This window comes from Cohnella baijiui (assembly GCF_020731285.1).
Classification (GTDB): domain Bacteria; phylum Bacillota; class Bacilli; order Paenibacillales; family Paenibacillaceae; genus Cohnella.
Map to the genome: position 1 here is coordinate 1 of NZ_JAJFOW010000047.1, position 48,745 is coordinate 48,745.

A 48,745-nucleotide genomic window follows, 5' to 3' on the forward strand; every position below is an offset into this window, starting at 1 on the left:
CGCGAGCATCATGTGCGCGAGGCGCGGATGCGCGCCCAGCGCGGCCATGCGCTCGCCGTGCGGGGCGAGCGCGCCTTGTGGCGTGAGCGCGCCCAGCGCGGCGAGCAGCTCGCGCGCTTGCGCGAACGCGGCCGCGGGCGGCGGGTCCAGCCAGCGCAGCTCGGCGGGATCGCTCACGCCCCATACCGCCAAATCCAGCGCGAGCGGGGCGAGGTCCGCCTCGCGGATTTCCGGCGTCGACGCCGGGGCGAGGTAACGGTGCTCCTCCTCGGTCCATAATCGGTAGCAAGCGCCCGGCGCCAGCCGCCCCGCCCGCCCGCGCCGCTGGTCGGCGGACGGGAGCGATACCGGTATCGTCGTCAGATGCGTCATGCCGGTGCGCGGAGAAAACCGCGGCACACGCATCAGACCGCTGTCGACGACGATGCGTACGCCTTCGACCGTCAAGCTGGACTCCGCTACGGAGGTGGAGAGCACGACCTTGCGGCGGCCCGGCGCGCTGGGCGCGAGCGCCCGATCCTGCGCCTCCTGCGGCAGGCTGCCGTGCAGCGGAGCCACGTCGATCGGACGATTCGCGAGCGCCGTCCGCAGTCGCGCCTCCGTACGGCGGATCTCCGCGTTGCCGGGCAGAAACGCGAGCACGTCCCCTTCGCGCTGCTCCTCCAGCGCCCGCAGCACCTGCGCGGCTGCCGCCGCGTCGATCGGACCTTCCGACTTTTTCGCCGCATAGAAGGTTTCCACCGGGTACATCCGCCCTTCGCAGGTGACGACGGGCGCGCCCTCCAGCAGCGCCGACACCGGCTCGGCCGCCAGTGTCGCGGACATGACGAGCAGGCGTAGATCTTCGCGGAACAGCTGGCGGGATTGCAGACACAGCGCCAAGCCGAGATCGGCATTCAAGCTCCGCTCATGAAACTCGTCGAAGATGATCAGCCCCGCCTCCTCGAGCGAAGGATCGGACTGCAGCATGCGCGTCAGCACGCCTTCCGTCACGACCTCGATCCGCGTCCGCGGCCCGACGCGCGTATCCATCCGGACGCGATAGCCGACCGTCTCCCCGACCGATTCGCCCCGCTCGGCCGCCATGAAGCGGGCCGCGTTGCGGGCGGCGAGCCTGCGCGGCTCCAGCATGATGATTTTTTGGCCGGCCAGCCAGGGCTCGTCCAGCAGCGCCAGCGGCACCCGCGTCGTCTTGCCGGCGCCCGGCTCGGCGATGAGCACGGCCTGCCCCCGTCCCGACAGCGCCTCCCTCAGCGCGGGGATCGACCGCTCGATCGGCAGCTCCCGATGTATTGCCATTCTTCCCATCCTCCAATTGCCGTTCCTTCGCACCATTCTTCTTTCCCAAGCTTACCATGTTCCCTCCGAAATTGCTTCACTGCGCCTCGGTTAGCGATCCGATCGTCGTTCGCTGGATGCTGCTGCACTGGATGGCCTGGCCACGCTCTCCGTCTCTTCCCCCCAAGAATGTGGTGTGGTTTTTCCGAATACCTCCCCGCCACACAGCCCCTCCAGACGAGCGTTAAACGGTTTTTCCGAACAACTCCCCGCCACATGGCCCCTCCCGACGAGCGTTATGCGGTTTTTCCGAATACCTCCCCGCCACACAGCCCCTCCAGACGAGCGTTAAACGGTTTTTCCGAACAACTCCCCGCCACATGGCCCCTCCCGACGAGCGTTATGCGGTTTTTCCGAATAACTCCCCCCACACTGCCCCTCCCAACGAACGTTATGCGGTTTTTCCGAATAACTCCCCGCCACACAGCCCCTCCCAACGAGCGTTAAACGGTTTTTCCGAACAACTCCCCGCCACACAGCCCTTCCCGACGAGCGTTATGCGGGTTTTCCGAATAACTCCCCGCCACACAGCCCTTCCCGACGAGCGTTATGCGGCTTTTCCGAGTAACTTCCTGCCACACAGCCTCTCCCGACGACCGTTATGCGGATTTTCCGAGTAACTCCCCGTAACACAGCCCCTCCCGACGAGCGTTATGCGGTTTTTCCGAGTAACTCCCCACCACGCAGCCCCTCCCGACGAGCGTTATGCGGTTTTTCCGAGTAACTCCCCGTAACACAGCCCCTCCCAACGAGCGTTATGCGGTTTTTCCGAGCAACTCCCTGCCACTCGGCCCCTCCCGACGAGCGTTATGCGGTTTTTCCGAGTAACTCCCCGTAACACTGCCCCTCCCAACGAGCGTTATGCGGTTTTTCCGAACAACTCCCGCCACACGGCCCCTCCCGACGAGCGTTATGCGGCTTTTCCGAACAACTCCCCGCCACATAGCCCCCGAAGCCGCCTCTTCCAAAACCCGGCTTGGGATTTTCCTCCTTCCCGTTTACAATAGTTTCAAAGGAAAGGAGGCGCGCAACATGAGAACGTTGGTCAGTTTGTTCGGCTTTACGCCGAAGCAGGAGGAGCGGATTCGCGAGGCGGCGCCGGGGTGGAACGTCGTGTTCGGCAAGCCTCGCGAGCTCGATGAGGCCATCTTCCGGGAGGCGGAGGTGGTGTGCGGCTGGTGGCCGGCGGTCGCCGACGAAGGGTTGAAGCCGGAGGCCAAGCTGCGCTGGGTGCAGACGGGATCGGCCGGCGTCGACAATCTGCCGCTCGCCAGGCTGGCCAGCCGGGAGGTCATCCTGACATCCGCCAGCGGCGTCCATCCGATCCCGATGACGGAGACGGTGTTCGCGATGCTGCTCGCCTTTACCCGCCGGCTGCACGAGGCGATCCGGCACCAGCGCGAAGGGCGGTGGGCGCCGGCCGGGCGGTACGGCGAGCTGCACGGTCTCACGATCGGCATCGTCGGCGCGGGCGAGATCGGCGCCGAGACGGCGCGCATCGCGCAGGCGTTCGGCATGCATACGCTAGGCATCCGGCGCAGCGCCCGCCCCGCTCCGCACTTCGACCGCATGTACGGGATGGAGGAGCTGGACGAGGTGCTCGGGCAAAGCGACGTTGTCGTGAACATTTTGCCGCATACCGAGGAGACGGTGCGGCTCTTCGACGCCAGGAGATTTTCCCGGATGAAGCCGACCGGCCTCTTTATCAATATCGGGCGAGGCACGGCCGTCGATACGGACGCGCTGACGGAAGCGCTGCGCGCGGGAACGATCGCGGGCGCCGGTCTCGACGTGTTCGATCCGGAGCCGCTGCCGGAAGGCCACCCGCTCTGGTCGATGGACAACGTGATCATCACGCCGCACATCGGAGGCGCCACGGAAGCGTACAAAGCGCGCATGGCCGACCTGTTCATCGCCAACCTGTCCGCGTATGTCGCAGACGGACGGCCCGCCCGCAACCTCATCGACTACAGCCGCAGTTACTAGGCGTCCGGCTCCCATTCCCCAAGCCCTATGCCCTATTCCACACGCCAAACAGCCCGACGCGCGGACATCCGCGGTCGGGCTGTTGTTCATCTGCCTATCCGATTTAGCGCACGGTCGCGGGTACGAGGCCGCGCTGCTCCAGCACCGCCATCCCTTCGAACAGGAAAACGCCGCTTAGCTGCGCGCTGAGCGTCACTTTCCCCGCCGGGGCGGCCCGCCAATCCGTCCCGATCAGGCGGCTGCGTCTTTCGCCGTCAGCACCGCCGATCGCCGCCCACAACGTCTCCGCGTTGCGAAGCAGCCAGTCGGCCTGCGCGGCAGCGGCCGACTCGCCGGAGGTGCCGGCTTCCGCCACGAGCTCGGTCAGGTAACGGACGAGAATACCCTTGAACAGCCCGCCGTCTCCCTCTCCTTCGTCCGGCAGCACGCCATCCGCCCACTCGGCCGCGGCGGCCTCCGCGGTACGGAACGCGTCGTCCAGATAGACCCGGTCTCCCGTCGCCCGGTACAGTTCCACCGCCGCCCCGACGAACACCCCCTGGCAGTAGGTGAAGCGCCAGTCCTTGTCGATCGCTCCGTCTCCCTGCCGGTTCATCCCGTCCCAGACAAAGCCGGAGGCGGGATCGACCAGATGCGCCTTCAGCCAGTCATAGATGCGGCGAGCCCAGTCGAGATCCTCCTCCCGCCCGAAACTGCGATAGAGCCGAGCCGCGAGAATCGCGGCGGGGCCGTTGGCCGGGGTGTTTTTGTACCCGAGCTGTTCCTTGTGCCAGGCGATGCCGCCGCCCATCGTCTCGTTCCAGCCGGTCCGGATATCGTCCCACAGCGCCAGCGCCGTCTCTTGGTACCGCGCCTCTCCCGTCGCGCCATAAGCGCGAAGCCAAGCGATCCCCATCCATTCCATATCGTCGTACAGCAGATTGGGGAACGCGCCGCCGTTTTTCGTCCGGACACCCTCGTGCAGCTCGGCTAGCCGCTCCGCGTACGGGGTGTCGCCCGAGCGAATCAGGCCGTCCACCAGCCCGTCCGCGGCGTGAGCCATCCACCAGTAATGAAAAATCGTATTGCACGCCCCGTCCGGGCAAGGCGTCTCGATGTCGTACATCCGGATCGACGGATTCCAAAATTCCCGTTCCAGCGCTTGCTGGGCCTGTTCGGCCCGCTCTTTCCACAACATGGCGCTCACGCTCCTCGTCTATCTCTTTTTATCTGTCTCTAGCGCCGGTTGATTCTGGCAAGCCAAGCGTTCGCGCCTGCCCCTTCCTTACTTCAGCCGACCGTCCCGCTCCAGCCTGGTCATGACTTCGAGCAGCGTCACGCCGCTGATGTCGGCGCCCAGCTGCACGACCGTTTCCGGCGGCTGCGCCCAGGAGGGCCCGAACAGCGCCTTGCTTCCCGCTTCGGCCGCCGGGTCGCCGGCCTTGCGCGCGGTCGCACTCGCGGTCGCGTCTCCCGACTCGCCACCCTCCGGAGCCGGTGCCCGTCCGTCCGCCCACAGGCTCTCGGCGTTCGCGGACAGCAGCTTCGCCCAACTGGCCGAATCGCCGTCCTCGGCGATCAGCTCGCCCAAATAGCGGACGAACACGCCCTTGAACAACGCCCCGTCGCCGTCCCCTTCGGATGGCAGCAAGCCTTCCGGCCCGCCGGCCAGCGTCTCCGCCGCCACACTGGCCGTACGCCTCGCGGCTTCCAGGTACGAAGCCTCCTTCGTCGCCCGGTACAGCTCCACCGAAGCCCCGATATAGACGCCCTGGTTGTACGAGAACTGCCAGGCCTTGTCGATCTCCCCGTCGCCGGTCCGGTTGATGCCGTCCCAGACGAAGCCGGTTTCCGGATCGACGAGCGTCTTCGTTTCCCATTCATAGATGCGCTTGGCCCAGTCGAGATCTTCGGCGTTGCCGAACCGTTCGTACAGGCGGGCGGCCAGAATCGCGGAAGGCGCGTTGGCCGGCGTGTTCTTGTAGTCCGTCTGCTCCTTGCGCCAGGCGATGCCGCCGCCCATCTCGTCGTTCCAGCCGCCGCGGATGTCGGCCCACAGCGTCAGCGCCGCCTCCTTGTACCGCTCCTCGCCCGTCGCGTCGAACGCGCGAAGCCAAGCGAGCCCCATCCAGGCCATGTCGTCGTAGTAGTCGTTCGGCCAAACGCCGGCGTTGCGCGCGAGCAGCCCGTCGTACAGGTCGGCAAGCCGCTCGCCATATCGGGCATCGCCCGTACGCTGATAGCCGTCCGTCAGCGCATCCGCCGCGTGTGCCATCCACCAATAATTGAACGGATCCGTACAGAGCTGCAGCATACACGGCGACGCATTGCTGTACAGCCCGCGCTTGCCGTCCCAGAACGACGACTCGAGCGCAGCCTGCGCCGCGTCGGCCCGATCCGCCCAGACCGCCGCGCTGCCGGATCCCGTCGCAGGCTTGGCGGCCTCACGCAGCGTCCCCGAGCGCCAGGCCCACACGGCTGCGGCGAGCAGCACGACGGCGACGGCGGCGACCGCCCACCCTTTTCTCCGCGCGAACCTCATCCGTTACCCCTTCGTTCCGCTGAACGCGATGCCCTGGACGAAATACTTTTGCAGCTGGAGGAACAGCACGAGAATCGGAAGGATGGCAATCAGCGCCCCCGCCATCATCGGTCCGAAGTCGGTCTGGTGATTGTAGGAGAACGCCTGCAATCCCATCTGGATCGTCGCCTTGTTCGGATCGTTCAGGATGATCATCGGCCAGAGGAAGCTGTTCCACCCCGCCTGGAAGGTAAAGATGCCGAGTGTGGCGAGCGCAGGCTTGGTCAGCGGCCAGTAGATGTTCCAGAAGATGCGGAATTCGCCCGAGCCCTCGATGCGTGCCATCTCCATCATGTCGGACGGCAGCGTCAGGAAAAACTGCCGCATGAAAAAGACGGCGAACGAGCCGGATGCGCCCGGCAGGATGATTCCCCAGAACGAGTTCAAAAACCCGTTGCCCCCGGCGCCGTACCAATCGTTGCCCCCGACGAACGGGAAGTGCTTGAGCACGTAGAAGCTCGGAATCATCGTCACGATGCCGGGGATCATCATCGCGGCGAGAAGCACGCGGAACAGCGGCTTGTTCAGCTTGAACTGCAGCTTTGCGAACGCGAACCCGCTGAGCGAGCCGAAAAACAGGTTCGCCAACACCCCGGCAACCGCCAGTACGAGCGAGTTCCAGAAGTACAAGCCGAACGGCACGGTCGTAAACGCGGCGCGGTAATGTTCCCAGGTGAGCCGCGATGGCAGCCAGCGGATCGGCATGGAGAAGATCTCGTCGCTTGGCTTGAGCGAGGTGAGCAGACTCCAGAAGAACGGTAGAAACATAAAGACCGAAATGGCGATGCTTACGATATAAAAGATAATCCGCCAGAACGTCTGCGAAGCCGACAGGGAGACGGCGGGCTTTCGCCCGGCGGAAACGGCCCCCGCGGTCGTCGATTTGGCACTCATATCCGCACCCTCCTCACACGATCGACTCTTCGGATTTGTTAATGCGCATGTTGATGAGCGAGAAGATCAGGATCGCGAGCGCGAGAATGAACGCCTGCGCCGACGCGTAGCCCATCTGCAACTGGTTGAAGCCCTGCTGGTAGATCAGGTAGACGGGCGTCTTGGTGACGTTGCCCGGACCGCCTTGCGTCAGGACAAACGCCTGATCGAACAGCTGCAGCGCGCCGATGATCGACATCGTGCTGACGAGGAACGTCGTCGGCCGAAGCTGCGGCCACGTGATGTAGCGGAACCGCTGCAGGGCGTTCGCGCCGTCCAGCTTGGCGGACTCATAGAGGTAATCCGGAACGCCCTGCAGACCGGCCAGATAGATGATCATGTTCGAGCCGATCGACTGCCAGAGCGTGACGAGAATGATCGACAGCATGGCCGTCTCCGTCTGGGCGAGCCAGGCCGGACCGGTAATGCCGATATAGCCGAGCAGCGTGTTCACGAGGCCGTACTCCGGATGGAGCAGCCATACCCACACCGTCGCCGCCGCGACCGCCGACGTCAGCGTCGGCAAGTAGTTCATCGTGCGGAACAGCCGAACGCCGAAGCGCTTGAAGTTCAGCAGCATCGCGACGCCGAGCGAGAGCAGGATGTTAAGCGGGACGAAAATCACCGTATAGTACGCGACGTTCTTGAACGTCGTCCAGTAAAGGTCGTCGTGGAACAGTCGCTTGTAATTGTCGAAGTTCACCCAGTCGCGGTTTTTCACGACGTCATAATTCGTAAAGCTGAAGTAGAAGGCCATGACGACCGGAATAATGGTGAAAATCACGAACAGCAGAATGGTCGGCGTGATGAAAACGTACGCCGTCCGGGCCTGGTGCCGGTTCAGCTTGCTGATGGAAGCCAAGGGTCGCTCCTCCTCTCGGGTCGGACGATGCTAGTAATGCGGCTCCTTCCGCCAATAGGCGGATGAGCCAATGGCGAGAACGGCGATCCGGTACGGGAGCGGAGTGCTCCCGGCCGAACCGCGGAAAAGGGAGGTTTCCCTCCCCCTTCGTCATTCTGCGACCGCGTTGTCCTGCAGCAGCTTGTCGCCTTGCTGCTGGGCTTTCTTCAGCGTATCCTCGGCGCTCTGCTTGCCCTGCTGGAACAGCTGCACGTTCGGGATGAGCGCGTCGCCCTCCAAGACGGAGTAGCCGGGATGCCCCGGGCGGATCTTGGCGATCTCGAGCGTGTCGAGGAACGGCTGCCAGAACGGATCGTCCTTAAAGAACGCGTCGTCGAGCGCCGGCTTGAAGCCCGGGATGTTCAGGCTCGTTTTGGCCCACAGCAGCGCGTTGTCCTTGTTCGCCGTCCACCACTTGATGAATTCCCAAGCCTCATCCTGGTGCTTGGAGCCTTCGGGGATGACGAGGCCGAACCCGCCCATGACGCTGCCTTTGTCGCCGTTCGGTCCGGCAGGCGGCGGAACGACGCCGAAATCGAGGTCCTTGCCGTATTTCTTGTACGTCGTCAGCATCCACGGGCCGTTGTAGGTCATCGCGAGCTTGCCGGTCGCGAAAGCGTCGGTCGATTCGCCGAGGCCCTGCTCAAAGCCGATCTTGTACACTTTATCCTGGTTCAGCAGACGGCCCCAGAAGTCGAGCACGGCTTTGCCCTTCTCGTTGTTGAAGTTCGTCTTGCCGTCGTCGGTCAGCATCGTGCCGCCCGCCTGCTGCAGATACATGTTGAACAGTCCGGCGTCGCCCAGCGAGAAGCCCGCGACCTGAAGCTTGTTGCCGTCCCACTTGGTCGTCTTGATCGCGGCTTCCTCCAGCTCCTGCCAGTTCGTCGGCGGATTGGCCACGCCTGCGTCGGCGAGCAGCTTTTTATTGTAGAAAAGGGCGCGCGCGTCGACGGTGAGGGGCAGACCGTACAGCTGGTCCTTGTAAGACAGCTCCTTGATCGCTTCGCCGTAGAAGTCGTCCTTGCTGATGCTGTCTTTGGCGAGCAGCTCGTCGATCGGATGCAGCACGTTCTTCGGCGCGTACAGCGGCGTGCGCCAGCGGTCCCAAAGCAGCACGTCGGGAGAACCCCCGGACGTCGCCGCGGTCAGGAACTTCGTGATGAGGTCCTGCTGCGCGACGTATTTCACCTTGATGCGGTCCTGGGATTTGTTGAAGGCGTCGATCATCGTCTCGAATTGCTTTTGGCCTTCGCCGCTCCAGTCGCCCCAGAAGATCAGTTCGGTGGCTTTGCCGGCCGGTTTGTCGGCGGGTGCGGTCGATGCGCCGGCGGAGGAGGATGCGGATGAGGACGGGCTTGCATTGTCGTTGGCGGACGAGCCGCAACCTGCGAGTACTGCGGTAGAGATGCCGGCGATCGCCGCGAGCGAGATCCATTTTTTCATGCGTGAAGCCTCCCTTTTTTGTCTTCTGACCTGCTATTTCGAACGGGGTCGAGCCCCGTCAGAAACCTTGAGGAGCCGGAACTTCCCGGCCTGCGGTGCGGACCCGGACGCCGCAATAGTCCATGAGCAGCTCGCAAAACATCATGTTGGCCCAGGAAAACCACGGTCGCGTAAAGCTGGCCGGATCGTCCGCGGAGAAACCTTCGTGCATCATCCCCGCATCGGCGTCGGTGTCCGCCATGAGGAGGAGCAAGCGCAGCTTCTCTTCCCGCTCCGCGGCGGTCAGACCCTGCATCGCGAGCGCGATATGCCAGATGTAGCCTTCCGGCGTATGCGGGCTGCCGACGCCGCTGGCCGCCTTGCCTTCGTAATAATAGGGATTGGACCGGCTGAGCACGAAACGCCGCGTATGGACGTAAAGCGGATCGCTCGCCGGGATATAGCCGAGATAAGGGATGGCGAGCAAGCTGGGCACGTTGGCGTCGTCCATGAGTTGATGATGCCCGAAGCCGTCCGTCTCGTAAGCGAATATCCGCCCGTGCTCCGGATGCTCGACGATCGCGTGCTTGCGGATGCCTTCGTCGATCTCCGCCAGCAGCGCCTCGCTATCCGCCGCCAACGCCGCATCACCCAGCACCTCCCTCGCCATCTCCGCCAGCTGCCGCAGCGCCACGACGGCGAACATGTTGGACGGCACGAGGTAGCCGTAAGTGCAGGCATCGTCGCTCGGCCGGAAGCCCGACCACGTCATTCCGGTATAGCCGACCTCGGCGCCCCGGCCATCCCGCGGCAGCGTGTCGGTCGGCGGACAGTCGCTGCGCTCGAAGGCATACGTCGACGACGTCTCGTGATGCTGCTCCGTTCGCCAGGTGGCCAGCACCCGCCGGGCGGCGGCTGCGAACGCGTCGTCCAGATGCGAGGTCCGTCCGGTATTCCGCCAGAGCAGGTACGCCAGCTGCAGCGGATAGCACAGCGAATCGATTTCGTACTTGCGCTCCCACAGCCAAGGTGTCATCTCGGTCCGGTCGGCTTGGTGGCCTCGGCCCGTCGGACCTTCGTTGAAGGCGTTTGCATAAGGGTCCTGCAGGATGCAGGCGATCTGCCGGCGCACGAGCCCTTCAATCATGTCGGCGAGCTCGGGGTCCTCGGCCGCGAGCACGAGGAACGGACGGACCTGGGCGGCGGAGTCTCTCAGCCACATGGCGGGGATGTCTCCGGTGATGACGAAGGTCGTGCCGTCCTCCTTGCGCTGTACCGTCGTCTGCAGCGTGTTCAGCAGCGCGTTGCGGAAAATGCGTGCCAGCTTCGGGTAATCTTGCGTCGCTTCGGCGACGCGGTCCACCAATGCCGCGAGGGCGTTTTTCGTTGTAGGCGACAGTTCCATCTGCCGGCCTCCTCTCTAGTTGCGGTTAAGCCGTTTTGTCGTTCGGGCCGGGTTCGCCGGCGGGCAGAGCCGCCGCCATCTCGAGCAGCATCAGCCCGCTGAGCTGGGCGCAGAGCTGAACCTCGGTCTCGACGGGCGCCGTCCAGGATCGGCTGATGAGCCCCTGCTCGCTGCGCCCGGTCTCCCACAGGGCGTCCGCGTTGCGCAGCAGCAGCTCGCGGATGTTGCTGCGCTCCGGACGGAGCTTCAGCAGCTCGTGCAGGTAACGGACGAAGATGCCTTTGAACAAGCCGCAGTCGTCCTTCCCCTCGTCGGGGAGCAAGCCGGTATCCGGCAGCGTAAACCGCGCGATCGCGGCGTCGGCCGTGCGGACGGCGTCCTCCAGGTAACCCGAATCCCCGATAATGCGGTACAGCTCCAGTCCGGCGCCGATATAGACGCCTTGGCAGTACGTGTAGTGCCAATCGTAGTCGATCTTGCCGTCGCCCTGGCGGTTCATCCCGTCCCAGACGAAGCCGGTCTCGGGATCGACCAGGTTCGCGCGGTTCCACTCGTAAATCCGCAGCGCCCATTGCAGATCCTCGGGCCGCTCGAACCGCTGGTACAGGCGGGCGGCCAAGATGGCGGCCGGGGCGTTGGCGGGCGTGTTTTTGTAATCGAGCTGATCCTTCTTCCAGGCCATCCCGCCGCCCATGTGATCGTTCCATGCGGTTTGGATGCTAGCCCAGAGGATGTCCGCCTCGGTGCGGTACCGCTCCCGCTTGGTCGCGTCGTACACGCGGAGCAGGGCCAGCGCCATCCATTCCATATCGTCGTAGTAGTTGTGCAGCAGCGTGCCGCCGTTCAACCGGCGCACGCCCTCGATGACGCGGTCGACCCGGTCCAGATAAGCGGCGTTCCGCGTGCGCTCGTAGCCGTCCGCGAGCGCGTCGATGACGTGCGCGTGCCACCAGTAGACGAAGTGGTCGTTACAGGTTGGCTCGTAGGGCGCGAGCTGGTTCATGATGCCGAGCCGCTCGTTCCAAAAGCTGTAGATCAGTTCCTCCTGCGCCGTCTCCGCGCGGACTTGCCGCTGGCCCACCGTCGTCGGCCGTACCGGGAGCTTCGTGAAGTTCATGGCCGGTCTGCCTCCCTTGTCGCATATGAAACGCTTACAAAATCAAATATAATGGCATGCAAATAATATGTCAACATATATTATTTCTTATTTTTTTAATTTACATTATGTCAATATATTATTTAATAACCTTAATGAGGACAGGGCCGATTGCGGGCGGCTTTTCGTTAGCTTGAGATCCGTGCGGAGATAACAAAAAACCTGCCGGCAAGGACCGGCAGGCCGAGAGATCCGATTCGGTTCGGTTTGGTTTGGTTTGGTTTGGGAGGCCTATCAGGACTGCGCCACCCGCGTCGGAGAAACGACCGCGGTGGAATCGCCGTGGATGAGCTCCGCCTCGAGCGCGACTTTGTGCGGGACCGTCTTGCCCGCACGCAGCTGGAGCACGTTCTCGAACGCGACGCGACCCATCTCCTCCTGGTTTTGCCTCAAATGCGTGAAGGAAAAACCGCTGCCGTGGTCCGGACAGTCGAAGCAGACGATCGACAGGTCCCTCGGGACGTCCAGTCCCAGTTGGCGGGCCGCTTCCCGCGCGAGCAGCGCGATGTTGTACTCCATCGCGAAAAAGGCCGTAATCTGCGGATGCTCGCGCAGATGCCGCTTGATCTTGTCGATGTCCTTCGCTTTGTTTTCCTCGGTATAGGCAGTCGGCAGCGTGGAGGTCACGCTCAGCCACAGGTCCCGGTCGACGACGATTCCTTTCTCCGCGTGCGCCTGGACGTAGCCCTCGATCCGGTCCTCGACCGCCGTCGTATCCGTCGGAGGCGGCGTCAGGATGGCGACGTGCTTGTGCCCGAGCTCGAACAAATACTCCGTGCCCCGCTTGGCGCCGGCCGCATTGTCCGTGCTGATCGAGCCGGCGGATATGCCCTTCAGATGCCGGTCGACAAGCACAAACGGAAACTTGTCGATGACGAGCTTCAAAATTTCCGCGTTGAAATATTCGCCCTGCGCCGGGAAGATGATCAGCCCGTCCACGCCTTGCTCGAGCATGCTTTTGATCGCTTCCTCCTCGAGCGCCGGGATGCCGAACGAGCGCCGCAGGACGAGAAAGGCGTCGTGCTGTCTCGACGCCTCCTCCATGCCGTAGATGAGGCCGGTGCCGTAGCTGTCGCTGAAGTCCGTCATGACCAGCCCGATCATCGGACGGGCGCCGGCCGAGCCGCTTCGCGCGCCGCCCTTCGCCTGCGCTGGCGCCGTCGCGGCAGCCTGAGAAGCCGGATCGGCCACGAACGACCCGCGTCCCGGACGGCGGACGATCAGTCCGCCCTCGGCCAGCAGCTCCAGCGCTTTTTTGCTCGTAATGCGGCTGACCCCGTAGGCGTCCGCCAGCTCCTTCTCCGACGGCACGCGGTCTCCGACCCGGTATCGGCCTGTCCGAATCTCCTCCCGCAGCTTGTCGTATATTTGCTCGTACATCGGGCTCGACATCATTCGTTCCCCTTCCCCGCGCGCACCTTCGCACCATTATACATAACAATATATCATGATATATACAAGTTGTGAAGCGTCGGGATGAGTGGGGTCAAATACGCAGGTGGAGGTGTAAGTTGGAGCGAAAGGCGCTGGCGGAGGTGCGTGAGCGTAGGTGGTGGGGCGCGGTAGAGGAGATGAGCATAGGCGGTGGGGCACGGTGGAGGAGTGTGAGCGTAGGCGGTGGGGCGCCGTGGAGGAGCGAGAGCATAGGCGGCGGGGCGCTGGCGGTGGAGGAGTGTGAGCGTAGGCGGTGGGGCGCGGTGGAGGAGCGAGAGCATAGGCGGCGGGGCGTTGGCGGTGGAGGAGTGTGAGCGTAGGCGGTGGGGCGCTGGCGGTGGAGGAGTGTGAGTGTAGGCGGTGGGGCGCTAGTGGAGGAGCGAGAGCATAGGCGGTGGGCGCTGGCGGTGGAGGAGTGTGAGCGTAGGCGGTGGGGCGCGGTGGAGCAAAATGCTCCAACGGCGGGGCGCAGGCGCGCTACTGTGCCAGTTGGAGCGAAATGCTCCCCCATCCCCCGCCTATCCACCGATCAGCCTCCCCCCCTTGCTACGAATCTGTTCGGTTTTTCGAATACAAATGTCCGCTTTCCCGTGAAAAGGCGGGATTCTATTCGATTTTTCAGTCTTATCTCGTGTTTTCTCCGCATTCAGGACAAATTTGATATGAATTTTCGAATAGATAATCAAAAGATGGGCGGAATAGGCGCCAAAACGCCCCACTGCGCCCTCCCGGGCACATCGGCTCTGCACATCGTACGGGGCGACCGCCCGGGTTCAATGGCCCGCTCGGCACAACCCCCTCCAAGCAAAGCGCAGAACCGTTTTTGTGCAAAAAAAGAAGCCCGCGCGTTCGCGGACTTCTGGTGGCGGCGGACCGGAACCGGTCATGCGGTCCGGTCCTCCCGGAAGCGCTTAGGCCGTGGGAGGCGGCGTGATCGGCAGCAGTCCCCGATAGATCCCGGGCGACGAACCCGGGATCTCCGTGGCGCCGACCGTGCGCGCGTAAAAGTCGACGGGGCCGGCGGCCCCGATGACCGCGTAGGCGTAGCCTTCGGCGCGCATCGCTTCGAGGGTCGCGAACAGCAGCGCCTTGCCGATGCCCTTGCCCCGGTACGTCTCGTCCACGCCGGTCGGTCCGAAGAATCCCTTGTTTGTCGCGTCGTAGCACGAAAACCCGATCAGCTTGTCTCCGTCGACCGCGATATGGCACGTTACCGGCAGGCGTGCGATGGCCACGTCGCATTCGTCCGCCCAGCGCTGATTGAAATGCTCCCGCACCCAGGTCAGAACCTGGTGCTTCTCGGGGGCGAGCGCCCTGCGAATCTCGATTCCTCCGGCGCGCAGATCGGAAGTCAGCGTTCCTTGATCCGGCAGCTCGTATAATTTCACCAACTGGTCTGGCATGGGGTGCCCTCCTAGAGGAAGAAGAATGATGTAGCTTAAGTATGCCTCGAACCGGAAGGCCGTTCAAGTCTAAGTTATCTTCGGGGCTGATTCTCGCCGCCATCCCCTGCCACAACGGCAAACTCTATCGCTGGAGCCGCTCCCCCATCGCACCCTCTTCGCCCCGGTCAAAAAGAAAAAGCTGCGCACCGTCAGGTGGCAGCCGCGATCACGATGGACAGCTCGCGCTGCCCCGCTTTCCTTACCAGCTCTTTGAAATACTTTTGAGCCAGCGTGATTTTCTTCGTATGCTTGCCTATTTCGCTGTCAAAGTACGCCATCGCGAAGACCGGGTCCAATCGTTTGATCTTCGGCTCGTGGACGACGATGTTGCGATCGACCTTCTGAAAAGCGTGACCCGAAGCTTGGAACGCGTGCGTCCAATAGATCAGGGTTCCCGCTATGTAGAAATGCTCATCTCGGGTGTGAACGCGAACCCATTTCTCAAAGTCGCTCTCCAGGTAAAGCACGTCGTCGATGGATACGTTCAAGAGGCCGGTCTTGCCCTCTTGGTCGCGCGTTACGGATAACCACATGAGACATTCACTCCGTTTTACTTCAAGAGTTCTTCGGGCGTCTGATCCTGATGGAAGTAGACCCAGCTTGCGGTCCCGACTATCATGACGGCCAGCGCGCCGAGCAAAGTCGCCAGCTTATAAACGACCTTTTTTTTCACTATGCTCACCTCCTTTCCGGAACGGCCGGATGAGGGTGAGGCATTGAACCAAGAAGGCGGCGGCCAAGATCGGAGAACCGATCAAAAAGTTACTAGCCACTATTATAATCGAAACGGCCTTGAGCAGGGGATAATATTTTTTTGGGATGCGGGTCTGCCCTTCGATCCGGGACGGGGCGTAGACCGCCGCGAGCAGAAGCGCCACGGCATTGGCCGCCGCGACGGCCGCGGGTCCGAAATCGGCGAACGACATCAGCGTGATGCCTGCCGTGGATACCACGACGCACAGCGTGCCGGACTTGAGGTGGAGTCCCCCCGACACTTGGCGCAGGATAGCGTAGGAGACCAGCACCGTAAGGACTTCCGGCACGCGGCCGGTGAAAAGGGAAAGGAGCAGGGACAAAAGGATGATCGACCCCGTGTTGATCACGAAGGAGACCGCATATTTCAGCACTTCCACGCTGGAGGGGTGTTCGGGCACGGCCGATTTGATCCCTCTCGCAATCTTCCAGGCGACGGCGTCGATCATCCTTCCGCATCCTCCTTCTTAAACGAATAAAGTAGAATGGCGAGCAAGGCGAACACGAACACGAGCAGATTGAGGAACACTTCGCGGAAATACATCATTGCTCCGATCGTGGCGATGAACACGCAAATGAGCGCGACGACCGCCACGTGCTCCCACTTCAGGCGCAGTTTATCGAAGTCGAACGAGAAGCCGTATCCGAACTTGTACAAGGTCCAGCCGGCGGAAAAACCGATGAGTCCGGTCAAACACTGGACGGCATACTGCTTCCAAAGATGGAGCTGCGCTTCGTCGAGCGAAAAGAAGCCGTGCGAGAAAAAGATGATGCCTGACTGGATAAGCGCGATGCCTACGAATCCGACGATCGATAGAATCGTAGACCAGATGATCGGGATCCGAACGACCAGGTTCAGGAAAAACGCGGCGATCAAAATATTGATGATGGGCGCCACCGACGACAGCAGAAACTCCTCGCGGATGAAAAAATTCTGCAGGTTGGTCAGTGCGATGACGGCGAGAACCTGCCATCCGTACCGCATTAGATTGATCCGAAAAATGTACATGCTGATCGAGAATGCCGCAATGCCCTCAAAGCCCGAAAAGATCATAAAACCTAAAAATGCACGCATTCAATATAGCTCCCCACTGGTTCAATGGTTATATCGCGGCATCTGTATCAGCTACGCATTCGTCTTGGCGATATAGTCCACCGCGCTCTGTCGAAGAATGAGGTAGATGCCGTCCGCATAACGCGAGACGAGCTTTCCCGACTTGCAGAGGCGCTGTACCTGACGCGGGGTGACGCGAAGCAGCGCGGCCGCTTCTGTAACGGTAAGGACTTCATCCAGCGGATTCATGAAAGACAGTTTACCTCCGCAAAGTCACTTCTATCGTTTTGATTCTATTTTCCCTATTTGCGTCGCATTTGCGACTCATATATCCAATATACGTGGGTAGAATTGGCATCGTCAAGTAAAAACTGATCCATATGGACTAGTCCCCGGAGAAACGGAAATTTCGATGGCAAAAAGAGGTCCGACGAGAGGTCGCGCGCAGTTGGCGGGGATAGCCGGCTTGTGGAGAAAGAAGTCATCTGCCTTTGCGTGGCAAGGGCACCCGTACGTGGTCCTCTGCCGGCGGAGAAGCGCTGATGTGAAGTACGAACTACCTCTCATGAGCCTGATCTGGTGGGGAAGCGCTGATGTGGGGTACGAGCTACCTCTCTTGAGCCTGATCTGGTGGGGAAGCGCTGATGTGGGGTACGAGCTACCTCTCATGAGCCTCTGCTGACGAAGAAGTGCCGATGTGTGGTACGAGCTACCTCTCATGAGCCTCTGCTGGCGAGGAAGTGCCGATGTGTGGTACGAGCTACCTCTCATGAGCCTCTGCTGGCGAAGAAGTGCCGACGTGTGTTACGAGCTACCTCTCTTGAGCCTCTGCTGGCGAAGAAGTGCCGATGTGTGGTACGAGCTACTTCTCATGAGGCTCCGCTACCGGGGAAGTGCCAATGTGTGGTAAGAACTACCTCTCATGAGCCTCAGCTGGCGAGGAAGTGCCGATGTGTGGTAAGAACTACCTCTCATGAGGCTCCGCTACCGGGGAAGCGCCAATGTGTGGTAAGAACTACCTCTCATGAGCCTGATCTGGCGGGGGAGCGCTGATGTGTGGTACGAGCTACCTCTCATGAGCCTCTGCTGACGAAGAAGTGCCGATGTGTGGTACGAGCTACCTCTCATGAGCCCCAGCTGGCGAGGAAGTGCCGATGTGTGGTACGAGCTACCTCTCATGAGCCTGATCTGGTGGGGAAGCGCTGATGTGGGGTACGATCTACCTCTCTTGAGCCTGATCTGGCGGGGGAGCGCTGATGTGTGGTACGAGTTACCTCTCATGAGCCTCTGCTGGCGAAGAAGTGCCGATGTGTGGTACGAGCTACCTCTCTTGAGCCTCTGCTGGCGAAGAAGTGCCGATGTGTGGTACGAGCTACCTCTCATGAGCCTGTGATGGTGGGAAAGCGCTGATGTGTGGTACGGGCTACCTCTCATGACCTCTGTTGGCGAGGAAGTGCCGATGTGTGGTACGGGCTACCTCTCATGAGCCTCTGCTGACGAGGAAGTGCCCCTCTACCCCCGACCAAGCGATAGCGATTGGAGACGACGTTTCGTTCGATCGACTCCAGTAGGTATATACGATTAACCGTCAAACTGCTGCCGTGCTGATATGCTGCCACCTCGCGGACATGCCTTCCGCATCAAGGAAATCTCCTCGCGCACCGGTTTACATGTAAATAATTTTCTTATATATTAAAGTCAGAAAGTAATTAATTTTCATCACGAAAAGAGCTGTTCATGCGCATGAGCATTCTGAATGCGATCGAGGAGCGCCTGCCATCCCTGCATCCCAAAGAGCGCGAGCTCGCCGATTTTCTGCTTTCGCGCCCGCAAGAAGCGGTGCAGATGACGATCTCGGAGCTCGCGCTGGAAGCCGGGAGCAGCACGGCGACGGTGTCGCGGTTTTGCCGGACGTTCCACTTCCAAGGCTTCCCGGACTTTAAAATGAAGCTCGCCGCCGAGTTGGCGACGCAGCCGGCCGCCGCGCAATATCAAGACATCGTTGCGGGCAATCCGCTGCAGGAGATCGTGGCGGCGATCACGAGCAACCATCTGCGCTCGCTAACGGACACGACGAACCTGCTCGACCTTCAGCAGCTGCGGGCCGCCATCTCGGCGCTGCATGCCGCATCTCGAATCGACCTGTACGGCGTGGCGACCTCGGGCATGGTGGCGGAGGACTTTTTCCACAAGCTGATTCGTATCGGCAAGGCGGCCGCCGTCTTTTCCGACCATCACCTGCAGCTCACCTCGGCGGCTTCGCTCACCGAACGGGACGTTGCCGTCGGGATCTCCTACTCGGGAGAGACGCTGGAAATCATCGACGCTTTGCGGTGCGCAGCCGAACGTGGCGCCACGACGATCTCGATCACCAAGTTCGGCCACACGACACTGGCCTCGGACGCCTCGATCCGGCTGTTTACCTCGTCGTCCGAAGCCGGCATGCGGCGGGGCGACATGGCTTCGCGGATGGCCCAGCTGCACGTAGTCGACATTCTGTTCACGGGCCTTGTCAGCGAGCATTTCGACGAATATGTCCCGCGGCTGGAGCGTTCGTTCCAGACCGTACGAAGATACACGGGCAAAGAGGAGAGGAACCTACCATGAACGTATTGACCTTCGATTCGAACGAAAAGCTAAACGAAGCCGGCGCCAATATTATTACCGGTCTTATCCAGACCAATCCGCGCGCCGTGCTTGGCCTCGCGACCGGCGGCACGCCCGTCGGCATCTACGAGCAGGTCGTCGGAGACTACCGCCGCGGGCTCGTCAGCTTCAAAAGCGTCCGCACCTTTAACCTGGACGAGTACGTGGGCCTGCCCAAGGACCACCCGGAAAGCTACCATACGTATATGAACGAGCACCTGTTCGGCCATATCGACCTGCCGGCGGGCAACGCCCACATCCCGAACGGAAACGCCGAGGATCTCGAAGCCGAATGCAGCCGCTATGACGCCATGATCGAAGACGCCGGCCAGGTCGACCTGCAGCTGCTCGGCATCGGGCACAACGGTCATATCGGCTTTAACGAGCCGGCACACGCCTTGATCAAGGGTACGCATATCGTCGACCTCGCCGAAGAGACGCGCAAGGCGAACGCGCGCTTCTTCGATTCGATCGACGACGTGCCGACCCAGGCGCTGACGATGGGCGTCGGCACGATTTTGAAGGCGAAAATGATCATGCTCGTCGTGCGCGGGGCGGACAAGGCGGAGATCGTCCGCCGCGCCTTGACCGGTCCGATCACGACCGACTGCCCCGCATCGCTGCTCCAAACCCATCCGCACCTGATCGTCCTGCTCGATCAGGAAGCCGGGAGCCTGCTCTAATGGGCGGCCGGGCGGAAAGAACGGCTGGCGGGCCGCAAGGCCGCGACGCCGGGACGCTGATCGACGGAGCGCGCATCGTCACGCCGTGGGGCACGATCGAAGGCGGCTGGGTTTGGCTGTCGGAAGGCGCAATCGCCGCGATCGGCGGCGCCTCGGATCCAAAGCCGCTGGCGTCCGACGGTGCGGAGCGCGTGAACGGAGCGGGCGGCTGGGTGCTGCCCGGCTTCGTCGACGTCCACGTCCACGGCGGCGCGGGTTACGACTTTATGGAGGCGAGCCCCGAGGAATTCGACGCGATCACCCGGTTCCATGCGTCGCACGGCACGACCGGCCTGCTCGCCACCTCGCTGACGGCGCCGCGCGACGAGCTGACCGCGGTGCTGGCACGAACGAGCGAATATATGGCGAAGCCGATGCCCTACGCGCAAATCCTCGGCGTGCACTTTGAAGGTCCGTTCGTCAACGTCAAGTGGAAAGGCGCGCAAAATCCCGAGTACATCCTGCCCCCTCAGGCCGAATGGCTTGAGGAGTGGGTCAGCCGATATCCGGGCGTCATCAAGCTTCAGACGCTCGCGCCGGAGACGGACGGCGCGCTCGACTACATCGAGCTGCTCGCCCGCCACGGCATCGTCCCGTCGGCCGGGCACACGGATGCGACGTACGAGCAGATCGTCGCCGCCGCGGACCGCGGCCTGCGCCACGCCGTGCATACGTTTAATGCGATGACGCCGCTTCATCACCGCAATCCCGGCACCGTAGGCGCGGTCATGAGCGACGACCGGATCGTAGCAGAAGTGATCGCGGACGGCCATCACGTGCATCCGGCGGCGATCCGGATTTTGACCCGCGTCAAAGGCAGGGACAACGTCGTCCTCGTCACCGACGCCATGTCCGCCGCGGGCATGCCGGACGGCGACAACTACGAGCTTGGCGGCCTGCCCGTCGTCATGAAGTGCGGCGTCGCCCGCCTGAAGGAAGGCGACAGCCTGGCCGGCAGCACGCTGACGATGATCGCCGCGTTCCAGAACATGGTGCGCAAGGTCGGCGTCTCCGTCGAGGACGCGAGCCGCATGGCCAGCGCCACGCCCGCGCGCGAGCTCGGTCTCGGCGGCTCCATCGGCTCGCTCGAGGCCGGCAAGCGCGCCGACGTTCTGCTGCTGGACGCAGATCTCGAGCTGCGCCGCGTCTGGATCGGCGGCCGGCCGATCGAGCCGGCGGGTACCGCCGGCTAACGCATGGCTCTGTCCGCCGGCTTCGACGGCCTCGCCACAAAAAGGGCTTTGCCTCGGGCTGAAGTGCCCTGGAAAAGCCCTGTGTGCAATCCGACGAATACTAGCCTTGCACCTCATCGCAGTCCATAAGAAGGCTCTATGGCACAAGTTGGCGCCGGAACTCCTCCGGTACCGGCTTGTGCCATTGCAATATCGACCGCAGACATAAGTCTTGGTGCGCTTATGACGCGTGCCGGCTTCCTTGGTCCATGTAAAAGACCGAGCCGGGAATATTGTAATGCCAGTCACGGCCTTTCGCGCTTCAAAGTCGTCTTCATAAGTCTGCACGGTGAGATGGTCGAAAAAATCGACTAGCGGTGGCAGATGAGGTGTTTGATTTATAAATAGGGCTTTGTCCCGGGTCTTGAAACCCGAGGCAAAGCCCTTTTTTTACAACATCTCGCGCGAGCCGTTTCCGCTTAGAACGCGAAGGACAGATTGCTCAGCGTGCCGAACTGGTAGCCGCGGAACAGCACTTGCGGCTGCGAAGCCGGATCGCCGCTCCCCAGCGCGATGAGCAGCGGAACGAAATGCTCGGCGCGCGGGACGGCGGCCTTGGCGTTGGGCGCCAGCTCTTCATAGCGGGCCAAACTGGCGAAGTCGCGCGCCTCGACTTTCTCGATGATCCAGTCGTCGAAGCCGACGGCCCACGGCGCCGCCTCGGTGGCGCGAAAGTCCACGATCCGCAAATTGTGGACCGTCACGCCGCTGCCGATGACCAGCACGTCCTCGGCGTCCAGACCGCGCAGCGCTTCGCCGATGCGGATCTGACCCGCCGGGTCCAGATACGGATTGACCGACACCTGGACGACGGGATAGTTCGCTTCCGGGAACAGCCGCAGCAGCAGCGTCCACGAGCCGTGGTCGAGGCCTCTGGCGCGGTCATACCGGAAGGGGATGTCCGCAGCCGCGAACCGTTCGCCGACCTTTTCCGCCCACTCTACCGAGCCCCGTGCCGGATACTTCACCTGATAAAGCGCGTCGGGGAACCCGCCGAAGTCGTAGATCGTGTCGTATACGCCGTCCAAAGTGGAGATCGTCGGGTTCTCCGTCTCCCAGTGCGCCGTAAAAATGATGATGGCCTTCGGCTTTAGCGTGCGGCCCAGCTCCGTCAAAAAGGCCGAATAGTCGTTGTCTTCAATCGCCAGCATGGGCGAGCCGTGAGCCAGGAACAATGGCGCGATCATGGATGTTCATCTCCTCGTCCGGGTAAAGCGGGTCCCCGAAAATATTTAAGTTACTCTTTGTAAGTAACTATATAATATTAATCACATTTCGTCAAGAGAGGCCCGTCGGTCCAACTGCCCTCCCTATCGTCCCTCCGACTCCAAAAAAGAATCCGCGCCCCCGGCGCGGATTCGTACGCTCTTCCATGCTTTCAAACATCAAACTAAGGTTTTAAACTTCAGACTAAGCTTTCAATCGTCAAACAAAGGTTTCAACTTTCAATCAACGGTTTCATTCGTCAAACAAAGCTTTCAATCGTCCAACCAACCGCCTCGAACGAAACCCTCCGTTCCTTCCTCAGAGCCGGATATCGAGCCGGACGAGTACCCGATAGGCCGGTCCCAAATGGTCCTGCAGCGCGTTCAACGCGGCCAGCCCCGCGGCTTTGTCCTGATCGCCGGTACCGCCGCTCACCCCGATGCCCCCCACGACCTCCCCGTCCACGACGATCGGAAAGCCGCCGACGAAAATCGCGAACCGCCCCGGGAACATCGCATGGATGCCGAAAGCCTCCCCGCCCGCCGCCGCCGGACCGCCAGGCTCGTTAAACAGATGCGTCGACCGCCTGTGCCCGCTCGCGGTGAACGCCTTGGCCATCGCCAGCTCCGGCCCCGTCCACCGCGCGCCGTCCATGCGCGCGAGCGCGATCGCGCAGCCGCCGCTGTCTGCGACGCAGATCGTCTCCTTCGCTCCCTCGGCCTCCGAAACGCGGATCGCAGCGTCGATCATAACCTTCGCTTCCGCAAGCTCCAGCTTCCATGCCGGCTTCATCGCTCTCCTCCCATCCGGCGCCTGCACGGCTTCAACGCTTTAATCTATGTGCGGGAGACCGGATTAGACCTGCGGGTGCGGCGGAACCGGCGAAGCGATTATCCTTCGAAGTGGTTTTTGCGCTTCAGCCACGCGCCGAGCAGGTTCACAAGACCGTACAGCGCGATGGACAGAAGCGCGAGGATCGCAATGCTCACCATGACCATGTTCATCTGGAACACCTGGCCACCGTAGATGATCAGATAGCCGAGCCCCGCCTTGGAAGACAGAAACTCGCCCATGATGACCCCGACGAGCGTCAGGCCGACGTTTACTTTTAATGTCGCGATCCAGTTCGGGATGCTCGCCGGCAGGATGACCATCGTCAGCATCTGCGTGCGCGTCGCGCCGAACGACTCCATCAGCTTCAACTTGGAGCGCCCGATCTCCCTGAAGCCGTTCTCCACCATCATGATCGTGACGATGACGGAGATCGCGACCGCCATGCCGTAGATCGAGTAGCGGTCCCCCAACCAAATGTAGAAAATCGGTCCTAGCGCCACCTTGGGCAGCGCGTTCAGCACGACGACATACGGCTCGAGTACCTTCGAAGCGAACGTCGACCACCAGAAGACGACCGCGATGACGGTGCCGAGCGCCATGGAGACAACGATGCCGACAAGCGTCTCGAGCGTCGTCGTCCACGTGTGCTTTAGCAGCTTGCCTTCGAGGAGCATCTCGCGAAAGGACGACCAAAGCAGCGACGGCTTGCTGGTCAGCATCGAGTCGATCCACCCTCGGCCGGCCGCGATTTCCCACAGCAGTAAAAAAGCGGCGAGCACCGCGAAACGGCTTAGCCAAATCCAGGTCCGCCGGCGCCGCTGCGCCGCTAGATAACGTCGGTATAGCGGAGAAGGCCCCGTTGCCGGGGCCGGTTGGGGAGCTGGAGCGGAGTGTCTAAACGGCTGAACCGGCATGCGCCTGCAACTCCTTCCAGATGGTGCTGAAATATTGGCGGTACGGGGCGGCCTCCCGTTTCGCCCACGGCGAACCGATCACTCCTTCCCCGAAGCGGATGTCGTGGACGGCCGAGATCGTGCTCGGACGGCGCGACATGACCATGACTCGGTCCGCCATCGTAATCGCTTCGGAGATGTCATGCGTAACGAGCACCGCCGTCTTCCCCTGATCCTTGATGATCCCGTGCACCTCGTCGGCCAACTGGAGACGCGTCTGGTAATCCAGCGCGGAGAACGGCTCATCGAGCAGAAGGATGTCCGGCTCGGTCACGAGCGTGCGGATCAGCGCCACCCGCTGCCGCATGCCGCCCGAGAGCTGGGACGGACTATGGCGCGCGAACCCGCCGAGGCCGTAGCGCTCGAGCAGCGCGAGCGCCTTGCGATCCGCCTCCCTGCGATCCATCTTGCGGATCTGCGCGCCCACGAGAACGTTGCTCAACACGTCCCGCCATTCGAACAGATGGTCGTGCTGCAGCATGTAGCCGACTTGGGGGGAGGTGCCGGCTACCTCCCGCCCGTCGATCAGCACCCGGCCCGACGTCGGTTTCAGCATCCCGGAGATGAGGGAGAGCAGCGTGCTCTTGCCGCAGCCGCTCGGACCCACGATGCTGATGAACTCCCCGTTGTCGATCGACAGCGAGATGCCGCGCAGCGCCTCCGTCTCCTGCCTGGGGGTGAAGTAGCTCAGGCTCACGTCCCGCATCTCGATCTGGGCCATCGTCTTAGTTCCCTTTCGGAAGAACGAAGGTCAGATCCGCGACGTCCTCGAGCTTCGCGATCTTCTCCTCGGCCTTGAGCGTGCCGTTCTCGATCAAGACGTTCTGCAGCGTCTCGAATTGCTCCGGCGTCAGCACCTGATCGGCCGACCACGTTCCTTGCTTTTTGTAGTTCGCCACCGACTGGGCGATCATATCCTCCGGCGTGCCGTCGAAGAACGGCTTGAGCGCCGCTACGATGTCCGCCTCGGAGGCGGTCTCCAGCCAGGCCGCGCCTTCGTGGACGGCCTTGGCGAACTTCGCGACGACGTCGGGATGCTTGGCGATATAGTCGGAGGTCGCCACATACGACGTTTCCGGGAACGGGCCGAACGACTCGCCGAGCGAGGCGGCGTAATACGCTTTGCCTTCCTTGACCAGCGTCGAAGCGACGGGCTCGAACAGCTGAATAAAGTCGCCCTGCCCGCTGGCGAACGCGCCGGTCATCGCGGTGGAGGCGATGTTGGTGACGACGTTTACGCCCTGCACTTTCTCCTTCTGGAGCATGGAGTTCATCACCATCTGCGGCGAGCTGCCCGGCCGCCAGCCGATGACGGTCTTGCCTTCGAGGTCGCTCCATTTGAACGCGTCCAGCTTGTTCCGGGACAGCAGGAACGAGCCGTCCGTGACGGTCAGCTGGGCGAAGATCTTCAGCGTCTTGGCGCCCTTCTGATTGTGGATATAGATGGCGGTTTCCGGTCCGACGAGCGAGATGTCCGCCGTGCCCGCGATCAATGCGGCCGCGCCCTTATCCGAGCCCTGGGCCGTATTCATGTCGATCTTGAGGCCCTGCTCCTCGAAGAACCCCTTGGAGATGGCAATATAGTGCGGAGCGTAGAAGATCGAACGGATAACTTCGGAAAACTTGACGGTGACGGTCCCGGCCGAACCGGCAGATGGCGACGGCGAGGACTCGGCGGAGGCGGACGGCGACGCGGAGGGCGACGGCGAATCCCCCTTGCCGCTTCCGCCGCAGGCGGCGGCCGCCAAGACGAGGGCGATCGACAACAGCATCAAGGCTACGGCCTTTGTTTTCCCCATTTTTTCTCCCTCTTCCTGCCTGGGTGATGGCTTGGTTTCGACGGTATGTGCAGGCTGCTTAGACATCCGTCTATGGTTACATATGCAGAAAGCCGCCCATTTGCCAGCGGGATCGTCGTAATCCGGCCAAAAAATCTCGCCCGGCTCGCCCGTATCTGCCACCAGACGGCAGCTATCGCGCAATATCGCCCGGTCTCCCTCCCTGCTCCCCCTTCTTCTTCCGGAAACGCTGCCGCTTTTCCGGCCCGCGCGGCTGAGCCGACGTCGAATTCGTTTGGCGGCACGGCAAAAAGGAGCCCGAAGGCTCCTTCCTACGTACGGATGAGGTAACATTAGCTGACGGCGATCCGCCGCCGGACGAACCCGGCGCGTCAGATGGCGGGCATGACGTTGCCGCCGCTGACGGGGATATAGGCGCCGGTGATGAAGCTGGCCAAGTCCGAGGCGAGGAAGGCGACGACGTTCGCGATCTCTTGGTCGGTGCCCCGGCGCTTCAGCGGCACGGAACGCTCATAGCCTTCGTTGCGCTCGGTGGCGTTCTCCCGGTCCCGATCGCTGATCGTCCAGCCCGGCGCCACCTGGTTGACCGTGATCTGGTGCTCGCCGACTTCTTTGGCCAAGATGCGGTAGATGCCGTCCATCCCCCGCTTGCCCGCGACATAGGCGGACTGCGTGGGGAAGTTCTGCATGACGCATTCCGTGTTGATCCCGATCATCCGGCCGCGGCCGCGCGCGATCATGTCCGGGACGAAAGCCTTGCCCAAATGGACGCTCTGGAGGACGCAGGATTCGAACTGGCTGACGTAGTCGGAGACCGGCTGTTCCAGGATGGTCGTCCATTGGTATTGTACGACGGCGTTCGCGACTACAATATCTACGGGGCCGCGTTCGGCGGCGACCCGAGCCTGCATCGCTTGGACGGAGTCGAGGCTCGTCACGTCGGCCTGCGCCGTGACCGCTTCGCGTCCGAGCGCGCGGATCTCCTCGCGCAGCTCGTTCGCCTTCGCTTCGTTTCCCTTGTAATGCAGAACGAGATCGGCGCCGCACTGCGCGAGCGTCCGCGCCATGACCCGGCCCAGCTGGCCCGTCGAACCGGTGACGAGCGCCGTGCGCCCGGAGAGATCGATCTTCATTGTTGGTCCTCTCCCTTCGGATCCGTCGGCAGGCGGAAGTCGATCTCGAGGAACCGCGTCACCTCGGTCTCCCACCGTTCCCGAACGAATTGCATGTGCGCGGGATGGTCGTTGTAGGCGTCGTAGTCAGCCTGGCTCGCGAAGTCCATCGAGAATCCGTACGCGTAATCGTTCTTCGCGCTGATTTGATCGTAGGCTCCGAAGTTTCGAACCGTCGGAATGGAGGTAAGCATACGCCGACCGTCCTCGAGAAATTGCCGGGCGGCGGCCGATTCGCGGGGATGCTTCAGGTCGAATACGACCATATGTCGGATCGTCTGGGCGTTGGGCAGCGTCATGTGAGCTTCCTACCTTTCTGGCACACAGGTGCGTTTGTTCGTCGTTTGTTAGCTATTTTAGCATATCTCGGTCCCCTGGAGATAAACAATTCTGCCCTTTTGCAACTCGAATGGCCTCATAATCGTCAAATTCTGTGGATTTTCTTTCTTTTGCTTCCACGCCGCTTCGCTTACAATATGTTAGGAAATGTTTTCCCTATTTCTCTTACGATCCGGAGGATTCCATGACTGACCCCAAGAAAAAATGGCTTCGCAAAACCCTCATCAGTGCGTCGATCACCCTTGGAGCACTCATTCTGGTCGTCGGCGGCTATGCCGGTTACCTCTACTATAAGGCGGACACCGCCATCGGCAAGATGGCCAGCCACGAACCCGCAGCTTCGCCTACGCCCTCCGCTCCTTCCGCCACCCAGGAGGTGAACACCAAGGCCGTCAAAGGAGACGAGTACCGCCCGCACACGTTTCTGCTGGCCGGCATCGATCATCGCGACGGCAGCGGCGGCACGCTCAACACCGACGTGCTCATGCTAGGCAGCATCAATCCGAGCACGCACGCCGCCAGCCTCGTCTCGCTGCCGCGCGATCTGCAGCTCAAGCCGAAGACGCTCGCCGCGCACAAGGCCAACTACTACTATGCGTACTTCTACAACAAAAACAAAGACTCCGCGCTATCCGAGACGCGGGCGTTCTACAGCGAGCTGTTCGACTTTCCGATCGACTACATGGTGCTGATCAACTTCGACGGCATGCGCCAGCTGGTCGACGCCGTTGGCGGACTCGACATCGACGTCGATATGAATATGCGCTACCGCGATAGCGCGGACGGCACCGACATTAACTTGAAGAAGGGGCTTCAGCACCTGAACGGCAAGCAAGTGCTCGACTTCGTCCGTTACCGCAAGTCCAACCAAGGCACGCAGGAGTCGTCCGATATCGCCCGCAACGCCCGTCAGCAGCAGGTGCTTCGCGAGCTGGTCGACCAGCTCGCCAGCTTCCAGGGCATGACGCAGTGGGGCAAGGTGCTCGATCTGCTCGGCGACAACGTCAAGACCGACATTCCGGAATCCGAAATGCGCCAGTGGATCCTCGGCTTCAACAAAGTGAAGCCGAATACGATCGAGATGATTCCGCTCGAGAGCCGCTGGGAGAGCCCCTTCATTTACGTCAAGGAAGACGACCTCAAGCTCGCGCTGGAAAATCTGCGGTCGATCGTCGGGATGTCGGCGCCGGCCAGAGACTTGAAGCTGGCGGACGTGGTCGGCGTCGATCCGTCGCCGGATCCGGACAAATCCAATTGAATCCTCATCATGCAAAAGGGACTGCAGCCCGGTCGATGATCGAACCGGCTGCAGTCCCTTTCCTGTAGCGACGGGAATCCGCGATGCGATTATCCTCTGAACGTCAGCGTATAGGGCTTGCCGTCTTCCTCCGTCTTGATCTTGTTCCAGCCCGCCGCGTCCGTGATACCGTCCCGGAACTGGACCCGGTACGTGCCTTCGGGATCGAGCTTCTCCTTCAGGGTGAGCTGCACCTCGGCCACGATCTTGCGCGTGTCCTGTACGGACTCGCCCGCGATCTCGAGCGTTGAGCCGTCTTCCCGCAGGATGCGGAATGCCGACGACGAGACGCCGCGTACCGGCTCGCTGAACGTGATCTTCACGGTCTTGTCGTCCAGGGCGGCGGCGCTGCGGGCGAAGGGGATCGGATTGGCGTTGTCCGTGCCCGCGAACGGTTTGCGGTTCGCCTCGTTCGCCGTATTCAAGCCTTTGATGCCGGTCGCGCGGCCTTCATAGACGTGCCCCGCCAGGAACAAGGCCGGATTGGCGTTCGCCCCCGTGCGGAACTGCACGGTTACTGCGTTGTCCGTCCCCGGCTTGCGCTGGACGTAATCGCGCCAATCGCCGCCGGAGAGGCTCCCCCCGTTATCCGACACGATCGCGAGGTTCAGGGCGGCGACGTCTTCGTCAAACAGGCGTCTGTTGAAGGAGACGAGAACGGTGTTCTGATCGACGACCGAGAGCGATTGAAGCGAGATCGCGCTCCCCGGTCCTTCGCCGTTGCCGGGGAAGGTGACGCGGGTGTTCGCGGCGATCGCGAGCCCGCTGAGATCTTTGACGTTGTTGATCGTCAGCGCGTACGACTGGCCCGATGCCTGCGCGGCCGTCGTCAGCGTCACGGTCAGGTTCGCGTCGTCATAGCTGACGGCGACGGGCTGGCCGAGACCGCCGTCGAACTGGTAGTTTCGCGCGTCGCTTGCCGAGTCTCGGTCAAGCCGCTCGCTGAAGGTCAGGACGACCTGATTCTTGGATGCAGCCACCTTGGAGATGGTAGGCGGCGTACGGTCGACTACGCCTCCGAACAGCAGATCCGTCTGCCGGTCCATCCGGTTGCCGGCAAGGTCGGAGATGCCCGAAACCGTAAGGCGGTATAGCGTTCCATCCTGCTGCTGCGTCGTGGTCAGCGTGACGGTCAGGCCGTCCGACGCGAGGATGGCGCGCGTGATGCCAAGACCGTGATCCACGCTGTAGTTGGCCGTGTTCGCCGCTTCCTGCGGATTGACCTTTTCGCTGAAGACGACGGTGACCGTCCCGTCGCGGTTCGCCTTCACGGACTTTACGGTCGGCTTCGTCTGATCGTTCACGGCGGTGAATTCCACGTTGCTGCGGGTATCCATCACGTTCCCCGCCAGATCCGCGATGTCCCGGATCGTGATGCGATACTTCTGCCCGTCGCGCTGCTCGTTCGTCCACAGCGTTACCGTCCGCCCGTCGTTGTCGATGGCGGCGCGCTGCACGTAGAGCCCGTTGTTCAGGCTGTAGTTGCGGATGTCCGTCGCTTGTTGGACGTTCACCTTTTCGCTGAAGACGACCCGGATTGCGTTCCCGTTCAGCCCGGCGACGGACTGAACCGTCGGCTTCGTGTTGTCGTCGACGCCTTTGAAGATCAGGTCGCTGCGGGTGTCCATCGCATTCCCGGCGAGATCGCGCACGTTCTGCACGACGAAGCGGTACGTGTACCCATCGCGCTGGCGGGACGTCGTCATCGTGACCGTCTTGCGGTCATTCGACTGCTTCAGGTTGGACAGCTGCAGGCCGTCGCCGATAAAGCCATAGTTGCGGACGTCGGTCGCGGATCCCGCTTCGACCGGCTCCGAGAAGACGAGCTGCAGCACCCGGTTCGGGAGCGCCGAAAAAGAGACGAGCTGCGGCTTCGTCGAATCTTCCGGCAGCGCGGAATACCGCCAGCTGTCTCCGTCGATAAACAGCCTGTGGGAGACATAGGCGAGCTGGGGATCGGTCGTCACCCAGATCGTTTTGCCGTCCGCGCTCAGACTCACTTGGCGGATGGAGACGGATCGGCCTTGATCGTCCTTCACCGCAAAGCGAACGGGATCGACGGTCTTGATCGCCTGGTTCAGGACAACCTGGACGACGTTGTTCGAGGTCGGCTGCACCGACTTCACCGAGATTTTCTCAAAGTTCATCTGCCGATAAACGGCATAGGCGGCGTCGACGAGCAAGGCGCGCGTCGCCTTCACCGTGTAGTCGCTCCGGGCCGAGACGATCTGCCGATCGAGCGCGATGGCGACCGCGCTGCGTGCCCAGGCGGATACTTTGCCGTCCACGCGCGTCGTACCGGCATCCGTATAGCCGTAGGCCCGCACGAGAATGGCCGCGAGCTGCTCCACGGTTACGGGCGAGGCGGGCGCGAACTTGCCGTTGCCGACGCCCTGCATGAGCCCCGCCTTGCGGACGGCCTCGATCTCTTCGTACGACCAACGCGTCTTGAGCACGTCATAGAAGCTGGCTTTGGCCGGCCGCTCCTCCTTCAATTGCCACAGCCGAAACAAGACGGCCGCGAACTGCTCCCGCGACATTGCCTCCTGCAGGCGCGCGCTCCCGTCGTCGAAGCCCGTGAAAATACCTTTGTCGCGCAGCACCTCGAACTTCTGCTCGGTCGTGAGCGACTCGGCCGAAGCCGCGAAGACCGGCATGGCCAGCGTCACGATCAGCAACGCTAGCAGCAATTTGCGTAGCCTATTCATCCTGTCGTTCCTCCTCGGTCGATGGCGGTCATCCGCCAATTCGCGGGCGCTTCGGCCCCGCGGTGTAATCTATGACGCGCGATCGTCGCGGAAGGTTTCGCTGCGGGACAGGCAGCAGCTTGACCCTTTCGGCGTTTTTTTTCGCGAAGAACGGAGGCGATCCGACAAGCGCCCGCGGCGGTTGCGGCGGACGGACCGGGATCTTGGAGGCGAACGATCGGACGCTGGGGGGAATGGTGTCGATCGACAGACGGGCGGGACGCCAAAACCAGCCAAAAAAAGAAGAGGGATGAGGCAAGAAAGATGCTTATGCAGCGGGGGGATACATCCGGTGCCTGCGGCTCAGCGTAACCCGAAAATATTCGGGTTGCAGGCTGCAATCGCCGGCTGCGGCCCCGCGTAGTCCGATATATTCGGGTTACCGTCCGCTTTCGGCACCTGCGGCCCCGCGTAACTCGAAATTCGGCTCACAGCTCGCAATCGGTGCCTGCGGCTTGCGTAACATGAAAAATCGGGTTACAGTTTCCACATTCGGCACCTCACACGATCTTCCGCAATCCGCCTCTCCCGTAAAGCAACCAACGCAAGCCGCACCGCCACCTCTGTCCGGCATCCGAAAATCGAATAGATTGACCGACCGTTTCAGTCAAACCTCCGATAGCATGGAGCGATAATATAACGAAGGCAGCTCCGGACTTTTCGCCCAGTGCTGCCTTCCCGACTGCTGACCCGGCATCTCCTCGGATCAAGCCCTATTGTTTGTCCGTAAGTTTGGTAAAACGACGGACTTAGCGGCCCGGCTTCCATCATCTGGCGTTGCCGCTCTCCTGCCGCTCTCCTGCCACTCTCTTGCGGCGAAACGATCAGCTGTTGCCCCAGTAGACCAGCACAAGGATCACGTTCAGCGCCAGCAGCGCCGGCACCCCGGCCGTGAACGAGCGATGCTTGGTTTTGTGCCGGAAGACTCGCATCCCCATCAGCATGCCGAACGCGCCCCCGATCGCGGCCACCGCGAACAGCCGCTTCTCGGGCACCCTCCGCTCCCTGTGCATCGCCTGCGTCTTATCGTATCCCATCATGAAAAAAGCGATCACGTTGATCGCGACCAGATAGAAAAACAGGTACCGCAAGCTTTCTCCTCCCCTCGCGCGGTTTTCTCCTCATTCCGTTCCGAGCGAGCCGAACGAAGACGGTCTCGGCCGTTCGCGCGGCAAGCAGCCCTGCCGTCGCCTCTACTCCCGCAGCGCGTCCCGCAGGCGGCTCGACATCCCCGACACGGCTGCGCCGGCAGCCGCCTTGCGCGCGCGCTGCAGCTCCTCCTTGAGCTTGGCGTTCTCCGCGCGGAGCTCGGCCAACTCCGTCTCGGCGGCGTCATCCCCGAACGCCTCTCCGTTCGCGTAATAGGCCGCCGGACGATACGTCCGGAAAGCCACCTCCAGCTCGGGAATCCCCAAGCCGCGCAGATGGCGATCAACGGCGCGGGCAAAGCGCCCCCGCTTCTCCGGACCGCGGTCGAACCAGGCGACCTCGACGAACGGAAAGGAGGGGACGACTTCTCCGCCACTCCAGGCGGTCGTATGCAGGCATTCCAACATCATCTCGTCCGCCGGGCACTCGCAAATCTCGGCCAGCTCGTCCGCGAGCGGTCCGCTCACGGCCCGGATCTGCTCCGGCGTCACTCCTCGGAACAACAAGTGCGGCATTCGTACAATCTCCTTCGTCTTGAACAAGTTTTCGCTCTCCCCATTATGCAGGCAAACGCGCCCGCCTGCAAAGCCTCGATCCCGCAACGCAGCCCGATTGCGCAACGCGGCGTTGCGCGAAGGCGGCTTTCTGCGGTAAGATCGGAGAAGAAATCCAAGGAGGTGTATTCCCAATGGGAATGTCCAACGCCAAGAAAGCCCGCCGCAAATCCGAGCGGGAAGGCAAGCTGAACCCCGAGATCGGACGGGGCGCCTGGCAGCGCAAACCGATCACGCAGGTCGTGCCGAATCGAAAAGCCGAACAGCGCCGTTCGCAATGCCGCTCCAAGGGCACAAGCGATGGCGCTGTTTTTTTGCCGGCTGCGGCCTAATCGGCGCGCCGGAACGATTACCTTTCGCAGATGGGACGCTCAGGGCTTGAAAGCCATCGCGGCTTGAACGGCCGTCTGCCAGCCCGCATACAGGCGGTCCCGTTCTTCCTCCCCCATCGAAGGGGCGAAGGCCGCTTCCTTCCGCCACAGCTCCGCGATTTCCTCCCGGCTTTCCCAGTAACCCACGGCGAGACCCGCCAAATACGCCGCTCCGAGCGCCGTCGTTTCGTTCACTTCCGGCCGGTCCACCGGCACGCCCAGGATGTCGCTTTGGAATTGCATGAGCAGGTCGTTGCGGACCGCGCCGCCGTCGACCCGCAGCGTCTTGATCGCGATGCCCGAGTCGCGCTCCATCGCGTCCAGCACGTCCTTGGTCTGATAAGCGAGCGACTCGAGCGTCGCGCGGATGAAGTGCTCCTTCGTCGTGCCGCGGGTCAGTCCGAAGACGGCGCCGCGAACTTCGCTGTCCCAATAAGGCGTGCCTAAGCCGACGAACGCCGGCACGACGTAGACGCCCTCGGTCGACGCGACCCGCTCCGCGTACCGCTCGCTCTCCCGGGCGTCGCCGAACATCCGCAGCCCGTCGCGCAGCCACTGGATCGCCGAGCCGGCGACGAAGATGCTGCCTTCAAGCGCATAAGCGACCTGACCGTCTATGCCCCATGCGATCGTGGTGAGCAGCCCGTGCGCCGACGAGACGGCCTCCGCCCCCGTATTCAACAGCATGAAGCAGCCGGTGCCGTATGTATTTTTGGCCATGCCCGGCTCGAAGCACGCCTGTCCGAACAGCGCCGCCTGCTGGTCTCCCGCGATGCCGGCGATCGGGACCTCGTGGCCGAAAAAATGGCGCTTGTCCGTATGGCCGTATACCTCCGACGAGGATCGGACCTCCGGCAGCATCGACGCCGGGACGCCGAGGAGGTCGAGCAGCTCCTCGTCCCACCGCAGCTCGTGAATGTTGTACATCAGCGTTCGCGAGGCGTTCGTATAGTCCGTCACGTGCGTCCGGCGTCCCGTGAGCCGCCAGACGAGCCACGTATCGATCGTGCCGAACATCAGCTTGCCCTGCTCGGCTTTTTCCCGCGCCCCTTCGACATGGTCGAGAATCCATTTGACTTTCGTTCCCGAGAAGTACGGGTCGATCAGCAGTCCCGTCTTGCGCCGAAACGCCGGCTCATGGCCGTCTCTCTTCAGCTGCTCGCAGATGTCCGCCGTCTGACGGGACTGCCAGACGATCGCCTGGTAGACGGGGATGCCGGTTTCCCGATCCCAGACGACCGCCGTCTCCCGTTGGTTGGTGATGCCGATCCCGGCGATCTGCTCGGGCTGCACGCTCGCCTCCGACAGGACGGTCGCGATGACCGCCAGCGCGGACGCCCAGATCTCGTTCGCGTTGTGTTCGACCCAGCCCGGCTTCGGGAAGTATTGCGGGAACTCGCGCTGCGCCGCGTGCACGATCCGCCCCGTCCGGTCGAACAGAATCGCTCTCGTACTCGTCGTGCCTTGATCCAGTGCCATCATATACCGCTCCATGCCGTCCGCCTCCTCGATCGTCGTTTTCCTGGTTCGTTCAGCCGCTAGCCGAGCCTGGGATTCCGGGGCTTGTGCGGCAGAGGGTGGCGGACCGCGAGTCCGTTCGCCAGCCGCAGCCACGTCTCGAAGCGCCGCTCGCCCTGCCGCAGCCGGATGACGCGTGCGCCGCGCGAGAACAGCCATCTGCCGTACGTATGATAGCCGGACGCCCGTCCGTAGCAGAGCCGGATGCCGTCCAGCGTCCCTTCGAAGTCGTTGATATGGTCGTGGCCGCAAAAGGTGCCCATCACGTCCCCCCGTTCCTTCATCGCGGCGAACATCCCCGAGTTGAACTTCGGGCAGGCGATGCCTTCATAGCGATGACCGTAGCAAACCTCGGTCCGCCACACGTCCGCATATTCGGGCAGCGGAATGTGGAAAAAGGCGAGCGCCGGCAGCGCTCCGTCCTTCGCCCCCTTGCCGAGTCGCTGCGACTGCATCCGGTACCATTCGATCTGATCCGCGCGGATCCAGTCGTAGCCCGAAATCCCGGGGTCTTCGGAGTAGCTGCCGCTGTCCAGGCAATAGATCGCGGCGCGGGGGACGCCGTCGCGGTCCGCGACGGTCAGCGCGTAGTTGCCGATGCCGTGAACGGCCTTCGGACCTGGCGAGGCGAGACAGTGCCGCTGCGACATCAGCGCATCCATCAGCTCCGCGCGCGAGACGGACGCCTCGCTGTCGTGGTTGCCAAAGACCGCCGCCCAAGGCGTACCCGACCGTTCGACGGGCGCAACCGCTTCCAGCAGCGACTGCTTCGGATCGCGGCAATCGAGGCTGTAGATCAGATCGCCGGTGAACACGACGAGGTCCGGCCGCTCCGCAGCCATCACCCGCTCGATAAGCGCGCGTGTCCGCCGGTCTTCCTTTTCCCCGTTCTGCCAGTGGAGATCCGTGAATTGCACGATCTTGAATGTGCCGTCCTCTCCGAAGCGCAGCTTCGTCTCCATGCCCGTCTCCTCTCTCGTTTTCGTCACTCCCTATCATAGCGCCGCGACCGGCCGCAAACCACCCTTTTTCCGGAGCAGCCGGCAAAAAAAACGCCGCCGATCGCCCTATGGGGTTTCGGCGGCGTGCGGGAAAACGCGCTCGCGTCACATCTCGATCCCCATGACCGCCGGGACGCCTTCGTCGTAGTAATGCTTGACCGGCTGCATCTCCGTCACGAGATCGGCCTCTGCGACGATGTCTGGATGCGCGCCGCGGCCCGTCAGGAGCAAATGCATGCCTTGCGGCCGCGTCCGGATGACCTCCAGCACCTCGGCCAGCGGCAGGACATCGTCGATCGGAAAACGATCGATGGCGAGCGCATTGTTGATCTCGTCGAGGATGATCAAATTCTCCTGCCCATTCAGGATGCGGGACTTGGCGAAAGCCCAGGCTTCCTTCAGCGAAGCCCGATGCTCCTCCGGCGTCTTGAGCCAGGTGAAGCCGATGCCCGTCTGAACGATTTCGACGCCGAGCTTCTCGAGCGCGATCTGCTCCCCGTACGACCGCTGGGGGGACTTGATGAATTGAATGACGAGCACCTTCTGGCCCCGTCCCGTTGCTCGCAGCGCCAGCCCCATCGCCGCGGTCGTTTTGCCTTTTCCGTCGCCGGTATAGACAAGGACGAGTCCCCGCTCCTTGCTCGGTTTCGTTTGACCGTTCGTTCCCGCATTCGTCATCGGGTACCTCCTCCTTGTCGAATGAAGTGTTCGAGCAGCGCCATATCCAGATGCCGCCGCACATGGTCAGCCAGCCGGTCAAAGGCCTGCTCCCGCTGTTCGGTGTAGGCCGTCGCGGCATCGCCGGGCGGCAGCCCTTTGCGGGCGCGCAGGCCGTCGAGCCAGGCGCGCCGCAGCCCGTCATTGCGGAAAATATCGTGCACGTACGTGCCCCATACGCGTCCGTTCGCCGTCTCGGCTCCATCCAGGCGCATTTGCCCCTCCGTTGCGGCCTCGCGTTCGGAGCGCAGCTGCAGCGGCCGCGCGGCCGCTTCGCCGGTCGCGATCGTCGTCCGCCCCATATGAATCACGTAGCCGGCGACGGGCCAAACGTCCTCGCCGCCGAACGGACGCCCAGACGCGGACCCGATGACCCGCTCGGTATACTTATCCGCCGTGAACGTCGTCTCCGTCGGCAGCAAACCCAGCCCCGCCGTCTCGCGCCGCGGCGACTCGACGGCGTCCGGATCGAGCAGCCGGCGGCCGAGCATCTGGTAACCGCCGCAAATGCCGACGACGCTGCCGCCCCGCTCCGCGTAGGACAGCAGCCGCGCCTCCAGCCCGGTTTCGCGCAGAAACGCGAGATCCTCCGCCGTGTTTTTGCTGCCGGGCAGCAGCACCGCGTCGGGCTCTCCCCATTCCGACGCGCTCGTCACGTAGCGCAGCCGCACGTCCGGCTCCGCAGCGAGCGGGTCCGCGTCGGTGAAGTTCGCGATCCGGGGGTAACGGAGCACCGCAATATCGAGTCGCCGGTGCGTCGCCTTCCCGGACGTCTCGGAGGGGGTGCCGGACGCTCGCCTCTTGGCGTCGAGCGAAGCGGAGTCCTCATCCTCCAGCCCGAGATCCGGCAGGAACGGCACCACGCCGACGACGGGAATCCCCGTGCGGGCTTCCAGCCAGTCGAGGCCCGGCCGCAGAAGCGACACGTCACCCCTGAATTTGTTGATGACGATGCCTTTGACCCGAGCCCGCTCCTCCGGCTCCAGCAGCTCGAGCGTCCCGACGATCGCCGCGAACACGCCGCCGCGGTCGATGTCGGCGACGAGCAGGACGGGTGCGTCCGCCCAGCTTGCCAGCCGCATATTGACGATATCCCGATCCTTCAGGTTGATCTCCGCCGGGCTGCCCGCCCCTTCGATGACGATCACGTCATAGGCGGAGCGAAGCCGCGCCAGCGCCTCCTGCACGAGGACGGCGGCGATCGGCAAATATTGCTCGCGGTACGCGCGCGCATCCAGATCCCGGTACGGTTTGCCGTGCACGACGACCTGCGAGGTCATCTCTCGGGTCGGCTTCAGGAGAATCGGGTTCATGTCGGTCGTGGCCGGAATGCCGCACGAATCGGCCTGCATGCCCTGCGCGCGGCCGATTTCCTTGCCGTCGGGCGTGACGTAGGCGTTGTTGGACATGTTCTGCGACTTAAACGGCGCGACCCGGTACCCGTCCTGCTTCAAAATGCGGCACAGGGCGGCGGCGAGAACGCTTTTGCCCACGTCCGAGGAAGTGCCTTGAAGCATGATCGTAGCTGCTTGTGGCATAAGGTTCTCTCCTTCATCCGCTGCGGCCGGCGGGGCGGAAGGGAATCCCGGCGGCCGAGGAGGTGTGTTGGGGGAATGACGGAACGTGCGCGCCTTAATCGAGGGCGCGACCTTCTTGGGTCAGCACTTCGCCCAGCTCGCGCAGAAGCCGCTCGTTCTCCTCGCGCAGCCGGACCGCGATGTGGAAGTAGCGGGCGTCGAGACCCGGGAACAGCGAAGCGTCGCGGATCAGAATGCCTCGCCGGGCGAGCAGCGCCTGCAGGCGCTTGACGTCGAAGCCGGCCGAGGGAGGCAGCGAGACGAGCAGATAGTTGACGTCGCCCGGCACGACGTCGAGACCCAGCTTCTGCAGCCCGCGAATCAGCCAGGGACGCTCGGCCTGGAGCCAAGCGCGGGTCCGCTCGGCGTACGCCCGCTCCTCCAGGACGGCCTCGCCGATGCGCTGGGCGAGGAAGTTGACGCTCCAAGGCGGCTGGAGCGCGGCGAGTTCGGCGACGAGGGACGGGTGCGACACGAGGAAGCCGAGCCGGATGCCGGGGATGGCGTAAAACTTCGTCATCGAGCGGAACACGACGAGTTGCCGCGAGGTGGCGGCTTCGCGCAGCCAGGAATGATCCTCCTCGTCCGGCACGAAGTCCATGAACGCTTCGTCCAATAGCAGCGTGCGGCCGGTCTCCCTGAGCCGGGCGATCGCGGAGCGGGGCAGCAGACGGCCGGTCGGATTGTTCGGGTGGCCAAGGAAGACGCACCCGTCCTGCGCCGGGGGGACGAGCGCGGCGAGATCGTCGTCGCCGGGGAGAAATCCGTTCTCCGCGCGCAGCCGCACCTCGCGGACCGGAACGCCGGCTTTGCGGAGCGCGTCGCCGTACTCCGTAAAGGCGGGCTGCGCGAGCCCGGCCGACGAGGGCTGCAGTCCGCGCACGGCGAGATCGATCAGCTCCGCGGCGCCGTTGCCGACGATGATGCTCCCCTCCGGGACGCCGTACGCGCCGGCGAGCTTCCGCCGCAGTCCGCGCACCGCCGGGTCGGGGTAACGGGCGATGTCCCGCCAGCCGCCCAAGATCGCCTGCTCCACCGCCGGCGGCGGCCCCCACGGGTTCATATTCGCGCTGTAGTCGAGCCATCCGTCCGCCGGACGGCCGTACGTCTCCTCCGCCGTAATCCAATCTCCGCCGTGTCCGTACACTTCCAGCATGCGGTCTCCTCCTCGTCTTGCTAATTGTCCTTAGGACCATTTCGATGTGTGTGGGGCGGGATGGTCAAAAGTTGGGACGATCTCATCGGAAGGGGCGGGGCGAGTTAGTCGGTTTTTCCGAGTAACTTACCTGCTGGTGGCACCCTGTTGGGTGAGTTAGTCGCTTTTTCCGAGTAACTTACCTGCTGGCCGCACCCTCTTGGACGAGTTAGTCGGTTTTTCCGAGTAACTTACCTGCTGGTGGCTCCCTTTCGGGCGAGTTAATCGGTTATTCCGAGTAACTATTCTGCTGGCGGCACCCTTTCGGGCGAGTTAGTCGCTTTTTCCGAGTAACTTTCCTGCTGGCGGCACCCTGTTGGGTGAGTTAGTCGGTTTTTCCGAGTAACTTTCCTGCTGGTGGCACCCTCTTGTGCGAGTTAGTCGGTTTTTCCGAGTAACTTACCTGCTGGCCGCACCCTTTCGGGCGAGTTAATCGGTTATTCCGAGTAACTATTCTGCTGGCGGCACCCTGTTGGGTGAGTTAATCGGATATTCCGAGTAACTTTTCTACGGGCTGGGCCATCCCAGACACGATCTTTGATTTTCCGACGATCTCCCCGTCACCCGTCTGTCCACGCCTCAATAGTGGTACAGCACCGCCACGAGCAGGAGCAGCAGCCCTAGCTCTAGCAGCTCGTTGATCGCGCCGTAGACGTCGCCGGTCAGGCCGCCCAGCTTGCGCGCGATCGCCGCGGCGAGCAGCGAGCCCGCCGCATATGTGAAGCCGGCGGCGACGCCATACGCCAGCGCGGCTTGCGCCCAGCCCAGCGGCAGGCCCGCGCCGGCCGGCGCCCAGGCCGCCAGCACCGCCAGTATGGCCGCGCTGAGCGCCGTCGCGACCGCGAAGGCCGCTGCCGCATGCCGCGCGCTCACGCCGCGGAACAGCCCGCCGAGCCCGCCGCCCGCCGCGCGGGCATAAGGCCAGCCGGCGATCGCCGCGGGGAGGAACGCCCGGCTCCACGCCGGGATCAGCGCGAGCGCTCCCAGAAGCCAGGCGGTTCCCCCGTCCTGCAGCAGCGACGCCAGCAGGGCAACGCGAAGCAGCACGGACAGCGAGCCGGCCAGGACGCCCATGGCGCCGACGCGGCTGTCCTTCATGATTTCGAGCATCCGCTCTCGCGACCGGTGGCTGAGCAGCCCGTCGGCCGTGTCCATCAGGCCGTCCAGATGCAGCGCGCCCGACCAGCCGATCCAGACGGCCGCGAGCAGGACGGCGGCCGGCCAAGGCGGCAGCCCCCACCGCAGCAGCGCGCCGATCCCGGCCGTCCCGAGCCCGATGACGAGCCCCGCCGCCGGGAAAAAGACGACGCTGCGGCGGAACTCTCGCTCGGAAGTCTGTCCCCCCGGCGACGGTACCGGCAGCCGCGTCAAAAACTGCAAAGCGGCGACTAGCGATTCCACCCAAACCAACATGCGACGATCAATCCTCCCGCCAAAATGTAGCTGACGCCGTACAGCAGCCGCACGGCCAGCCGGATGTCGCCTGGCGCGATGGCGCGCAGCGGCCAGCCGAGCCGCGCCCGCTCGCTGACGATGCCTCCGTAGCGGTTCGTTCCGCCAAGCTCGATGCCCAGCGCGCCGGCCACGGCCGACTCGGGGATGCCGCTGTTCGGGCTCGGATGCAGCCGGGCGAAAGTCCTGACGGCCCGCCATGCCCGCGAGGCCGATGCCGGCCGCAGCGCCGCTGCGACGATCGTCAGCAGCACGCCCGTCGCCCGCGCCGGCAAGTAATTCAGCACGTCGTCGAACCTCGCCGACGCCCAGCCGAAATCCCGGTAACGCTCGTTGCGGTAGCCGACCATCGAATCGAGCGTATTGGCAGCCCGGTAGAGCATCGCGAGCGGCGCTCCGCCCAGCAGGGCGAACGCCAACGGCGCCACGAAGGCGTCCACGGTATTTTCGGCCACCGTCTCGACGGCCGCTCTCGCGACTTCCGGCTCGTCCAGGTGCTCCGTGTCCCGGCCGACGATCCAGCCGACCTTCTCCCGCGCTTCCGAGAGATCGCCTCGGATCAGCGGACGATACACGGCCATCGCCGCCTCCTTCAACCCGCGGACGGCCAGCGTGGTCGAGATGAACCACGCGTTCGCGGCGATGCCCAGCCATGGATGCATCCAGGCGGCAACCGCGCACGCGCCCCAGCATAGGACGCCGGAAGCTGCGGTCACGGCGACCGTCAGCAGAATGCCCTTCGTCCGGCTGGCCGCGCGAGACTCGCCAGGACGGCGCAGCACCCGCTCGAGCCGGGAAATGAGCTTTCCAATCCAAACGACGGGATGCGGCAGCCAGCGGGGATCGCCGACCAGCCAATCTGTTGCGATTGCGAGGACCCCGGCGAGCAGGATCTCCTGAACCGAAAAAAAGATCACGGCGACGCTCCCGCCCCCGGCCATGCGAACGCGAGCCGCTTCAGCTCCACAGGGATGCCCGCCGTGACGAGGAACACCTCGTCGCTGACGGCCGCGATCTGGCGGTTCAGCACGCCCGCCAGATCCCGGTAGACGCGGCCGAGCGGATAAGCCGGCACGACGCCGTCGCCCACTTCGTTCGTCACCAGGATGACGCAGCCTTTCATGCCGCCCAGCGCTTCCGCGAGCGTCTGCATGCGCTCTTCGATCCGCGCCTCGGCGTCCGCTTGACCTTCCTCCCGCAGCAAGTGGTTGGACAACCAAAGCGTTAGGCAATCGACGAGCACAACGGGCTTCTCGCGGAGGCGCAGCAGCGTCCCCGCCAGATCCAGCGGTTCCTCAACCGTCCGCCACGCGAATCCGGACCGTTCGCGCTGCGCGCGATGCAGGGCGATCCGCCGCGCCATCTCTTCGTCGAGCGCCTCCGACGTCGCCACGTACACGCCCTCCCGGCCATGCAGCGCCGCATACCTCTCGGCGAACGCGCTCTTGCCGCTGCGCGCGCCCCCTGTCACCAGAACGATCATCTTCCGAATTCCTCCTCCCGAACGCGATTGATCCCCCGGTCTCCGAATCTCTCGATATTCCGGGTCCTCCGACTCTTTTGACCTCGTGCATGCCCAGGATCTTTGTCCGTTCGTGCCATTCTCCGGCGCAAGCTCACCTGAACCGCACGCCTTCCCTGCTTCGTTTATCCCTTCGACACGCCGGCGCTGTCGAACGTAGCCATCTCGCGCAGCACGCTGCCCGCGGCGTCGAGCAGCGGAAAAACAAGCGCCGCGCCCGTCCCTTCGCCGAGCCGCATGCCCAGATGCAGCATCGGCGACAAACCCAGCTCGCGCAGCGCAAGCCCGTGACCGCGCTCCTCCGACAGGTGGGACGCGATCAAATAAGGCTCCACGCCCGGCGCCAGCTTGGCCGCCGCGATGGCGGCAACGGCGGAGATGAAGCCGTCGACGATGACGGGGCATCTCCGCGAGGCGGCACCGATGATGACGCCGGCCAAGCCCGCGATTTCGAGGCCGCCGAGCTTGCTCAGCACGTCCAGCGGATCGTCCGCATTCGGCCGGTTGACGGCGATCGCCCGCACGATGGCTTCCCGCTTGCGCGCAAGGCCCGCGTCGTCGATTCCCGTGCCGCGGCCGACGACCTCTCGCGCCTCCAAGCCGCCCCACACGGCGAGCAGCGCGGCGCTCGGCGTCGTATTGCCGATGCCCATCTCCCCGGTCGCGAGCAGCCCGTAGCCCTGCCCGCACAGCTCCTCGACGACGCCGATGCCCGTCTCCAGCGCCCGGACGGCCTCTTCCCGGGTCATCGCCGGTCCCTGCGCGATATTGGCCGTCCCGCTCCGCACGCGCCTGGCGAGCAGCCGCTCGTGCGCCAGCTCCCCCTTCACGCCGATGTCGACGCAGACGACTTCGGCGCCCGTCTGGCGGGCCAGCACGTTGATCGCCGCGCCGCCGCCGAGGAAATTCAGCACCATCTGCGGCGTGACCTCCTGCGGGAAGGCGCTCACGCCCTCCTCGCAGACGCCGTGGTCGCCGGCCATGACGACGACCGCCTTGCGCAGCGGCGCCACGGGCACGGGCACCCCCGTGATACCTGCGAGCCGGATCGCGAGCGTCTCCAGGCTTCCCAGGCTACCAGGCGGCTTGGTCAGCTGATCCAGCCGGGCTGCGGCTTCGTGCATGGCGGCTTCGTTCAGCCCGCATATCGCGCGGACCGCCGCCTCGAGCTTGCGTCCCGGCGGCAGCGCGGGCGGCGCCTGTCCTGGCGCCGCACCGGTCGACGCATCCGGCGACGCTGCGATGTTCGGCTCGGCGCCGAGCCCTTGTTCCTCCGGACGATGCTGATCCCCGATCGTCAATGCGATTCCCTCCTCTTCTCTTCCTCCGCGTTCGGTTGAAGCAGCACCTGCGGCACCCCGAGCGCCGGATGCGGCGTGACGAGGGGCTCGATGCCGTAGATCTCGGCGATCCGGTCCTCGGTAAGCATCTCAAGCGGAGAGCCGACGCCCACGACGCGTCCCCGATGCAGCAGCAGCAGCCGATCGCAGTAGAGCGCCGCCAGGTTCAGGTCGTGCAGCACGGCCACCACCGTGAGCCGGGCTTCGCGCTGCCACTCGCGGATCCGGTCCATCAGCTGAATCTGCCGGCCGATGTCCAAATACGTCGTCGGCTCGTCCAGCAATAGCAGCCGGGGCTGCTGAGCCATCGCCTTCGCCAGCGCGACGCGCTGCCTTTCCCCGCCGCTCAGCTGATCGATCGGCCGCTCCGCGAGCGGCTCCAGTCCCAGCCTGGCGACGATCGCGTCGAGGTGCCTCCCCGCGTCCTCTTTTTCTTCGCCGAGCCAGTTTTGAAACGGAAACCGCCCCATCTCCACGACCTCGCGCACCGTGAAGCCGACCGGCGGCAGCGCCTCCTGCTCCAGCACCGCGAGCCACCTGGCCAGCTCCTTCCGGCTGTAGCCGCCGACCGGTCGCGCCTCGCCATCCGGGCCGCCGAGCCGAACCACGCCCCGATCCGCCCGCTCGATGCCGGAGAGGAGCTTCAGGAGCGTCGACTTCCCGCTGCCGTTCGGGCCGAGAATGCCGAAAAACGCGCCTTCCCGCACTCGAAAGTCGATCCCGCTCAGCACTTTGGCGTCCCCGTAGCTTTTATCTACGCACCGTACCTCGATCATCGCCTCACCCCCTCGCTCCATGCTTGTTCCTGCGCAGCAGGTATGCAAAGAACGGCGCCCCGAGAAACGCCGTCACGACGCCGATCGGAATCTCCGTCGGACTGAGCAGCGTCCGCGCGAGCGTGTCCGCCCACAGCATATACGCGCCGCCGAGCAGCGCCGACAGCGGCAGCAGCAGCCGGTAGTCGGGACCGGCCAGCAGGCGGACCAAATGCGGCACGACGAGCCCGACGAAGCCGATGATCCCGACGATGGAGACGGCCGCCGCCGTCATCAGCGTGCTCACGACGAGCACGATCAGCTTGGTGCGCTCGACCCGGATGCCGAGATGAGCAGCCTGACGCTCCCCAAGCGCGAACAGATTGAGCGAGCGGGCATAGCTCAGCAGCACGACGAGCCCGACGGCTAAATACGGAACGAGAACGGCCGAGAACGACCAGCCCCTGAGTGCCAAGCTGCCCAGCATCCAGAACACGATCTCGTTGATGACCTTGTCCGACATCGACACCATGAACGACACCATGGAGCCCAGAAAAGCTTGAAGCACGACGCCTGCGAGCAGAAGCGTCTCCATCCGGATGCGGCCCTGCACCCTTGCCAGACGAAGCACGAGCGCGAGGCTGAGCAGTCCGGTGCCGAACGCCACGATCGGAATCGTCCACTGCGCGTAGAGAGGGCCGAAGCTGAGACCGGTCAAAATGAGAAAAGCGGCGCCGACGGCGGACCCGGACGCCACGCCGAGCGTATACGGATCGGCCAGCGGATTGCGCAGTACGCCCTGAAAACCAGCCCCCGCCAGCGACAAGCATGCGCCGGTGAGTATAGCGAGCACGATGCGGGGCAAGCGGATTTTCAGAATGATCTGCTCGGATGCGCTCGGCCAGTCGGGCCGGATCGCCTCCGACAGTCCCGGCAGCCGATGCAGCAGAATGCCCCAGACGTCGGCGAGCGGCAGGCGCGCCGAGCCCAGAGACAGGCTGACGACGGCGGACAGGAGGAGGAGCGCGAAGCTCGCTCCCCCCCATATCAGCACTTTGCGTCGCACGTCAGGATACCAGGTCGGGGTAAATCGCCTTGGCTACGGCCAGCAACCCTTGGGTCAGGCGAGGACCCGGACGGGACAGCAGGTCTTGGTCGAGCCCGATGACCCGATTGTCCTTGATCGCCTGGATTTGATCCCAGCCGCTGCGCCCGCGGATGAGCTCTTCAAGCGTCTTTCCGGACTTGTCGTCCTTCACGCCTTGGGTGAAAAGGATGACGTCCGGATTGCGCTGCACGATCGTCTCTTCGTTGATCTGGTTCCAGCCTTCGGTATCTCCGGCGACGTTCTCGCCGCCAGCGAGCGTAATGATCTCGTCCATGAACTCGCCTTTGCCGACCGTCCAGCCCGGGGAGAATTCAACGTAGACTTTCTTTTTCTCCTCCGGCTTAAGACCGCCGACCGCGTCCTTCACCTTCTGCACGTCCGCCTTCATCGAATCGACCAGCGCTTCGGCTTGCGCCTGGCGGTCGGTGATGAGGCCGATCTGCAGTATGCCGTTCATGACGTCGTCCAGCGTTTTCGCGTTCGTCTTGTACACGCTCAGCTTGAGCTCGCGGAACTTGGCGACGACGTCCTCCTTCATTGAGATGCCCGTGATGACCAGCTCCGGCGTCAGTCCGACGATCGCTTCTTCGTTCGGCTTGGTCACGCCGCCGACCTTCGGCTTGGTCGTTGCTTCCGCCGGATAGTTGTCGTAATCGGAGACGCCGACGACCTGGTCGTTCAACCCCAGCGCGAACAGCATCTCCGTCTCCGCCGGCGACGTCGAGACGATCCGCTCGGGCGCCTTGTCGAACGTGAACGATTGGCCCGTCGCGTCCGTTACGGTGATCGGGTACTCCGTATGCTTGTCGTTCGCGCCTGCGTCGGCGGAAGCCGATGCCGAGGCGGTCGAGGACGGACTGGCTGAGGCCCCCGTCCCGGATGCGGACGGCGCCTCGTTCTTCGCCCCGCAGGCGGATGTGACCGCGAGCAACGCGGCAAGCAAAAGTCCCCATACATAACGCTTCATGATTCCATCTTCCCCTTTGAGCCTAAAGTATGGCGAGAAGCGCTTCACGCATCGGAATGACAAACCGGGCAAGCCGTGCAACGAAGATGACCCCCTTCTTCCGGTCGGAAAAAGGGGGTCAGCGGATCAGGAGAACGAGGATGCGCCGGGACGGAACGGGAAAGCCGAAGATTTCCCCGCGCCGAAACGGGCATGCGTCACCCTGATGAAGCCGATCCTTTTCCACGAAGGATTTCGTTGGCTAAGCGCAGATAGGCAGGTCTCCTGGCTATCGGGTCTTGCGACTTCCTCGCCTTCCCATTCCTGGCGGAACAGTGGCCTGCTGAGGTCGTCCCCGATTTACAGTGGCGGGACCGCGCCGGATTCGCACCGGCTTCCCTTTTAACCCGGCCGACGTTGCGTCGGACAGGCACCTACTGGCTGTCAATTCATTCGATTGGTCAAGCGTCTATCGCTGTTCGACATTATAGCCTAAGTGGGGGACGATGGGTAGTCTTTGTTTGCATTTTAAAAAAGACCGGGCGTAGGCCCGGTCCTTTCCAAACGACTCTTATAGCTGACTGGCCGAGATCGCTTGCTCGAGGTCCGCGAGGATGTCGACGATCGATTCCGTGCCGACCGACAGCCGGATCATGCCCGGCGTTACGCCGCTCGCGAGCTGCTGCTCCCCGGACAGCTGCTGGTGCGTCGTGCTCGCGGGATGGATGATGAGCGACTTGGAGTCGCCCACGTTCGCCAGATGCGAAAACAGCTTGACGGAGGCGATCAGCTTCTTGCCGGCTTCCACGCCGCCCTTGATATCGAACGTAAGGATCGCGCCCTGCCCCTTCGGCAGGTACTTGCGCGCCAGCTCATAGGACGGGTGTCCTTCAAGGCCGGCGTAGCTGACATTCTCGACCGCATCGTGCGCCTGGAGGTACTGGGCCACGGCCAGCGCGTTCGAGCTGTGGCGCTCCATCCGCAAATGCAGCGTCTCCAGCCCTTGAAGCAGCAGGAACGAGTTAAACGGCGAGATGGACGAACCCAGGTCGCGCAACAGCTGCACGCGCGCCTTGATGATATAGGCGATCGGGCCGACCGCTTCGGTGTAAACGACGCCGTGGTAGCTCGGATCCGGCGTCGTGAGGCCCGGGAACTTGCCGCTTGCCGCCCAGTCGAACTTGCCGCCGTCGACGATGACGCCGCCGATCGCGGTGCCGTGACCGCCGATGAACTTCGTCGCCGAGTGGACGACGATGTCCGCGCCGTGCTCGATCGGACGGAGCAGGAACGAGCTCGGGAAGGTATTGTCGACGATGAGCGGGATCCCGTTCTCATGCGCGATTTTGGCGACCGCCTCGATGTCGAGGACGTCTCCCTTCGGGTTGCCGATCGTTTCGGCGAACAGCGCCTTCGTCTTGTCCGTGATCGCCGCGCGGAAGTTTTCCGGATTCGACGAGTCGACGAACTTCACGTTCAGGCCGAGCTTGGGCAGCGTCGTCGAGAACAGGTTGTACGTGCCGCCGTACAGCGTGGAGGACGAGACGATCTCGTCTCCCGCTCCCGCGATGTTCAGCAGGGAGAAGGTGATCGCGGCCTGCCCGGAGGACGTCGCGAGTGCGGCTGCGCCGCCTTCGAGCGCGGCGATGCGGTTCTCGAACACGTCGGACGTCGGGTTCATGATCCGCGTGTAGATGTTGCCGAATTCCTTGAGGGCGAACAGGTTGGCCGCATGCTCGGCGTCTTTGAAGCCGTAGGAGGTCGTCTGGTAAATCGGCACCGCGCGCGACTGGGTCGCCGGATCGATCGACTGACCCGCGTGGACGGCGAGAGTTTCCGGCTGATATTGAGGTTCATTTGCCATAGGGATTCACGCTCCATTTGGAATAAGGATTGGTTTCCTTACCCATTCGCGCCTTAACCCCTTAATTCCTCCATGTAAGCTTGCCTTTTTGTCACTTCCTTTGTCGGATGTCGATAAAATTTATCTATCTTGCCAAAATGGACATCTTGTATATTACTTCACATTTTCCACACATCGCTCTAACGCGAACGCGGCGCCATGTACGGAACCTGTTACCGCACATCGTCGCTCTAACGCGGCCTCGGCGCCATGTACGGAACCTGTTACCGCACATCGTCGCTCTAACGCGGCTGCGGCGCCATGTACGGAACCTGTTACCGCACATCGTCGCTCTAACGCGGC

44 protein-coding genes and 1 riboswitch are annotated in these 48,745 nt (G+C 63.2%); of the genes, 6 read left to right on the top strand and 38 right to left on the bottom strand.

The annotated features are described in order from the left end of the window. The coding region (gene hrpB / locus LKX83_RS27640) for an ATP-dependent helicase HrpB (RefSeq protein ID WP_227886070.1) at positions 1–1,299 on the bottom strand (1,299 nt) is incomplete at its 3' end. A 1,071-nt stretch (positions 1,300–2,370) separates the two neighbouring features. Here hrpB and LKX83_RS27645 point away from each other — a divergent pair. Then, entirely contained in the window at positions 2,371–3,324 is a 954-nt protein-coding gene (locus LKX83_RS27645; protein ID WP_227886071.1) for a D-2-hydroxyacid dehydrogenase, read from the top strand. Positions 3,325–3,427: 103 nt separating this feature from the next. Here LKX83_RS27645 and LKX83_RS27650 read toward each other — a convergent pair whose 3' ends face one another. From LKX83_RS27650 to LKX83_RS27715, 14 genes are all read right to left on the bottom strand, one after another. Then, positions 3,428–4,501 (bottom strand): glycoside hydrolase family 76 protein, encoded by a 1,074-nt coding sequence (locus LKX83_RS27650; RefSeq protein ID WP_227886072.1) that lies wholly within the window; start codon positions 4,499–4,501, stop codon positions 3,428–3,430. An 87-nt stretch (positions 4,502–4,588) separates the two neighbouring features. Next, positions 4,589–5,845: a glycoside hydrolase family 76 protein gene (locus LKX83_RS27655; RefSeq protein ID WP_227886073.1), complete on the bottom strand. Its 1,257-nt coding sequence runs from the start codon at positions 5,843–5,845 to the stop codon at positions 4,589–4,591. Between the two features lie 3 nt (positions 5,846–5,848). Further along, a complete protein-coding gene (locus tag LKX83_RS27660) occupies positions 5,849–6,778 on the bottom strand; it encodes a carbohydrate ABC transporter permease (RefSeq protein WP_227886074.1) in 930 nt (309 codons plus the stop codon). A gap of 13 nt (positions 6,779–6,791) precedes the next feature. Beyond that, positions 6,792–7,679, bottom strand: a complete 888-nt coding sequence (locus LKX83_RS27665; RefSeq protein WP_227886075.1) for a carbohydrate ABC transporter permease — start codon at positions 7,677–7,679, stop codon at positions 6,792–6,794. Positions 7,680–7,829: 150 nt separating this feature from the next. After that, entirely contained in the window at positions 7,830–9,161 is a 1,332-nt protein-coding gene (locus tag LKX83_RS27670; protein ID WP_227886076.1) for an ABC transporter substrate-binding protein, read from the bottom strand. A 58-nt stretch (positions 9,162–9,219) separates the two neighbouring features. Continuing rightward, positions 9,220–10,545, bottom strand: a complete 1,326-nt coding sequence (locus LKX83_RS27675; protein WP_227886077.1) for a glycoside hydrolase family 125 protein — start codon at positions 10,543–10,545, stop codon at positions 9,220–9,222. Positions 10,546–10,570: 25 nt separating this feature from the next. Further along, a complete protein-coding gene (locus LKX83_RS27680) occupies positions 10,571–11,662 on the bottom strand; it encodes a glycoside hydrolase family 76 protein (RefSeq protein ID WP_227886078.1) in 1,092 nt (363 codons plus the stop codon). A 273-nt stretch (positions 11,663–11,935) separates the two neighbouring features. Beyond that, positions 11,936–13,093 carry a GntR family transcriptional regulator gene (locus LKX83_RS27685; protein WP_227886079.1) on the bottom strand — a complete coding sequence of 386 codons (1,158 nt, stop codon included), beginning with the start codon at positions 13,091–13,093 and terminating at the stop codon, positions 11,936–11,938. A 953-nt stretch (positions 13,094–14,046) separates the two neighbouring features. Further along, positions 14,047–14,538 (bottom strand): GNAT family N-acetyltransferase, encoded by a 492-nt coding sequence (locus LKX83_RS27690; protein ID WP_227886080.1) that lies wholly within the window; start codon positions 14,536–14,538, stop codon positions 14,047–14,049. Positions 14,539–14,729: 191 nt separating this feature from the next. Next, on the bottom strand, positions 14,730–15,113 hold the full coding sequence (locus LKX83_RS27695) for a LytTR family transcriptional regulator DNA-binding domain-containing protein (RefSeq protein WP_227886081.1): 384 nt from the start codon (positions 15,111–15,113) through the stop codon (positions 14,730–14,732). A 17-nt stretch (positions 15,114–15,130) separates the two neighbouring features. After that, on the bottom strand, positions 15,131–15,253 hold the full coding sequence (locus LKX83_RS27700; protein WP_227886082.1) for a cyclic lactone autoinducer peptide: 123 nt from the start codon (positions 15,251–15,253) through the stop codon (positions 15,131–15,133). Further along, positions 15,231–15,782 carry an accessory gene regulator ArgB-like protein gene (locus tag LKX83_RS27705; protein ID WP_227886083.1) on the bottom strand — a complete coding sequence of 184 codons (552 nt, stop codon included), beginning with the start codon at positions 15,780–15,782 and terminating at the stop codon, positions 15,231–15,233. Before LKX83_RS27705 ends, LKX83_RS27700 begins: the two co-directional genes overlap by 23 nt. Beyond that, positions 15,779–16,408, bottom strand: coding sequence for a hypothetical protein (locus LKX83_RS27710; protein WP_227886084.1), 630 nt, complete (start codon positions 16,406–16,408; stop codon positions 15,779–15,781). The genes LKX83_RS27705 and LKX83_RS27710 overlap by 4 nt, the downstream gene beginning before the upstream one ends. A 51-nt stretch (positions 16,409–16,459) precedes the next feature. Further along, positions 16,460–16,636, bottom strand: coding sequence for a helix-turn-helix domain-containing protein (locus tag LKX83_RS27715; RefSeq protein ID WP_227886085.1), 177 nt, complete (start codon positions 16,634–16,636; stop codon positions 16,460–16,462). Between the two features lie 1,494 nt (positions 16,637–18,130). Between LKX83_RS27715 and LKX83_RS27720 the strand changes: the two genes are divergently transcribed. Genes LKX83_RS27720 through nagA form a run of 3 tightly spaced genes read left to right on the top strand, consistent with a single transcriptional unit; the run spans position 18,131 to position 20,948 of the window. Next, positions 18,131–18,994, top strand: coding sequence for a MurR/RpiR family transcriptional regulator (locus LKX83_RS27720; protein ID WP_227886086.1), 864 nt, complete (start codon positions 18,131–18,133; stop codon positions 18,992–18,994). Continuing rightward, entirely contained in the window at positions 18,991–19,716 is a 726-nt protein-coding gene (gene nagB / locus LKX83_RS27725; protein WP_227886087.1) for a glucosamine-6-phosphate deaminase, read from the top strand. The genes LKX83_RS27720 and nagB overlap by 4 nt, the downstream gene beginning before the upstream one ends. Beyond that, complete coding sequence (gene nagA / locus LKX83_RS27730; RefSeq protein ID WP_227886088.1) at positions 19,716–20,948, top strand: N-acetylglucosamine-6-phosphate deacetylase; 1,233 nt, start codon at positions 19,716–19,718, stop codon at positions 20,946–20,948. The genes nagB and nagA overlap by 1 nt, the downstream gene beginning before the upstream one ends. A gap of 458 nt (positions 20,949–21,406) precedes the next feature. Here the strand turns inward: nagA and LKX83_RS27735 are convergent, their stop codons facing one another. The 7 genes from LKX83_RS27735 to LKX83_RS27765 form a co-directional block, all read right to left on the bottom strand. Beyond that, positions 21,407–22,174, bottom strand: coding sequence for a DODA-type extradiol aromatic ring-opening family dioxygenase (locus tag LKX83_RS27735; protein WP_227886089.1), 768 nt, complete (start codon positions 22,172–22,174; stop codon positions 21,407–21,409). Positions 22,175–22,511: 337 nt separating this feature from the next. Further along, a complete protein-coding gene (locus LKX83_RS27740) occupies positions 22,512–22,985 on the bottom strand; it encodes a heme-binding protein (protein WP_227886090.1) in 474 nt (157 codons plus the stop codon). A 98-nt stretch (positions 22,986–23,083) separates the two neighbouring features. Next, entirely contained in the window at positions 23,084–23,941 is an 858-nt protein-coding gene (locus LKX83_RS27745; protein ID WP_227886091.1) for an ABC transporter permease, read from the bottom strand. Then, entirely contained in the window at positions 23,922–24,701 is a 780-nt protein-coding gene (locus LKX83_RS27750) for an ABC transporter ATP-binding protein (RefSeq protein WP_227886092.1), read from the bottom strand. Before LKX83_RS27750 ends, LKX83_RS27745 begins: the two co-directional genes overlap by 20 nt. 4 nt (positions 24,702–24,705) lie before the next feature. Next, positions 24,706–25,779: an ABC transporter substrate-binding protein gene (locus LKX83_RS27755; protein ID WP_227886093.1), complete on the bottom strand. Its 1,074-nt coding sequence runs from the start codon at positions 25,777–25,779 to the stop codon at positions 24,706–24,708. A 371-nt stretch (positions 25,780–26,150) separates the two neighbouring features. After that, positions 26,151–26,912, bottom strand: a complete 762-nt coding sequence (locus LKX83_RS27760; protein ID WP_227886094.1) for an SDR family NAD(P)-dependent oxidoreductase — start codon at positions 26,910–26,912, stop codon at positions 26,151–26,153. Then, entirely contained in the window at positions 26,909–27,250 is a 342-nt protein-coding gene (locus tag LKX83_RS27765) for a Dabb family protein (RefSeq protein WP_227886095.1), read from the bottom strand. The genes LKX83_RS27760 and LKX83_RS27765 overlap by 4 nt, the downstream gene beginning before the upstream one ends. A gap of 224 nt (positions 27,251–27,474) precedes the next feature. On the opposite strand from LKX83_RS27765, the gene LKX83_RS27770 reads away from it, so the two are divergent. Further along, positions 27,475–28,548: an LCP family protein gene (locus LKX83_RS27770; RefSeq protein WP_227886096.1), complete on the top strand. Its 1,074-nt coding sequence runs from the start codon at positions 27,475–27,477 to the stop codon at positions 28,546–28,548. A gap of 89 nt (positions 28,549–28,637) precedes the next feature. Here the strand turns inward: LKX83_RS27770 and LKX83_RS27775 are convergent, their stop codons facing one another. The 3 genes from LKX83_RS27775 to LKX83_RS27785 all read right to left on the bottom strand — a co-directional run bounded on the left by LKX83_RS27775 (position 28,638) and on the right by LKX83_RS27785 (position 32,998). Further along, on the bottom strand, positions 28,638–31,295 hold the full coding sequence (locus LKX83_RS27775; RefSeq protein ID WP_227886097.1) for an Ig-like domain-containing protein: 2,658 nt from the start codon (positions 31,293–31,295) through the stop codon (positions 28,638–28,640). A gap of 863 nt (positions 31,296–32,158) precedes the next feature. Continuing rightward, positions 32,159–32,425, bottom strand: coding sequence for a DUF1294 domain-containing protein (locus tag LKX83_RS27780; RefSeq protein WP_227886098.1), 267 nt, complete (start codon positions 32,423–32,425; stop codon positions 32,159–32,161). A 102-nt stretch (positions 32,426–32,527) separates the two neighbouring features. Beyond that, positions 32,528–32,998: a DUF1904 family protein gene (locus LKX83_RS27785; protein WP_227886099.1), complete on the bottom strand. Its 471-nt coding sequence runs from the start codon at positions 32,996–32,998 to the stop codon at positions 32,528–32,530. Between the two features lie 173 nt (positions 32,999–33,171). On the opposite strand from LKX83_RS27785, the gene LKX83_RS27790 reads away from it, so the two are divergent. Then, positions 33,172–33,369, top strand: coding sequence for a hypothetical protein (locus tag LKX83_RS27790; RefSeq protein ID WP_227886100.1), 198 nt, complete (start codon positions 33,172–33,174; stop codon positions 33,367–33,369). Between the two features lie 39 nt (positions 33,370–33,408). On the opposite strand, the gene glpK is transcribed toward LKX83_RS27790, so the two are convergent. The 13 genes from glpK to LKX83_RS27855 all read right to left on the bottom strand — a co-directional run bounded on the left by glpK (position 33,409) and on the right by LKX83_RS27855 (position 48,403). Continuing rightward, positions 33,409–34,902 (bottom strand): glycerol kinase GlpK, encoded by a 1,494-nt coding sequence (gene glpK, locus LKX83_RS27795; RefSeq protein ID WP_227886101.1) that lies wholly within the window; start codon positions 34,900–34,902, stop codon positions 33,409–33,411. Between the two features lie 44 nt (positions 34,903–34,946). Next, the gene (locus LKX83_RS27800) at positions 34,947–35,888 is read right to left on the bottom strand and encodes a metallophosphoesterase family protein (RefSeq protein ID WP_227886102.1); all 942 of its coding nucleotides are present in this window, start codon (positions 35,886–35,888) and stop codon (positions 34,947–34,949) included. Between the two features lie 144 nt (positions 35,889–36,032). Further along, positions 36,033–36,605, bottom strand: coding sequence for a cob(I)yrinic acid a,c-diamide adenosyltransferase (cobO, locus tag LKX83_RS27805; protein ID WP_227886103.1), 573 nt, complete (start codon positions 36,603–36,605; stop codon positions 36,033–36,035). Beyond that, the gene (locus LKX83_RS27810) at positions 36,602–38,182 is read right to left on the bottom strand and encodes a cobyric acid synthase (RefSeq protein WP_227886104.1); all 1,581 of its coding nucleotides are present in this window, start codon (positions 38,180–38,182) and stop codon (positions 36,602–36,604) included. Before LKX83_RS27810 ends, cobO begins: the two co-directional genes overlap by 4 nt. A 94-nt stretch (positions 38,183–38,276) precedes the next feature. After that, a complete protein-coding gene (cobD, locus tag LKX83_RS27815; RefSeq protein WP_227886105.1) occupies positions 38,277–39,377 on the bottom strand; it encodes a threonine-phosphate decarboxylase CobD in 1,101 nt (366 codons plus the stop codon). 618 nt (positions 39,378–39,995) lie between these two features. Then, positions 39,996–40,829 (bottom strand): adenosylcobinamide-GDP ribazoletransferase, encoded by an 834-nt coding sequence (cobS, locus tag LKX83_RS27820; RefSeq protein ID WP_227886106.1) that lies wholly within the window; start codon positions 40,827–40,829, stop codon positions 39,996–39,998. Continuing rightward, on the bottom strand, positions 40,805–41,785 hold the full coding sequence (gene cbiB / locus LKX83_RS27825) for an adenosylcobinamide-phosphate synthase CbiB (RefSeq protein ID WP_227886107.1): 981 nt from the start codon (positions 41,783–41,785) through the stop codon (positions 40,805–40,807). The genes cobS and cbiB overlap by 25 nt, the downstream gene beginning before the upstream one ends. Further along, a complete protein-coding gene (cobU, locus tag LKX83_RS27830) occupies positions 41,782–42,351 on the bottom strand; it encodes a bifunctional adenosylcobinamide kinase/adenosylcobinamide-phosphate guanylyltransferase (protein ID WP_227886108.1) in 570 nt (189 codons plus the stop codon). The genes cbiB and cobU overlap by 4 nt, the downstream gene beginning before the upstream one ends. A gap of 164 nt (positions 42,352–42,515) precedes the next feature. Next, complete coding sequence (cobT, locus tag LKX83_RS27835; RefSeq protein WP_255654942.1) at positions 42,516–43,577, bottom strand: nicotinate-nucleotide--dimethylbenzimidazole phosphoribosyltransferase; 1,062 nt, start codon at positions 43,575–43,577, stop codon at positions 42,516–42,518. Between the two features lie 110 nt (positions 43,578–43,687). Beyond that, positions 43,688–44,506, bottom strand: coding sequence for an ABC transporter ATP-binding protein (locus tag LKX83_RS27840; RefSeq protein ID WP_227886110.1), 819 nt, complete (start codon positions 44,504–44,506; stop codon positions 43,688–43,690). A 4-nt stretch (positions 44,507–44,510) separates the two neighbouring features. Continuing rightward, positions 44,511–45,551, bottom strand: a complete 1,041-nt coding sequence (locus tag LKX83_RS27845) for a FecCD family ABC transporter permease (RefSeq protein WP_227886111.1) — start codon at positions 45,549–45,551, stop codon at positions 44,511–44,513. A gap of 1 nt (position 45,552) precedes the next feature. Continuing rightward, positions 45,553–46,560, bottom strand: coding sequence for an ABC transporter substrate-binding protein (locus LKX83_RS27850; protein ID WP_227886112.1), 1,008 nt, complete (start codon positions 46,558–46,560; stop codon positions 45,553–45,555). 237 nt (positions 46,561–46,797) lie between these two features. Next, positions 46,798–46,992, bottom strand: a riboswitch (cobalamin riboswitch). Positions 46,993–47,110: 118 nt separating this feature from the next. Next, positions 47,111–48,403 (bottom strand): homocysteine synthase, encoded by a 1,293-nt coding sequence (locus LKX83_RS27855; protein WP_227886113.1) that lies wholly within the window; start codon positions 48,401–48,403, stop codon positions 47,111–47,113. Positions 48,404–48,745: the final 342 nt, after the last annotated feature.

Coding starts and splice junctions, on each gene's coding strand:
- cobO (WP_227886103.1), bottom strand. CDS start 36,605: ATGACGAATGCGGGAACGAACGGTCAAACGAAACCGAGCAAGGAGCGG.
- nagA (WP_227886088.1), top strand. CDS start 19,716: ATGGGCGGCCGGGCGGAAAGAACGGCTGGCGGGCCGCAAGGCCGCGAC.
- LKX83_RS27675 (WP_227886077.1), bottom strand. CDS start 10,545: ATGGAACTGTCGCCTACAACGAAAAACGCCCTCGCGGCATTGGTGGAC.
- LKX83_RS27705 (WP_227886083.1), bottom strand. CDS start 15,782: ATGATCGACGCCGTCGCCTGGAAGATTGCGAGAGGGATCAAATCGGCC.
- LKX83_RS27670 (WP_227886076.1), bottom strand. CDS start 9,161: ATGAAAAAATGGATCTCGCTCGCGGCGATCGCCGGCATCTCTACCGCA.
- LKX83_RS27810 (WP_227886104.1), bottom strand. CDS start 38,182: ATGCCACAAGCAGCTACGATCATGCTTCAAGGCACTTCCTCGGACGTG.
- LKX83_RS27760 (WP_227886094.1), bottom strand. CDS start 26,912: ATGAAGATCGATCTCTCCGGGCGCACGGCGCTCGTCACCGGTTCGACG.
- LKX83_RS27790 (WP_227886100.1), top strand. CDS start 33,172: ATGGGAATGTCCAACGCCAAGAAAGCCCGCCGCAAATCCGAGCGGGAA.
- LKX83_RS27855 (WP_227886113.1), bottom strand. CDS start 48,403: ATGGCAAATGAACCTCAATATCAGCCGGAAACTCTCGCCGTCCACGCG.
- LKX83_RS27750 (WP_227886092.1), bottom strand. CDS start 24,701: ATGGCCCAGATCGAGATGCGGGACGTGAGCCTGAGCTACTTCACCCCC.
- glpK (WP_227886101.1), bottom strand. CDS start 34,902: ATGGAGCGGTATATGATGGCACTGGATCAAGGCACGACGAGTACGAGA.
- LKX83_RS27745 (WP_227886091.1), bottom strand. CDS start 23,941: ATGCCGGTTCAGCCGTTTAGACACTCCGCTCCAGCTCCCCAACCGGCC.
- LKX83_RS27715 (WP_227886085.1), bottom strand. CDS start 16,636: ATGAATCCGCTGGATGAAGTCCTTACCGTTACAGAAGCGGCCGCGCTG.
- LKX83_RS27800 (WP_227886102.1), bottom strand. CDS start 35,888: ATGGAGACGAAGCTGCGCTTCGGAGAGGACGGCACATTCAAGATCGTG.
- LKX83_RS27735 (WP_227886089.1), bottom strand. CDS start 22,174: ATGATCGCGCCATTGTTCCTGGCTCACGGCTCGCCCATGCTGGCGATT.
- LKX83_RS27690 (WP_227886080.1), bottom strand. CDS start 14,538: ATGCCAGACCAGTTGGTGAAATTATACGAGCTGCCGGATCAAGGAACG.
- LKX83_RS27850 (WP_227886112.1), bottom strand. CDS start 46,560: ATGAAGCGTTATGTATGGGGACTTTTGCTTGCCGCGTTGCTCGCGGTC.
- LKX83_RS27720 (WP_227886086.1), top strand. CDS start 18,131: ATGAGCATTCTGAATGCGATCGAGGAGCGCCTGCCATCCCTGCATCCC.
- LKX83_RS27770 (WP_227886096.1), top strand. CDS start 27,475: ATGACTGACCCCAAGAAAAAATGGCTTCGCAAAACCCTCATCAGTGCG.
- LKX83_RS27650 (WP_227886072.1), bottom strand. CDS start 4,501: ATGTTGTGGAAAGAGCGGGCCGAACAGGCCCAGCAAGCGCTGGAACGG.
- LKX83_RS27695 (WP_227886081.1), bottom strand. CDS start 15,113: ATGTGGTTATCCGTAACGCGCGACCAAGAGGGCAAGACCGGCCTCTTG.
- cobS (WP_227886106.1), bottom strand. CDS start 40,829: ATGTTGGTTTGGGTGGAATCGCTAGTCGCCGCTTTGCAGTTTTTGACG.
- nagB (WP_227886087.1), top strand. CDS start 18,991: ATGAACGTATTGACCTTCGATTCGAACGAAAAGCTAAACGAAGCCGGC.
- LKX83_RS27775 (WP_227886097.1), bottom strand. CDS start 31,295: ATGAATAGGCTACGCAAATTGCTGCTAGCGTTGCTGATCGTGACGCTG.
- LKX83_RS27755 (WP_227886093.1), bottom strand. CDS start 25,779: ATGGGGAAAACAAAGGCCGTAGCCTTGATGCTGTTGTCGATCGCCCTC.
- LKX83_RS27785 (WP_227886099.1), bottom strand. CDS start 32,998: ATGCCGCACTTGTTGTTCCGAGGAGTGACGCCGGAGCAGATCCGGGCC.
- LKX83_RS27645 (WP_227886071.1), top strand. CDS start 2,371: ATGAGAACGTTGGTCAGTTTGTTCGGCTTTACGCCGAAGCAGGAGGAG.
- LKX83_RS27765 (WP_227886095.1), bottom strand. CDS start 27,250: ATGACGCTGCCCAACGCCCAGACGATCCGACATATGGTCGTATTCGAC.
- LKX83_RS27660 (WP_227886074.1), bottom strand. CDS start 6,778: ATGAGTGCCAAATCGACGACCGCGGGGGCCGTTTCCGCCGGGCGAAAG.
- LKX83_RS27710 (WP_227886084.1), bottom strand. CDS start 16,408: ATGCGTGCATTTTTAGGTTTTATGATCTTTTCGGGCTTTGAGGGCATT.
- cobU (WP_227886108.1), bottom strand. CDS start 42,351: ATGATCGTTCTGGTGACAGGGGGCGCGCGCAGCGGCAAGAGCGCGTTC.
- LKX83_RS27680 (WP_227886078.1), bottom strand. CDS start 11,662: ATGAACTTCACGAAGCTCCCGGTACGGCCGACGACGGTGGGCCAGCGG.
- LKX83_RS27655 (WP_227886073.1), bottom strand. CDS start 5,845: ATGAGGTTCGCGCGGAGAAAAGGGTGGGCGGTCGCCGCCGTCGCCGTC.
- cobD (WP_227886105.1), bottom strand. CDS start 39,377: ATGCTGGAAGTGTACGGACACGGCGGAGATTGGATTACGGCGGAGGAG.
- LKX83_RS27840 (WP_227886110.1), bottom strand. CDS start 44,506: ATGATCGAGGTACGGTGCGTAGATAAAAGCTACGGGGACGCCAAAGTG.
- LKX83_RS27740 (WP_227886090.1), bottom strand. CDS start 22,985: ATGAAGCCGGCATGGAAGCTGGAGCTTGCGGAAGCGAAGGTTATGATC.
- LKX83_RS27685 (WP_227886079.1), bottom strand. CDS start 13,093: ATGTCGAGCCCGATGTACGAGCAAATATACGACAAGCTGCGGGAGGAG.